We start from the raw sequence: 57,671 nt of genomic DNA on the forward strand, positions 1-57,671 counted from the left end.
ATTGACGGCTCTCATGGTGTGACGGGCGGTGTGTACAAGGCCCGGGAACGTATTCACCGCGGCATGCTGATCCGCGATTACTAGCAATTCCGACTTCATGCAGGCGGGTTGCAGCCTGCAATCTGAACTGGGACAGCTTTTAGGGATTTGCTCCACCTCGCGGTTTTGCTTCCCTCTGTATGACTGCCATTGTAGTACGTGTGTAGCCCAGGTCATAAGGGGCATGATGATTTGACGTCGTCCCCACCTTCCTCCGTTTTGTCAACGGCAGTCCGGCTAGAGTGATCTTGCGTATCAACTAACCGTAAGGGTTGCGCTCGTTGCGGGACTTAACCCAACATCTCACGACACGAGCTGACGACAACCATGCACCACCTGTCTCCGATGTTCCGAAGAAAAGCCCTATCTCTAAGGCGGTCATCGGGATGTCAAGACCTGGTAAGGTTCTTCGCGTTGCTTCGAATTAAACCACATACTCCACTGCTTGTGCGGGCCCCCGTCAATTCCTTTGAGTTTCAACCTTGCGGCCGTACTCCCCAGGTGGGATACTTATTGTGTTAACTGCGGCACGGAAGGGGTCAATACCTCCCACACCTAGTATCCATCGTTTACGGCGTGAACTACCAGGGTATCTAATCCTGTTTGCTCCCCATGCTTTCGCGCCTCAGCGTCAGTTAATGTCCAGCAGGCCGCCTTCGCCACTGGTGTTCCTCCGTATATCTACGCATTTCCCCGCTACACACGGAATTCCGCCTGCCTCTCCATCACTCAAGACCAGCAGTTTTGAAAGCAGTTTATGGGTTAAGCCCATAGATTTCACTTCCAACTTGCCGGCCCGCCTGCGCGCCCTTTACACCCAGTAAATCCGGATAACGCTTGCTCCCTACGTATTACCGCGGCTGCTGGCACGTAGTTAGCCGGAGCTTATTCTTCAGGTACCGTCATTTTTTCGTCCCTGATTAAAGATCTTTACAACCCGAAGGCCTTCTTCAATCACGCGGCGTTGCTGCGTCAGGGTTTCCCCCATTGCGCAATATTCCCCACTGCTGCCTCCCGTAGGAGTCTGGGCCGTGTCTCAGTCCCAATGTGGCCGTTCAACCTCTCAGTCCGGCTACTGATCGTCGCCTTGGTGGGCCGTTACCCCGCCAACCAGCTAATCAGACGCGAGCTCATCTAAAAGCGGATTGCTCCTTTGGCATCAAAAACATGCGAATTTGATGCTTTATGCGGTATTAGCAGCCGTTTCCGACTGTTATCCCCCTCTTAAAGGCAGATTGCTCACGCGTTACTCACCCGTCCGCCACTAAACTAAAGATTCCGCTCCCGAAGGAGTTTCCAAAATAGTTCCGTTCGACTTGCATGTGTTAGGCACGCCGCCAGCGTTCATCCTGAGCCAGGATCAAACTCTCTAAAAATTGTATTTAAAGAACCGAAGTTCTTAAAATCGACTTTAGAGTCTGACGTGTCACTTTGTTTTAACTGGAGTTGTGACTTCCAGCGATTTACCAAGAGTAAAAAACTCTCGAAATTTCAGGTTCGCACTACAACCTTCGTTCTTTTGAACAAAAGTTTAAGCACATCGTTGTTTAATTTACAAGGTGCAATTTTCCTTTGCCTTCAGCGGAAAATCGCACCGCGTGTCAAAAATCTTCGTGATTTTCGACCAAGGTACTCAAATGCGTCAGCATTTGACCACTAAAGGTTTTGGATTCTGTTAAATCGAAGCAGTCTTAACTGCTCATCAACAGCTTATTTAGTATACCTCTCCCAATACACTTTGTCAACACATTTTTTCATTTTTCTCAAAAGTTTTTGCGTATAGCTTGCTCTCCCCTTGTCCATACTGAATCCCGAGGTGAATTTCCATGAAGTATTTCTGCAATCTTACAGCACTGTTGTCCATTGATCAAACGGCTAACAACTGTTTTTACGCACTTTCGCCGGAAATCCGGCAGCGCATTCTTCCGCACAGCGCACAGCTGCACACGCGTGAGGAACTTCTGCTCTGCGCCTTCCGTCTGCTGCTGCCGCAGGTACAGCAATAGTAAAAATCCCGAAGCCTATCGCCTCGGGATTTCTTCTTATTTCGCCGCCAGCAAGCACGCATACCGCAGTTTAAGGCGCATTTTCCAGCTTTTCTTCACATTTCTTCCCCAGAGCCGCTGCACGAACAGATCGAGCGCGCGCTCCTCGAACGGCTCAAGCGCGATGCCGCCGTATATTGTTTTCTCAAGCAGACCGTTCACACGCTCGTACTCTCCGGGCTTAACCGACGGCAGCGTGTCCGCAAGCGCCTTATCGGTCGCTGCAGTCTCCCATCCGAGCGCCGCGTCAATTCCCCAGAGGGAAATCAGCTTGAACATCAGCTTCTGCGACTGCCGCACGCGCTCCTCGATCGACATTCTGCGCCGTCTGCGTTCCGCATGCCACAGCAGAAACGCGCGCGTCAGCTCCATCGCGCACAGCAGCAGCGTGAACAGCACAATAACTATGCCGGCAATACCAAATCCAACCGCAGCCATGTTTTTCACCACAGTCAGCGGCTTGGACTGCTCGGAACCACCGGTGCCGGACTGCTCGACCACCTGATCCGCACCTGACCGATCTTCGTCGATAGCTGCAGTTTTGCGCACCGTATCCGGCAGGCTGACCATCTGCTGCAGCGCAACCGCGTCAAAATAGTAACCCGGCGTCGCATCAACCGGCAGCCAGCCGATACCGTCAAAATAGACCTCAGCCCATGCATGTGCGTCCTGACCGGTCAACGCAGCTGTTCCGTCCGCGCTGCTCTGCGTTTTGGAAATCGGCAGATAGTAGCCTTCCGCGTAACGTGCGGGAATGCCGTGTGCCCGCAGCGCCTGCACGGTCGCCGAGGCATAAAGCACTGCATTGCCCTTCCGCGAGTCTGTCAGAAAATATGCAATCGGGTCCGCATTATCCGGTGCGGCTTCGGCAGTCTCGCTGTAGCGCACCTGCGCTTTCAGCACCTCGCGGATGCGGCTGAGCGCACTGTAAACGCCGTCATTTTCATCATCATAATCCTGCCAGAACAGACGATTCAGCACAGGCAGCAAATCCTCGTCCGTTGCGGTATACGCATCATACACAAAGCTGCGATAGACCGACTCTGCTTCCGCATAGGCTGCCTGCTCCTCGGTCTGCGGGCTGCTGACCCAGCTCTCCGCGACCATGAGCTCCGACGGCCGCGTACCCGAAACCTCGGTCACCGTATAATTGCGGGTACCGAACAGACCGCGCCCCTTGAGCAGCGCGTCCCTGCGTTCGTGCACGTCACCGTCCGTTACCTTTTCCATCGAAGCCGGTGCGTACACCGCGTCGCGCGAAGCGTTCTTCACCGACACCTCGACCGTGTTGGTCTCCGGTGCATCGCCGGTCAGCCGATAGTATGCCGCCGACTGTGTAAACGGGTCAAAGCCCTGTGTCTGCAGCCAGTCCAGCATGCCGATGTTTTCTCCGCCGTAGACGGCATCCGGCAGCGGTTTCCATGTGCCGTTTTCATATTTTCCGCCGGTAAATCCGCGCAGATAGACCGACTTTTCCTGTTCCGTGCGTACATTCAGCATGGTTTCGCTGCTTCCGTGCAGAAGGTTCGCCTGAGAAAGCTCGCCCTGCGGCAGCGTATCCCTGCCGTAGCGCAGATCGTGCACTGTCTGCTTGATATTCTGCCGCAGACGATCGACCGACGGCATTTCCGTGCCGGACAGTCCCACCGCACAGGCACACAGCACTGCCGATATGCCAAGGCACCATGCAACCGCTCTGCGGGTGATCGCGCGGCTGCCGCTCGTCATGTGCAGACCCAGCTGCCCCGCTGTCAGCAGCACAAGCGCCAACGGATAGAATCCCTCGCCGAACAGCGAAAGCAGCAGCCAGAATACGCTGATGAACGCCGCGAGCCAGCTGCTCTGCCGACTGACCGCATACCATGACAGCAGTCCGATGAGCACCGCCGCCAACAGCGCAAACGCCCATGCATCCCGCTCGGAGGCTGTACCGGAAAACAGCGCGAGACCGCCTTCATGCACCGTATTCCACCGGTCGAGCATGGTGTTGAGCCATGCACGGCCGCCTGCAATGTATCCGCGGAAACCGGTCACGATCAGCACGGCCGGAACGGGTGCGAGCATCAGCAGCTGCGCCGCCGGAATGCGTTTCGCCGCAAAATCCGCCGCAGCGCCGCACAGTGCGCTGAGCGCGGCAGCCGCAAACACGGCAGCAAGGGACGGTGCGCGGCCGTTCCACAGCCGCTGCATGGCCAGCAGCGAACCACTCAGCAGCAATGCCGCCAGCAGCGCCATCCATCCGGCGGCCAGATATGGATTTGTCCGTTCGCCGGGTCGATACCGCCGAATCTCAGCCTGCTTCATCGTTTACTCCTATGACTCAGCATACCACGCGGTACACTTCATTGATATCCTGCTCGGCCGGCAGCTCCATGATGCTGCACGAGCCGCTGCCCTCCACACGGGCGGTCTTGATGCCCGAAACCGCACTCAGCACCAGTACACCGACGCGGCTGTCCAGTCCGCTGAGATCCTGCTCATAGCGTCCTGCGGAAAAGATGAGCAGGCGCGTGAAATACCGGTCCAGATGCTCCATGACAAAGTACCGCAGGCCCGAACCGCCGGTCTCCTGCACCGGAAAGCTGAGCCAGCGCGGCAGAAGCTCGTGAAAATCCCGCTCCGTGCATACCTCAAACCGCTCTATGCCTTGTTTCGTCGGTACAACGGTGCAGAACGGCACGCCGCGGCGAATCAGCCGCTCGGCAACGGACGATGCAATGGCGACAGCCGCATTCAGCTCCTGCTGTGCCTCCGGTCCGGCCAGATGGCTGCGGCCGAAATCCGGCAGCAGCGCGATATTGTAATGAGAAGGGGCGCTCGCCTGACGAACGATCAGCTCATCCGTCTTGCCGGACAGCTTCCAGTGAATGGTTCGTATATCATCACCCGGGACATAGTCGCGGATGTCGAACATTTCGCTTGCATCGCTGCCCTTACGGTTCTGCATAACGCCGTCATTGCGCGTTGCGCCGATCGTTGCACTCGACAGCTCGGTTAAAACGCGCACATGATGCGGGTAGACCACCGTGCAGATTTCGGGGAACGGCTTTGCCTTGCTGCTGAACAGCCCAAACATATCCCGCACCTGCACCGAAATGCAGCGGAACGTGACCTTGCCGCACCAGACGAGCGGCACACCGATGGTATACTCCTGCTGATCGTCCGCCAGGTCGAACGCCAGATATTTATGCACGCTCACGCCGAACATATCGTTGCGGGATTCCACCTCGACCAGAATGCTCTGTGCCGCCAGCAGCCGCCGTTTCGGCGCAAACGTGAACGTCATCGGTACGGTTTCGCCTTCCCGCCCGCCAGATTTAACGCGCACAGAGGTGCGCAGCAGCCGCGCATCCCTGCGGGTGAGCAGCGCCATCAGCGCCGCCGATACCACCAGAACGATGAGCGCCGCCAGCAGAAACGGCTTGCTGAACAGGAGCAGCAGCACGAGCAGCGCCGCATACAGCAGCGCGAACGCCAGCCGGTTTTTCCACATAGCGCCTCACTCCTCTGCGTGCGCGGGCTTGATCTTCGCCATGATCTCCTCCAGCACCTGCTTTGCGGCAACGCCCTCCACGCGCGCCTGCGGGCGCAGCGCCAGACGGTGTGCACATACATCAACGAACACGTTCTGCACATCCTCGGGCACAACGTAGTTGCGCTCGCGCAAAATCGCGCCTGCGCGCGCCATCCTGACCAGTGCGGACACGCCGCGCGGAGAGATGCCCAGCTCCACCAGCGGATGGCTGCGGGTCTGCTCGCACAGACGGATGGCGTACGCCAGCACGCCGTCGGTCATGCGCACCGAGGTCAGGTAGTTCTGCACCTCAAGCAGATTCTGCGCGTTAGTCACCGCGCGGATCTCCTCCAGCGGATTGCTGTACCGCTGTGCGTTGATGATCTTCATCTGGTTTTCGAGTGTCGGGTAGCCGATGGACAGGCTGACCATGAAACGGTCGATCTGGCTCTGCGGCAGCGGCTGCGTACCGGCAGAACCCAGCGGGTTCTGGGTCGCAATGCAGATAAACGGCGCGGGCAGCGCGTGCGTTTCGCCGTCCACCGTGATGGTGTGCTCCTCCATGACCTCAAGCAGCGCAGACTGCGTTTTCGGTGAGGTACGGTTGATCTCGTCGGCCAGCAGCAGCTGACAGCTCGCCGCGCCCTCGCGGTACTCGAACCTGCCGGTCTCGCGGCTGTACATCGTAAAGCCGGTGATGTCGGACGGCAGCGTATCCGGCGTAAACTGAACGCGCTTGTTGCTCAGTCCCAGCGCGCGGGAAAACGCCACGGCGAGCGTGGTCTTGCCCACACCGGGACAGTCCTCCAGCAGCACATGACCTCCGGCATAAATGGTCATCAGGATCTTCTCGACAATATCTTTTCTGCCGATGAACGCCTTATTGACCTCGGCAATGATCTGCTTGGATTGTTCAACAATCATTCTGTTTCTCCTTCATCTTCTGTGGAAGTGCTGTCCGACGGTTCGGACGGAATGACGATCTCGTGCTTGCCGTCCGGCATCGGCAGAACCGTCGCATCGTCCGCCGAGGTGTCGGCAGAGCCGGTGTCCTTGCCGGTGCTGTCACCGGCCGGCTCGTTTGCCGCATCGTCGTCGATGGTCGGCGGTTCGCTGGTATTGCCGTTTGAGGTGTCCGTGTCCGTGCCGGGATTCGGCTCCGGGACCGGCGTCAGGTCATCCTTCTCATCCGGATTCCTGTTCTGATCATCCGGCTCAACCATTTCCGGCTCCTGCTTTTTCGGTGCAAGCTCAAAGCTGAGCTTGTCCACTTCCGGATAGTGAGTATCTACAGTGGTGCCCTCTTCAAATTCCGATGTGCCCGGAATCCACTCACGATGCCACAGCATTCTGCGGATACGATTCTCGACCGGCAGCAGGATTTCCTCCATTTTGGCATGGATTTCCTCCTCGGCTGCATTCGGCATGCCTGCAGCGACAGCTTCATACATTTCCGCATAGTTTTCATATCCCGCCATCGGGTAGATCCATTTTTCAATGAAACGGAGATAAGCCTCCTCATCTCCCCAGGCAAGAATGTAGATTTTGATCCTGCTTTCATCAATACCGAAGGAATATCCCTCACCCGGTGTAAAATTCAGCAGCTCCGGCGGATTGCCATCCATGAAGGTCATGGTCAGCGTATCGCTCTCCACTCCTCGGAGCGCATCCTGCTCAATGCCGGCCAGACCGCTTTCCAAGACGAGATATTCCAGGTTTTTGGTATTGGAGAAGGCTCCCTCACCGATATAATCCAAACACCAGCCATCCAGCAGTCCCAGTGTTTCACTATCCAGATCAATCGTGGTCTTGTCGGACGGCGCACCGATCAGCGTAATATAATCTCCCCGTACACGATACGGATAGAACTCCGAGGGTTCCTCTACCTTCGTTTCTGCGTCAAGCATGGTGCGGATATCGTTCTCCACATCCACGAGTTTCTGTTTAACTGCCGCATCGGTTTCTGCATACAGATCCTCCCATGTTCCATTGAACATCAGGTCCATCATGGTGTTGTCCCACAGATTCATGTAGCCGGTCGCATTCGGTGTGTCCATGCTGCCGAGCAGCGAATAGCGCCATTTCTTTACATAAGACGGTGCAATATCGTCTCCGGTCTCCCAGTCGGATCTGATGTGAACCCGCTGCAGCGTATCCTGCCACGTCCATTCATAGTTAAAGGTAAACGCGGAGGATGCACTGAATGTCAAAAGCTGCGGCACATTGCCGAAATCAGCAATCGTGATATCCTCCAGCGCACTGCATGCACTGAACAGACCGGTGTATATGCTGCTGTTATTTTCAAATCCCCGTGTAATGGAAACACCGGTCAGGCTCTTGCAATCCACGAACGAGTTCATATCCAGACGCTGTATATAGCCGTTCAACTCCAGCTTCGTGATATTTGTGCTCTGGAATGCCGCCTCACCGACCTCGCTGACGGCTGTAACGACCTCACCCTCCAGACCGGAATCGGCAAACACATAAGCATCAATATACTGCAGGTCCGGCAGTTTATCCCAGTTGATGGTAAACGAGCCCTCGGCGCCGTAAAACGCCTTATCGAACAGCTCTATCGTCCCCCCCGGCAAGGCAAGCTCCCCTTCGGTGTGCCTGCCGGCACGCAGACCGAGCCAGTCCTTGCCATCGCTCGCGCCGTACAGCATTTTCGTGCTGCCGATATCTACAACATCGTAGCGCTGCACACCGGATTCCTCAATGAAATACGTCCAGTCCTCACCGTAGCCGATTCCCCCGGTCGGGGAATACATCACCGTTGCCTGTGCTCCCGTGCTGACCGAATACTCGCCCATATTGATGGACGGCGCGTTGGACGCGATAAAGTTCAGCGAGGTACAGTTATCAAACGCCGCATTGCCGACAGACACCTCTCCGTTCGCATCAACCATGATGCCCTCCAGATCGGAGCAGCCGTAAAACGCCTGTGCACCGATATTTGTCAGCGATTCCGGCAGAAGCGCCCACTGCAGATTCTGACTGCCTGCAAACGCACCGTCCGCCAGTGTGGTCACCCACAGCGTATTGCCGTCCGCATCCTGAATCGTGCCGTCAAACTCGGTCTTAGCCGGGTCACCGGCCATCAGCACAACCTCCGCGCTGCGCTCGTCTGTGTAGTAGGTCTCGCCCCGGCTGTTGGTCTGCAGGACGATTGCGCGGACATCCGTAATGCCTGCCGCGTCAAGCTGCGCCTGCACGTTCTCTGCCTGCGCCTTCCCGCCGCACAGGATGGTATCCACATTGCTGCTTTGGAAACTGTCCGGGGCGATTGCAATCCCGTCTTCGCCCTCGGGCAGAATGATAGTTTCAACCTTTTCCGCGTCCGCAAATGCGTTCGGACCGATGGCATTGACGCCGCTCGGCAGAGTATAATATCTGGTCTGTGCCCGCACACGGGTGAGCGTTTTGTTCCCCTCGGCGTCCTTCTCCAGATAAGCACCATCGTGTGATTCCCAACTGCCGTCCGAGGATGCAACGTTCACACGCATGCCTTCCAGCGCAGTTTCGTTACTGCGCACGAAAGCATGAAATACGTCCGGCTCCACAATAATAACGCCGCTGTCCATACCGCCAAAGTCGATTTTCGGCAGGTCGCAGGCAGCTTTCGCCTGCAGGACCAGTCTGGTCACCTGTGTTGCGTTCGGCAGCGTCACCTTCTCTACATTTTTCGGAACGGTCAGCTCGGTCATGTCATACGGAATGCCGAGGTATGCACTGCCGTCCGCATTGGTAAGAATACCGTCCGCGGTTGCGGCATACGCTGTGCTGCCCGCATCCACAATATAGCCCTTCTTGACCTTGATGCCCTTTACGGCTGTCTGTGTGCCTTCCGTCTGTTCGCTGTAGCTTTTCGTGTTGACATACCGCACCGTATCCGGAATTTTGATGTAATCAACCTCATGCAGGGTGTTTTCCGTGCCCATATCCACCGCCTGCACATACTTCGGTACCTCGAGCACACTGCCGGGATCGCCCTCATAGCCGGTAAGTGTCTGCATGTAGATGAATTTCTGGGTGATTGAAAACTGCGGTGCGCTGACCGGCAGATCCGATTCGGTCTCGTCCCAAGAATCCGCTGTAGGACCGTCTGCGGCATCGTCCTGCGAACGGGTTACCGCGCCGGTATCCATGTCATACCAACGGATTTTGACCTGCACTATATAATTATCCTCCAACGGGACCATATCCACAGGCTCGATAACACGACGGCCCGCCGCCGGATGATACATCCACGGAATCAGCTTGCCGTCCTCCAGCCAGCCGGGGAACAACGCGGACAGACGTTCCTCTCCCAGCAGATCTCTCTGATAGCTGTACAGGTCGATTACCTTGCTCTCATCATCCGGATCAAAGCTGGTATCCTTATATGGATTGAGCAGGATATCACTGCTGAACTGACCGTTTTTATCGCTTTCCGTCAGCCTGCGGTTGAGGATGAAGATACGGTTTCGCTCCAGCGTATAGGTAACATCCGAGTAGTCCTTCCACGCACTTTCTGCACTGAAGCGGTAAGACGCACTGATTTTGATCTCGGTCGCATCGCTCGGAATCTCATCCAGAGTCTTATCATATTCTCCGGTTGCCTCATTAAAGAAGCTGAAGAAGGTATCGCCGATCCAGATACCGTTGATACGGACGAACACGCCGAAATGCAAATCGCTGTTGTCTGCACCCTTCAGGTTGCTCCAGTAGTAAATGTTGCCGTTGTGGTCATTTACATAGGTTTCCAATGCATTGTAGATCTTGCGGGCAGTGATGTTTTTCTGACCGGCGTACAGCGCAGACGGGTCTGCCTCTCCCGAACTATTCTGCGGCTGCCGAATAACAACCTCCTTTACTGTGTTGTCATTCACATTCCCTTCATAATACGGCTTACTGATCGGATCGTGCTCGCCGAAGATGCCTACGCTGGTCTTTCCGGAATCCGGCTCCCGCATGGTATCCGCAATGGAGCCGCCCTGTCCTGATGGCGGGGCAGCCGTGCCGCCGCCATTCGTATTGTCCGAATTGCCGCCGCCCGGCTTGCTCGGCTTATGATTGCCCGGCGCGGACGGCTCTCCCGGGGTATTCGGCGTATCAGGCTTTGCCGGATTTGCCGCGCCGCTATTGCCGCCCGGATTTTCTCCTGTGCCGGCGCCGCCGTTTCCGGGCACAACGGCAGTCGTGCCGCCCGGTCTGCCGCCGATGATGACATCCGCGCTGTCGCGGTCATTCGTCACGTTATATACGATATCGCCGGAGCTGCTCGCCGTCATGCTCGTGTCTGCCGTGCCGCCGGCAACCGAGAGCGGGTCGGAGAAATTCTCCTGCATGCGCTCGCGCTGGAACATGAAATCCGCACTGCTGTCGTTTTGCGGGCCGCTGGTATCGTCCGCGCCGCTGTCCCGCTCCCAAAGCTCGCTGTCGTCCTTTTCTGCCGTGCTGTCGCTGCCCTTTACGTCCTGATCGTCGTCAAAATGCACCTGATTGGCATTGAAGCCGCGCTCCGTGTCCGAGGGGTGAAAATGATTGCCCGAGCGGTACGACGAAACGCCCAGAACCGTGCCCGTTGTCAGCGCTGCGGCGGCTGCCGCACCGAGTACGGTTTTGGTCAGTATTGCCCGCGACAGCAGAATCTTATCCAGCTTTCCCATCAGCTCCTCCTTTCTCTTCTCTGCAGAAATTTGCCGATATTACGCTGCAGTGCCTGAAAATCGACCGGTTTTGCGTAATGATCGTTCATGCCGCTCTCGATAGACAAGCGCTCGTCCTCGACAAACGCATCTGCCGACAGCGCAAAAATCAGGATGCTCTTCGCATCCGGACGCTCCATCGCACGAATGGTGCGGGCCGCCGTGCGGCCGTCCATCACCGGCATCTGCACGTCCATCAGAATAAAATCGTAGTAGTTTTCCGGATGATCTGCGAACATATCCACCGCGATCTGTCCGTTTTCGGCCTTCTCGATCTCGGCGCCCATCTCCTGCAGCACCTCGACCATGATCATTGCATTGATCTCGTTGTCCTCGACAAGCAGGATGCGTCTGCCGCGGAACGCATCCGCGTTCTCCTCCGTGGATGCGCGAGACGGCTCTGCCGCCGGTTCCGCAGGCTTTTCAGCAACCGGCAGATGCAGATACACCGAGAAATCCGAGCCTCTGCCCGGCTGGCTCTCCACCACGATCTCGCCGCCCATCAGCTTGACAAGCTGGTCAGTGATGGCCATGCCGAGACCGGTGCCGCCGTATTTCCGAGAGGTCCCCACGGTCTCCTGCTCGAACGGACGGAAAATACGGCTGATAAACGCCGGCTGCATACCGATGCCGGTATCGTGTACGCGGATCATCATATCTGCCACACCGTTCCGCAGCATCATCTGCCGGAAGGTGACAATAATTTCACCCTCGCTCGTAAATTTGACCGCATTGGACAGAAAATTGATGATAATCTGGCTGATGCGCAGCTCATCGCCAAGGACGTAATCCACGGCCACACCGTCAAAGCTGACCTCGTAGCGGATGCCGCGGCTGTCGAGGTTTTTCGCAAACATATCGTACAGGCGGTCACCCAGCTCCCGCAAGCTGAACACCTTGTTTTCCAGTTCGACCTTGCCCGCCTCTATACGCGACATATCCAGAATGTCGTTGATGAGCGCGAGCATGTGATCGGACAGCTCATCTGCCTTGGTCAGATACTGCATCGCCGGTGCATTCGCCTCGAGGTGGTTCTCCGCGAGCGTCAGCATGCCGATTATGCCGTTCATTGGGGTACGGATCTCGTGTGACATGCGCGACAGGAAGGTCGTCTTGGACCGGCTCTCCTCCTCGATCTTGGCAAGGCGCTCCTCGTACTGTTCCATCCGACCGCACAGCCCGGTCGTGCGGCTGAAGCAGAACAGATCATATCCATCGTCCTCACCGCGGGTCACATTCAGCTGCACCCACTCGCCGTTCTTTGTCCGAAGGACGGTCTCAAACGGCTGCGCTCCGTCCCACGCACGGTATTTCTTCCAGACAGAAACGCCGTTCTGCCCGTCCTCCAGCGCGTCCGCAAGCAGCATAACATCCTGCCGGAGCTGCTCGAACGTCACACCGAGCAGGCTCTGCATATCGCCTGCCGCACAGAGCGGCAACAGGTCGTGCTGACGCATGACAAGGCATACGTCATTACTCTGTCGATCCATGTTGTACAGCAGAATCTCATCTGCCCGCCGAAGTGCGCTCCTTTTTTTATCCGCACACTGCCCGCGGTTCCGCAGCGCCGCACAAAGCAGTGCAACTGCCAGCAGTGCCTCAACGCAGCCGATCACCACCAACGGAAAGTGCTCACCCAATATTTCCAGCCAATCCGTTATATGCATTCCTTCACCTGCCAAATTCCAGTTTTACTCTTTTCTGTATTTCTCATCCAGTTGATACCTGCATATCCATTTATACATAATAGCTCCTATATCTGTCGATTTATAACATTTCCCCCCAATGCAGCCGCTCTCTCCGACAAATTTCTCCCCCAAAAGCACAAAAAAGGATACAGAACAGTACCGTTCTGTATCCTCTTGTATCAATTCGGTTTTAAGCTGAATTACAGCTTTGCCAGCTCGGATGCGATCAGCTTGTTGATGATCTGCGGGTTGCCCTGACCCTTGGAAGCCTTCATGCACTGGCCTACGAGGAAGCCGGTCACATTCTTGCCTGCCTTGAAGTCGGCAACAGCCTTTTCGTTCTTGGCGATAACGTCCTGTACGATGGCGAGGATAGCGCCCTCGTCGGATACCTGCTTGAGGCCCATGCGGTCAACGATGGCCTCAACGGTCTCGTCGGTCTCGAACATGCTCGGCAGAACCTTCTTGCCGGCGTTGCCGGAGATGGTGCCCGCCTCGATTAGCTTGACCAGAGCAACCAGCTTGTCTGCGGTCATCTTGGTCTCGCGGAGGCTTACGCCCTTGTCATTCAGGTACTTGGAGATATCGGACAGGATCCAGTTTGCGGCAGCCTTGGGCTTAACCTGCTTTGCGGCAGCGTCGAGCAGCTCGGCCTTCTCAAAGCTGTCAGACAGCAGACGCGCCTCCATGGCAGTCATGCCGTACTCGTTGAGGTAACGCTCGTAACGGGTGATCGGCAGCTCCGGAACCTCGCTCTCGATCCGGTGCAGCCACTCGTCGGAAATCTCGACGGCGATCAGGTCCGGATCCGGGAAGTAACGGTAGTCCTGTGCGTCTTCCTTGGTACGCATTACCGTGTTCTTCAGCTTAACGTCGTCCCAGCGGCGGGTCTCCTGCTGGATTTCGCCGCCGTTCTCTACAACCTCGATCTGGCGTGCAATCTCGTAATCAATCGCACGAACCGCACCGGAGAAGGTGTTGATGTTCTTCATCTCGACACGGGTGCCCAGCTCGGTGGAGCCTTCCGGACGGATGGAAACGTTTACGTCGCAGCGGATGGAGCCTTCCTCCATCTTGCAGTCGCAGATGTCGAGGTAGGACAGGGTGGTCTTGATCATTTCAAGGAATTCCTTCGCCTCGGCAGAGGAATGCAGGTCGGGACGGGTTACCATCTCGATCAGCGGTACGCCGCAGCGGTTGAAGTCAACGATGGTGCCGTCGATCTCGTCATGCAGCAGCTTGCCCGCATCCTCCTCGAAGTGGATGCGCTCGAGACGGCAGGAGTGCTTCACGCCGTCCACATAGAAGAATACCTCGCCGTTCTCACAGATCGGCACATCAAACTGGGAAATCTGATATGCCTTCGGCAGATCGGGGTAAAAATAGTTCTTACGGTCAGCCTTGCACAGCTGATTGATGGTGCAGCCGGTAGCCTTGCCCATCTTGGCGGCGTAGTGTACAACCTGCTTGTTGAGTACCGGCAGTGCGCCCGGCATACCGGTGCAGACCGGGCAGGTGTGGGTGTTGATCGGTGCGCCGAAGCCAGTGGAGCACGAGCAGTAGATCTTGCTCTTGGTGGACAGCTCCGCATGCACTTCCAGACCGATGACAGCTTCGTATTTCATGTTTGTCTTCCTCCCTTACAGTGCAGCGATGATGTTCTTGAGACCGGACGCCTGCTCAAAGGCCAGACCGGCGTTCAGCAGCGTCTGCTCGCCGAAGCGCGGACCGATGAGCTGCATGCCGACCGGCATGTGGTTCTCATCAAAACCGCACGGCTGAACCAGACCCGGCAGACCGGCAATATTGACGGAAACCGTGCAGATATCGCCTGCGTACATCTCGAGCGGATTGGTGGTCTTGGAGCCGATCTCGTAAGCGGTGGTCGGCGCAACCGGCGTCAGGATGACGTCGCACTTCTCGAATGCGTTTGCAAACTCCTCGCGGATCTTGCGCTGTGCGGCACGAGCCTTCTTGTAGTACGCATCGTAGTAGCCGGAGGACAGAACGTAGGTGCCCAGCATGATGCGGCGCTGTACCTCGGCGCCGAAGCCCTCGGAACGGCTCTTGGTGTACAGCTCGATGATGTCATCGCCTGCATTCGGGGTGCGGTAGCCGTACTTTACGCCGTCGAAACGGGCAAGGTTGGAGGAAGCCTCTGCGGAGGAGAGGATGTAGTAGATCGGCAGTGCATACTCAACGAGCGGCAGAGAGATCTCGAATACCTCCGCGCCGAGTGCCTTGTACGCCTCTGCAGCCGCCATAACGTTCTTGCGAACGGCATCCGAAATGCCCTCGCCGAAATACTCCTTCGGCAGACCGATCTTGAGACCCTTGACGTCAGCGTTCAGGTTGGCGCGCAGCGAACCTTCAAACGGGGTCTTGACAGAAGTGGAATCGTGCAGCGGATCGTGACCGGTAACCGCATCGAGCAGCATGGCTGCGTCCTCGATGGAGCGGCCGAACGGGCCGATCTGGTCGAGAGAAGACGCGAATGCGATCAGACCGTAACGGGAAACCGCACCGTAGGTCGGCTTCATGCCGACAACGCCGCAGAAGGACGCCGGCTGACGGATAGAGCCGCCGGTATCCGAGCCGAGCGCCAGCGGAGCCTCGCCTGCTGCAACAACAGCAGCGGAGCCGCCGGAGGAACCGCCCGGTACGCGGTCGAGACCATGCGGGTTGTGGGTCGGGTGCATAGCGGAATTCTCGCAGGAGGAGCCCATTGCGAACTCGTCCATGTTGGCCTTGCCGGTGATGACCGCATCGGAAGCAATCAGCTTCTCCATAACGGTTGCGTTATACGGCGGCTTGAAGCCCGCCAGCATCTTGGACGCGCAGGTGGTCAGCGTGCCCTTGGTGCAGATGTTGTCCTTAATTGCAATCGGAATACCGGCCAGAGCGGAAAGCGTATCGCCGCTTGCGCGCTTCTTGTCTACAGCCTCAGCCTGCGCGAGCGCTGCTTCCTCGGCTACGGTAACGTAGCCCTGAACCTTATCCTCTACCGCCTTGGTGCGGGCAAAAACGTCCTTTGCCAGCTCTACTGCGGAGATTTCCTTTTTGCCGAGCAGCTCGGACAGCTCGGACGCAGTTTTTTCGTAAAGTGCCATGATTCTGTCCCCTCCTTACTCGACAACACGCGGAACTGCTACGCCGCCGCACTGGAAGTCCGGTGCATTCGGCTCGATCAGCTCATCCGGTGTGAATTCCTGAATCACTTCGTCCTCGTGGAACGCATTCTTGCGCTCGGTGTTGATAACATCGGTGATGTCGCCCAGGTCAAGCTCAGCCAGCTTGTCCACCATTGCGACGATACCCTGCATGTCATCGGCCAGACGGTCGAAAATGCCGCCGGTCGAATCCAGACGTGCCAGGGACGCGATGTGCTCAATTTCTTTTCTGGAAATTGCCATGTCGTTTGCCTCCTAATTATTTATCTTAACTCTATGATACGAATTTTATGATCTATCGTAGGACGGGGTGCCCTACGGCATATCTTATTTAAGCGTTTCCGCTGCCTTCTTCAATCATCGTCTTAAACTCTTCCTCGGTCAGCACCGGAACACCCAACTCCGCTGCCTTCTGCAGCTTGCTGCCGGCGTTTTCGCCTGCGACAACGTAGCTGGTCTTTTTCGAGACCGAACCGGCCGCTTTGCCGCCGAGAGACTCGATCAGATCGTTGATCTCCTTGCGGGTATAGAGCGTCAGGCTGCCGGTTGCCACAATGGTCTTTCCGGCGAGCAGGTCGCTCTTTGCGGTCTTTTCACCGATAAAGTTGACGCCGTGTGCGCGCAGCTTTTCGATGAGTGTATGCGACTGCGGCAGCTCCCGCCAAGCGGCGATGCTCTCCGCGGTGGTCTGGCCGATGTCGCGGATCTCGGTCATTTCCTCTACCGGTGCGGCAAGCAGTGCGTCCAGCGAGCCGAAGTGGTCGCTCAGGATGCGGCCCGCCTTCTGTCCGACATGCCGGATGCCGAACGCGAACAGCAGCCGCGACAGGTCGCGGGTCTTGCTCGCCTCGATCGAACGGACAAGGTTGTTCGCCCAAGTGTCCACCTTTTTGCCGAGCGGCAGCAGCTGCTCGACCGTCAGGTCGTACAGGTCAGCCGCCGACTTGACCAGTCCGGCGTCGATCAGCTTCTGCAGGTTGCCCTCGCCGCAGCCGTCAATGTCCATCGCGTCACGCGACGCAAAGTGCATCAGGTTGCGCAGCAGCTGCGCCGGACAGGACGCGCTCGTGCAGCGGATCGCGGCTTCGTCCTCGTCATCGTAGACTGGAGCGCCGCACACCGGACAGACCTTCGGGAACTCGTACGGAACCGAATCCAGCGGGCGCCGGTCCTTTTCCACGCCGATGATCTCTGGGATGATCTCTCCTGCCTTGCGTACAGAAACGATGTCGCCCACGCGGGCATCGAGCTGACGGATAAAATCGCGGTTGTGCAGCGTTGCACGCGAAACCGTTGTACCGGCAAGCCTTACCGGCTCAAGCACGGCATTCGGTGTCAGCACGCCGGTGCGTCCCACCGTGATGACGATATCCTTGAGCAGGGTCTGCTTGACCTCGGGCGGGTACTTGTACGCCGCCGCCCACCGAGGAAATTTCGCGGTCGAGCCGAGCGTTTCGCGCTGCGCGAAGGAATTGACCTTGACAACAGCACCGTCAATGTCGAAATCCAGTTCACCGCGGGTCTCGCCCATGTTCTCGATTTCGCGCCGCACGTCCCGCGGGTCGGTGTAGACCGGATAGCGCGGGCTTGTCGGGAAACCGAGGCTCTTGAGGTAATCGAGCGCCTGCACATGGCTTTCCATCGGCAGCTCGTCGCTGTTCTGGATGTTGAAGCAGAAGATGGACAGCTTTCTTTCCCGCGTAATTTTGCTGTCCTTCTGCCGCAGAGAACCCGCCGCCGCGTTGCGCGGATTGGCAAGCAGCGGCTTTTCATGCAGCTCCAGTTCGGCGTTGAGCGCATCGAACACGGACTTTTTCATGTAGACCTCACCGCGCACAATGAGATGCGGCGGTGCGTTCTCCAGCTTTTTCGGGATGTCCTTGATGGTTTTGAGGTTCTTGGTTACGTCCTCGCCCACCTGACCGTCACCGCGTGTCGCACCGCGGACGAACACGCCGTCCACATATTCGAGCGCGACCGAAAGGCCGTCGATCTTGTACTCGACAACGTACTCCGCCTGTCCGACGGCATTCTCCACACGGGAATAGAACTCGCCGAGTTCGTCAAACGAGAAAACATCCTGCAGGCTTTCGAGTGGGTAGGCGTGCGTCACCTTGGCAAAGCGGCTGCTCGCCGTACCGCCGACCCGCTGGGTCGGAGAGTTCGCGTCCGCCATCTCCGGATGCTCGGCCTCGAGCGTGCGAAGCTGACGCTGCAGCATATCGTACTCATAGTCGGTGATCTCGGGCGCGTCCTCGTTATAGTATTTTTCGTTGTGATACCGCAGCTGCTCCCGCAGAGCGGTAATCTGCTCACGCACGTCCATAATAAAACTCCTTTGGTGTGAGCAAATACTCACACAGATTAAGTATACCAAATGACGAGCAGTTTTTGAAGTATTATTTTCCGATTTCGTGAGAAATATCCGAATTTTCCTCGTAATCGCGGATTTCGCCGAGCAGATCAGAGCCGGAGCCGCCGATATAGGTGTACCGTTCGGGCACCGTGCCGACGATAACCGTGTCCGTGACCGGGTATGTCGAGACGATTTCCCGGTCTTCCCCGCCAAACGGCGCGAGAATGCGGAAGCCGGCGTGTACCTCAATGAGAATCCGGTGGCGCGTCTGGTTGATGCCCGCCGAGGTAAACGCGCTGACGAACCGCGCCTCCATCTGAGCAAGTCCCGCAAGACCGACCTTCACCCTCGGACCCATTCCGGTAAACAAATTGGGCGCGAATACCGTGCCGAGCGGCACCTCGGTCTGCGTTTCCTCCAGATAATCCAGCCGTTCAAACAGACCGTTGACGATACGCGCCTTCACCTTTCCGACTGCGATAATATCCGTACGCAAGGCCGTGATGCGGTTGTCGCTGTCGCGCTCAAGCACCACAAGGTCGGCAAATTCGTCCGGATGGGAGAAAACCTCGTCCTCCATCAGCGTGTTGATCTCCTTGATGGCGCTGTCCTCGCAGACGTTGACGGCATACTCCATGAAAATGCGCTGAAAGCGTATGGTCAGCAGACCAAGACCAACCGCTACTATCAGTATCAGCATGACAAGTGCCAGTCTCCTGCCATTTTTTCGTCTGCGCCGCATAATACCACCCCATTCAGCGTATGCGGCATACGTTTGCATAATCACCTTGTCGCACCCTACGGTGAAGCGTTACAATATATTTCTCTATTAAAAAACTGTCCTAAACCGTCCTAAACTGTTTTACTATTATTATCTGCCAATATATATTCCCCTTTTAACAGATTAGGACACATTAGGACGGTTATTTTACATAACCGCTTAACCGTCACGTTAATTACTAACTACTAATTACCAATTTGCAATCACCAATTAACAAAAAAGAAGCACCCGATAAATCAGGTGCTTCTTTACGCTTAACAGCTAAATGAGGAATTAGTCCTCGTAATCCTCGCCGTCCTCGAGCAGAGCACGGATGGACAGAGATACCTTCTTCTTCTCGTCGTTGATGTCGATGATCTTAGCCTCGACAACCTGGCCAACCTCCAGCTCGTCCTCCGGCTTTGCGATGCGGTGATCAGCGATCTGAGAAATGTGGATCAGGCCGTCAACGCCCGGTACGATCTCAGCGAATGCGCCGAACGGCATGAACTTGAGGATCTTAACCTCAGCAACAGAGCCGATGTCGTACTTGGACTTGAATACGTTCCACGGATTGTCCTCCTCGCGCTTGTAGCCGAGGGAGATCTTCTTGTTTTCCTTATCCAGACCGATAACGAATACCTTTACCTTGTCGCCAACAGAAACGACCTCGGACGGGTGCTTGATGCGGCCCCAGGACAGCTCGGAGATGTGAACCATGCCGTCTACGCCGCCGATGTCTACGAATGCGCCGTAGGAAGTCAGGGACTTAACGGTGCCGTCGTACTCGTTGCCGATCTCGATGGTGTTCCAGATCTGCTCAGCAGCAGCCTTGCGAGCCTCCCTCTGGATCTCACGGATAGAACCAACAACGCGCTTGCGCTGACGGTTGATCTCGGTGATATAGAAAGACTGCTTGGTCTTAACCAGCTGGCTCATCGGCTGATCCTTCGGTACGCCGGTCTGGGATGCCGGGATGAATACGCGAACGCCGTGTGCAGTTGCAACAACACCGCCGCGGTTCTCCTCAACGATAACACCCTCAACAACGGTGTGCTCCTCGTAAGCCTTCTCAACGGTCTCCCAGCCCTTCAGCTGATCAACGCGCTTCTTGGACAGAGTGATGGTGCCCTCGCCGTCGTTTACGCGAACAACAACAGCCTCGATCTCGTCACCAACGTGGATGTTGGCAGCTACGTCATAGTTCGGGTCGTCAGACAGCTCACCCAGCGGGATATACGCAGTGTGCTTAACGCCCAGATCTACCTGTACGTCGTTATTGGAAATACCTACAACGGTGCCGGTTACCTTTTCTCCATTATTTAAAGTCTTGAAGGACTCCTCCAGCATTGCTGCAAAGTCCTCACCAGTTTCAATCTTGGTTTCTTCGCTCATCATGTTACTGACCTCCTTAATTATCCATGCCGGTGTGGATGCTCCCGCCGTGATCCCGATGTGCTGGTGCTGCCCGAGCTCCTGCGTAGTAAGCTCTGCCGCGTCTTCGATGTAGCGCACATCCGAGCACAGCGACCGACTGATCTCATACAGCCGTTTGGTGTTGGAGCTTTTCTTATCTCCGATCACGATCATTTGATCCGATACACCGGCAAGCAGACGAGCCTCCGACTGGCGCTCATCCGTCGCTTTACATATTGTATCAAAAATTTTGAGGTTTGTACACCTTTTTTTTATAAGTCCTACGGAAATATTCCAAATTGACCGGTTGACGGTGGTCTGTGCGACCAGAGAAATGGGTTTATCTTCCATTTCAGGCCGTTCCGAGAAGGCTCTCGCCTGTTCCTCACCCTCAAGCACGATCGACTCGCCACACCAGCCCTGAATGCCCACAACCTCCGGATGTCCGGCGCTGCCGAGAATGACAATCAGCCGTCCGTCCGCGCTCTCTTTGTCCACTATTTTGTGTATTTTCCGCACAAAAGGGCAGGTTGCATCAAAGATTTCGCACTTTTTTGCTTGAAGCAGCGTGTAAACATTCCGCGGTACACCGTGCGCCCGAATGAGCACGCCGGCACCGTCCGGAATGTCCTCCAGCGCATGCGCGGTGTGCACACCGAGCTTCTCCAGCCGCTCAATTTCGTGCATGTTGTGAATGATTTCACCATAGGCATAAATTTTTCCGTTTTTTTTCGCCTGCTGCTCGGCGAGGTCCACGGCACGGCGCACGCCGAAGCAGAATCCGGCGGTTTTAGCTACCGTTACGCTCATACCTGCTCCTTCAGCGCGTAGATGCGGCGCAGGATATCATCCGCGATCAGGCCGTAGTCCTTCTGCTTCGGATCCGTCGTGAACGGCTTGCCGATCACGACTGTGGCTCTGCAGCGGAAACGCTTGCCCTCGGTGATATACATCGGCAGGATCGGTGCCCGGGTCTTGACTGCCAACATAGCCGCGCCCTTTTTGGTCTCGCCTTCGGCAGCATGGCGTGTGCCCTGCGGGAAAATGATCAGCTTCTGACCGGCACGGACACAGCCGAGTGCGGTCTTGATGGCAGTGATATCCGCGCCCTCACGGTCGATCGGAAAAGCGCCGAGCGCCGCGATCAGCCACGCGAATATCTTCTTCCGGAACAGCTCCTTTTTCGCCATTAGGCGCAGCGGCGTCTTGCCGCCGAGTGCGACCGCCGCAAACGGCGGGTCGGACAGCTGCACATGGTTCGGACAGACAACGCAGCCGCCCTCCGGGATGTTTTCGCGTCCGATCACGCGGTAGCCAAAGAAAATATGGAACGCCAGCGCTACAAGCGGCACAACCAGAGCCTGGAACCAGCGGTGGTACTTGAATTTCATGCCTTTTCCTCCGTTTTTTCACGAATAATACGCAGAACGGCCGCTATGCTCTCCTCGAGCGTCAGGCTGCTCGTATCCAGCAGAACCGCATCGTCCGCCTGTTTGAGCGGCGCAACGGCTCTCGTCATGTCCTGCCTGTCGCGCTCGTTAATATCGTGCAGGATGCCGTCCATCGTCACCTGCTGACCCTTCTCAATCAGTTCCTTATAGCGGCGCTCTGCACGGGACTGTGCCGAGGCGGTCAGAAAAATCTTGACCGGCGCATCCGGCAGGATAACCGTGCCGATATCGCGGCCGTCCATCAGGATGCTGCTGTTTTTCGCCATGCTGCGCTGGGTTTCCAGCAGAAACCGGCGTACTTCCGGCACCGCGGATACCTTGGACGCGTAGTACGAAATCTCCGGTGTACGGATGGCTTCGGAGACATCCTCGCCGTTCAGGAGAACGTGCTGTGCGCCGTCCTGATAGGTCAGCTGAATGGCAATCTCCGGCAGGGTTGCGATAATGCCTGCCGTATCCTCTCCGGCAATGCCCCTGCGGCACACCGCCAGACCGATGGAACGGTACATCGCACCCGTATCCACATATACATAGCCGAGTTTTGCCGCGGCAGCGCGTGCCACGGTGGATTTTCCGGCCCCGGACGGGCCGTCAATGGCAACCGAAATGTACTTCATCATGATTCCTCCTCCGCAGCCGACAGACCCGCCAGACGGCCCGTGGACCACGCAATCTGCAGGTTGAAGCCGCCCGTGTAGGCGTCCACATCAAGCACCTCACCTGCGAAATACAGGTGCGGCAGCTTTTTGGACTCCATGGTTTTCGGGCTGACCTCGCGGACGGACACGCCGCCCGTAGTGATAATCGCCTCGGCGATCGGACGCTTGCCGGAAATCTCGACCGGGAACGCCTTGAGTACGCGCAGCAGCGCCGCTCTCTGTGCCTTGGTGATGGAATTGACCTTCTCGCGCGGGTCGATGCCGCTCTTTTCAATCACCACCGGAATCAGCTTCTTCGGCAGCAGCTCACCGAGCGCGTTGATGAAATCGCTGTTCTTGTGCTTGTCAAAGTCCGAGAGCAGACGCTTGTCGAGCGTCTTTTCGTCCAGCGCAGGCTTGAGATCAATCTCCACACGGTACTTTTTGCTGCCGAAATGGCGCATATGCGCACTCGCGGACAGCACCAGCGGACCGGACAGACCGAAGTGCGTGAACAGCATTTCACCGAAGTCCGAGTAGAGCTTCTTCTCGTTTTCATACACGGTCAGCTGCACGTTGCGCAGGCTGAGACCCATTAGCTTTTGACAGGTGTCACCGTCCTCGACCAGCGGCACGAGCGACGGATTTGCGGGCACAACCGTGTGTCCCGCCTGCCTGGCGAAGCGATAGCCGTCACCGGTCGAGCCGGTCTGCGGATAGGACGCGCCGCCGGTCGCCACGATAACGCGCTCCGCCCTGTACGTCTTGTGACCGGCGCGAACGCCTGTGAGCACACCGTCCTCGATGAGCAGCTCGTCTGCGGTCGTATGTACGATGGTCACACCCGCCTTTTTCACCCATAGGAACAGCGCGTCGATGATGTCGGCTGCCTTGTCCGACTGCGGGAACACGCGGTTGCCGCGCTCAGTCTTGAGGGCAACGCCATGGTTCTCGAAAAAGTCCATCACGTCCGCCGGACCGAATCCGCCGAGCGCGGAATACAGAAAGCGCGGATTGACCGGCACGTTGCGCAGAACCTCCTGCACATCGCAGTTATTGCACACGTTGCAGCGGCCCTTGCCCGTGATAAACAGTTTGCGGCCAACTTTTTCGTTGGTTTCCAGCAGCGTCACCTGCGCGCCCTGCTCCGCGGCAGTGCCTGCCGCCATCAGACCGGCTGCGCCGCCGCCGATTACGATAATGTTCAATTTATATCGTCCTCCGGTTTTTCATATACGTCGTATTCTTCCCAGATGCGCTCCAGCTTATTGAAGGTCTGCTCAATCTCATCGCGGCGGCTCATGCCGACAGCCACGATCAGTGCGTTGATGACCGACAAGGGCGCCACGAGCGAATCAACAAAGCTCGCCATATCGCTGCGTGCGAGCAGCACATGATCAGCTACACGCGCCAGCGGAGACAGCTGCGAATCGGTCAGTGCGATAACGCGGGCACCGCGGTCGCGCGCGTACTTCATAGCACTCAGCGTGCGCTTGGAGTAGCGCGGGAAGCTGATGCCGAACAGCACATCACCCGGTCCGACACGGAGCACCTGCTCGAAAATCTCGCTGACGCTGTTCGTATGTACAAGCGTCACATTTTCAAACAAAAGGTTGAAGTAAAAGCCTAAAAAGCTGGCTAAAGCGCTTGAGGAGCGCACACCGAGGATGTAGATTCGCTTAGCGCCCATGAGCGCGTCCACCGCGCCCTGAAAGGCGTCGCGGTCGATCTCGTCGAGCGTTACGCGGATCATATCCGTGTCCGCATGCAGCACGGTCTGCAGCACATCGCGGCCGCCCATGCGGTCGCCCGCGACCTCCATGCGCTGCACCGAAGTCAGCTTGTTGCGGATCATCTCCTGCAGAGCGCGCTGCAGGTGCGGATAGCCGTCATAGCCAAGCTCGGTCGCAAAGCGCACGACCGTGCTTTCACTCACGCCGACAGTCACACCCAGACGGCTCGCGGTCATGAACGCGGCCTTGTCGTAGTGCTCTAAGATAAAACGCGCGATCTGCTTCTGACCCTTGGAAAAGCCGGGCAGCTCGCTTTGAATTTTTGTGATCAGGTCATTCATTATACTCTCTCCTGCATTGCATTCTCTGCATACATTCCTGCATTTGCACGATACTATTGTAAGTGAACCTGCAAAAAAATGCAAGAGCATATGGGTGCAAATTGCAAAAAGACAGGGATTCCCTTAAAAAATCAGAGGTTCTCCTGCACGTCGGCAGCGATGTCCTGCAAATAGCCGATCTCCTCGTCGGTCAGCTCGCGCCATGCACCGCTCTTGAGGTGCGGGTCGAGCGGCATCGTGCCCATTGCCACGCGCTTGAGGCGGCGGACCTCCAGACCGCACTTCTCGCACATTTTGCGAATCTGGCGGTTGCGGCCCTCGTGGATGGTCAGGCGCAGCTTGGCGCTGATTTCGTCACGGTCAATGGTAACAACCGTTGCCGGACGGATGCTGTAGCCGTCAATCTCCATCGGCTCTGCGAGCTTCGGGATGTTTTCCAGATTGCCGCGTACGCGCACCTCGTAATGCTTCTCTACCTCGTGGCGCGGATGGGTCAGCGCGTTGAGCAGATCGCCGTCGTTGGTCAGCAGCAGCAGACCCTCAGAGTTGTAGTCCAGACGGCCGACCGGCACGACACGCGCACCGCAGCCGCGTACCAGATCGGCAACCGTCTTGCGGCCGTGCTCGTCCTTCATCGTCGTGACGTAACCGCGCGGCTTGTACAGCATTAAGTACACCTTTTCCTCGGCACCGCCGATGGGCTTGCCGTCCACGAAAATTTTGTCACGGCGCGGATCGGCCTTGTCGCCGACCGAAGCCTTTTTGCCGTTTACCGTTACGCGGCCGTCGTCGATCCAACGCTCCGCCTCACGGCGGGAGCACAGGCCTGCCTGAGCCAGTAATTTCTGCAGTCTTTCTTCCATTTATGTTACCTCTTTCGTTTTGTTCTATTGTTTTAATGGAAAATGAATGTGTCGCCTTACAGGCGGAATTTAATTACGCCGCGCTGCGGCGATTCCGACGCGGCGCGGATGAAACTCGCGCAAGGATAGCGTCATTCTCCATTCTCCATTTTCAATTCTCAATTTCTAAACCGTTCCATAATGCGTTCAACGAAGGATTTTTCTTCCGCCGGAAGCAGCGATTCCCCGCCGTAAACCAGTGTATCCCGAGCCAGCACGCAATCCCCGAGCCGATATTCGACCGAACCTGCCTGTGCCGTCTTCACGACCGGTGCATAGCAGATTTTTTCGCCGTAGCGCACGCGCTGCAGTTTCTCCTTTTCACCCGGCAGCAGATATGCCGTCACAGTATTCTTCGCTGCGAGCGGCACGGACGCGGTATCGCCGCCGAACACGCGCACGTTTGCGATCGTGTCTCCTGCCTTATGCAGCGTGACCTCGCTGTACTGCGCAAAACCGGCGTCGAGCATCTCCATGTGGTCGTTCCAGTCGTTCGGGTCATTGAGCGTCACCGCGATGATGGTGCGCCCGCTGCGCTCAGCTGCCGAGACCAGACACCGCCCTGCCGCCCGCGTAAAGCCGGTTTTCACGCCGATCGCGCCATCATACATGCTCAGCAGACGGTTGTGATTGCTCAGCGCGTGCCCGCTGACCGTGCAGCTTTTTGTCGAGACGATCTGCCGGAACACCGGGTCCTTGAGCGCCGCCGCGGTGATTTTCGCCAGCTCATGCGCGGTGGTGTAGTGCGTGTCGGACGGCAGGCCGTTCGGATTGTCGAAATGCGTGTCCGTCAGACCGAGTTCCGCCGCTTTGGCGTTCATTTTGCCCACAAAGGCGGTCATGCCGCCGCACTCTCCCGCGATGGCGACCGCCGCATCGTTGCCGGACGCGAGCATGAGCCCGTACAGCGTATCCCGCAGCGAGAGTGTCTCACCCGCTTTCAGGTACATGGATGAGCCTTCCACGGCGGCATACTCCGGCTTTACGGTATACACGCGGTCAAGGTCACCCTCGCTGAGCGCGACGAGTGCGGTCATGATCTTGGTGGTGGACGCCATCGGCAGGCGGCTGTCCGCGTTCTGCTCGAACAGCGTTTCGCCCGTGTCCGCATCGATCACGACCGCCCCCTGTGCGCTCACCGCGCCTGCCCTCGGCAGAACGAGCAAAAGCGCAAGCACGCAAAACAGCTTTTTCACATTGCACCACTCCCCGCATAACAAAACCTACTCAGCATTCACGCGAGTAGGTTTTGCGGGAAAACGCGGTTTTATTCGTCGCCGGACAGGGTTTCCGCCACTTCAGCTGCGTCCTCGGTCTTGCCCTTGAAGCCGCTGACGAAATTGGACACCTTGTTGATCGCACCCGGGATCATCTCGACCAGACGGTCCACCGTGTCGGACGCCTGTGCGTTGATGCCGAGGATGTTGGCGCTGCCGTCCCTGCCGATGACAAGGAAGCACACCGGCGAAACCGTCACACCGGCGCCGCTGCCGCCGCCGAACGCAAGCGGAGACCCGCTTGCCGCGTGCTTGGACGCGAACTCGCTGCCGCCTGCGCCGAAGCCGAACGACACCTTGGAGACCGGGATAACGGTCGTGCCGTCCGCCGCTACGATCGGGTTGCCGATAATGGTATTAACATCCACCATTTCCTTGATTTTGGACATGGTTTCGGTCATCAAATCGCTGATAGGATGATGTTCACTCATAATTTTCGCCTTCCTTTATACGTTTTAACTGATCATTTGAAATATTTCTTGTACAGCTGATACATTGGCTTGCCATGCCGCAGCAGCACTCTGATGAGCGATATCGGCCGTATCGAGCAGTTTACGGTAAATGCCCACTCGGTATGGTCAGCATTGAAGTCCGCGTCCGCGCTGACATGGTAATCCTGCATATCGAAAGTATTCTCCAGGAACGGAACAATGATTCCGCAGAGCGCCGCAGTCTGCCCGAGCAGAATGCCGGTCTGCGCCGCATCGTCCGTGCCGATAACTACGCGCGCCCGCAGTCTGCTGATGCGCAGGCGGTCGGTCAGGTCGCTGAGGAAATCGCGCACCGTGCCTGCGATCTCACCGACATCCAGTCCGTCCTTCGGCAGCGAAAGACCGAGCTTTCCGCTCGTTTTCTTTTCGTTTTCCTCGGTTTTCTTCTTCTCAGCTTTCGTTTCCTCTTTTTTCTTTTTCAGGTGGCGCGGTCTCGGGTACAGCGGAATGCGAACCGGCCCATACCGTGCCTCCACGCTCACCTCGCCGGTCACGCCGACGGCTTCAATGCCTGCCCGAATGTTCAGCAGCACCAGCACAATCACCAGTGCCAGCAGTACAATTCCAAGCAGAATGCCTAAAATCCAGAGTAAAACCGTTCCCATAGGCGGTCACTCCGTTTCCGGCGGCACAGGCTCGCCGTTCAAGAAGCGCAGCTGCTCGCCAGGCGGCGTCTCGTGCAGCGTGCCGTCCATGTTCAGCTCCATCTGCTCGTTTTCTTCAAGCGCGGGCAGCGCCGGAAGGTCCTCGATGCTTGCCAGTGAAAAGCTGCGCAGAAACTGGTCGGTCGTGCGGAACAGCATGGGCTTTCCGGGCACGTCCAGCCGTCCGGCCTCCTCGATGAGTCCCTTTTCCGCCAGACTGCTCACCGTGTTCGATGAATCGACACCTCTCAGCTGGTCGATGAACGCGCGCGTTACCGGCTGGCGGTATGCGATGATGGTCAGCACCTCAAGCGCCGCAGGCGACAGCGCAGGCGGTCTGCGCGATTCGGTCACGCGGCGCACATACGGCCCGTACATCGGCCGGGACGCCAGCTGCAGCTTGTCCTCGATACGCAGCAGCATGATGCCGCGGTTCTCGAAGTCGTAGCGGTTCTCAAGTGCAGCCGCCGCGTCCAGCAGCTCCGCCGGTGCGGCCTCAAGCGCCGCGGACAGCCGTTCAAGGGTAACCGCATCGCCTGCCGCGAACAGCACGGCCTCCAGTCCGGCCTCGAGCGCCGTCATGCTGCCGTTATTTTGTGTTGTCATTTGTCAGCATCAGCTCCATCTCCTCGCCGTCCCCTTCCAAACGGATTCGGCGGGTCTTGGATAATTCCAGCACAGCCAGAAAGGTAGCCACAATCTCCGAGCGGTTTCCCGCATCGTCGAACAGACGCATAAACGGCACGCGCATCCGGTACAGAAAGCGCTTGAGGATTGCGGTGACGCGTCCCTCTACCGGTGCAGGCTCCCGCCCGACAATGCCCTGAAACGAGGTCACCGGCGGCGGCAGACGGCGCTTGGTGCGGCGCAGCATTTTGTTTGCCGCGCGGATGAGATCGTTTACCGTGTGGTGATACTCCACCGGCGCATCATCCTGCCGTTCGGGCGGTTTGACGTAGATATCACGGCCGGTTTCGTTCCTTTCCGCAAAAAACGCAGTCGCGCTCTTGAGTCTCTGGTACTCGAGCAGCATTTCGACCAGACCCGCTCTCGGGTCCTCCTCGGCCTCGTCCTCCTCGTGCTTCGGCAGCAGCATCCTGGACTTGATGTACACCAGCTGCGCCGCCATTGCGATAAAGTCACCGGCAACGTCCAGATCCATGTGCTCGGCCTCGTGCAGAACCGCCATGTACTGCTCAAGGATTTCCGCGATGGGGATATCGTAAATGCTCACCTTGTTTTTGGAAATCAGGTGCAGTAGCAGGTCGAGCGGCCCGTCAAAGTTGTCTAAATGAAAATCCATAGCTTACAGAAACAGGCTGACGAAGTTTACCGCCAGCATGAGAACGCCGTTGCCGACCCAATCCATAATACCGTCCAGCCAGCCGAACCAGAGCGCCACGATAAACACAAAGAAGATGATATTCTGGTACTTCTGCAGCTTGAGTGACCACGAAAACGGCATAAATGCGTCAACGACGCGCGAGCCGTCCAGCGGGTGCACCGGAACAAGGTTGAACACACCCAGACCGACCGACATGCTCGCAACGATGAGCAGAAACTGCGACAGCGACCACAGGAACGTATTCGTCATGTTCATGCGCACCACAAAATACAGGCAGTACGCGATAAAGGCGGTGATAAAGTTGGATACCGGACCGGCAAGCGCAGTCAGCGCCATGCCCCAGCGTCTGTTCCTGAAATTGGCGATATTGACCGGCACCGGACGCGCCCAGCCGAAGCCGAACAGCAGCAGGCACAGGAAACCGATCGGGTCGATATGCGCCATCGGCGACAGCGTTACGCGGCCGGAATCACGCGCGGTACGGTCACCGAGCAGATAGGCAGCACCGCCGTGCGCGGTCTCGTGGATGGACAGGCACAGCACGATCGCGGGCAGCGAAAGCGCCAGTGTGATAAATGCGGAGCGGATATCGCCGCTCATCAAAGCTCTCCAAAGCAAGCTGTTTCCTCCATTATTGCAGTGATTCTGATTCTATATTACCCTATAATGGATTATTATAACACGGATAGCGGTTGTTGTCACCCGAATATTTGTTCTGTACAACATTCGGCAGGATTTTGTCGTTTAATCGCAGGGCGGGGCGCTCCGGAGTGCCCTGCCCTGCAGGATAACTTACCGAATGGATAATATCTTTGCTGCATAATTCTCCACTCAGTAAGTTTTAGCAGCACATTAACGGATTATCTGCTATAATTAACTTGTACATTTATGCACTTGGAGGCTTCGACATGAAACGGCAGGACGGTAAACCGCGTTTATTCTCGTTTACACTGCGGGATTTCCTTATTTTCGCGGCGATATTTATCTGTGCACTGGTGCTTTGCACCTTGCTGCGCCGCTCGGACATCAGCGACGGCTTCGCCTCTCCGGTATTTGTTCTCGCGGTGCTGCTCATCTCGCGCTTCACAAACGGATATCTGTTCGGCACGCTTGCCGCATTCCTGAGCGTTATCGGCATCAACTACATCTTCACCTTCCCCTACTGGGAATTTAACTTCACGATGACCGGCTATCCGCTGACGTTTTTCGTCATGCTGTGCGTATCGCTCATCACCTGCACGATGACCACCAAGATCAAGCAGCAGGAGCAGTTTCGCATGGAGAGCGAGCGCGAGAAAATGCGTGCCAACCTGCTCCGCTCGGTCTCGCACGACATCCGTACGCCGCTGACCTCCATCATTGGTTCAACCTCGGCCATTCTGGAAACGCCCGACCTGTCTCTCGAACAGCAGCATCAGCTGCTCGAGGATGTGCGCGATGACGCGCAGTGGCTGGTCCGCGTGGTGGAAAACCTGCTGTCCATCACCCGCATGGGCGAGGACACCCGGATCACCAAGCAGCCTGAGGCCGCCGAAGAGGTGCTCGGCGAGGTCGCCCGCAAATTCCGCAAGCACTATCCCGGCGTCAAGATATCGGTGGCTGTGCCGGATGAGCTGCTCATCGTGCCGATGGATGCGATCCTCATTGAGCAGGTCATGACCAATCTGCTTGAAAACGCCGTTCGACACGGCAAAAACACCACTCATATTGCGCTCTCTGTGCACCAGGATGGCGAAAACGCCGTCTTTGCCGTGCAGGACAACGGCGGCGGCATCCCGCCCAAGCTGCTGCCCGTGCTGTTCAGCGGAACGCTGCGCCACAGCGACACGCCCACCGGAGACGGCAAGCGCAATATGGGGCTGGGACTTTCTGTATGCAACGCCATTGTCCGCGCACACGGCGGCACGATGCACGCACAAAATAAGGACGGCGGTGCGGAATTTATCTTCTGCCTGCCGATGATAGAAAAGGAGCCGGAACTGCAATGAACATTCGAGAAAAAATACTCATCGTGGAGGACGAAAAGAGCATTGCGCACTTTATCTCCACTATTTTGAACTCCAACGACTACGAAACGCTGCTGGCCCGCTCGGGCAGCGAGGCGAAGACCATGATCTCCTCGCACTGTCCGGATCTGGTCATCCTCGATCTCGGTCTGCCGGATATGGACGGCATTGACGTCCTGCGCGAGCTGCGCTCGTGGTCGAGCCTGCCGGTGGTGGTAGTTTCCGCCCGCTCGCATGAGCACGATAAGGTGCAGGCGCTCGATCTCGGCGCGGACGACTACCTGACCAAGCCGTTCGGCACCGCCGAGCTGCTCGCGCGCGTGCGCACCGCCATCCGCCACACGAGAACCACCTCCGCGAACAGCGAAATCGCCCGCGAGGGCACCTACACGGTCGGTGAAATGACCATCGACTATAACAAGCATCAGGTGCTCGTCCGCGGCGAGAATGTCCACCTCACGCTCAGCGAGTTCCGTATCGTTGCGCTGCTCGGCAAGTTTGCCGGCAAGGTGCTTACCTACGATTACATCATCAAGGAGCTGTGGGGACCGCGAGCCGGCGGTGACAACCAGATCCTGCGCGTCAATATGGCCAATATCCGCCGCAAGATCGAGAAAAATCCTGCCGAACCGGAGTACCTGTTTACCGAGGTCGGCGTGGGATATCGTATGGCAGAGAATTCCGAACAATAACGCGATATGCCGTATATAACGACATGCAGATGATTTACAACGGCGGGATGAGGTCATCCCGCCCTACAATTTAATTTATTTTATACCAACAAAAAAACCCGAGTCAAACGATTCGGGTTTTTTCATATAGTTTAGGTAAACTCCGTCGGCGAATAGCTGCCGTCCGCGATCTGCTGCGCGACTTCATCCGTCAGACCGTTGTAGACAACGCCCGGCTCCAGCGTGATGCCGTGAATTGCGGCAAGCTGAGAAACCGTTACAAATGCGTAGGTCTTATCCGTGCGGCTCTGCAGCTCGTCGATCGCTGCCAGCGCACCCCGAACCGAAGTCTCATACAGGTCGTGCATCAGGACAACATCGCCGTCCTGCGCCTGCTCCACGATGACCTTCTTCACATGATCGGCATCGCGGTACTTCCAGTCCTCGGTGTCCACGCTCCAGTTGATGATCGGGTAGTTCAGCTCAGCAGCTACCGCCTTGACATCCGAGTTGACGCCGCCGCCTACCGGACGCAGCACCTGCGGTGCCTGCCCCGCAATATCCTTGATCGCATTGGTCGCATCGTCAATCTGGCTGCGGATGTCATCCGTGCCGAGGCCGGTCAGGTGGCACATCGGATGATTCATGGTGTGGTTGCCCAGCTCATGGCCTTCGTTTACCATGCGCGGCAGCACATCCGATACCTCGGAGACACGCTCGCCGACCATCAAAAACGTAGCGACTGCGCCGCGCTGCTTGAGGCCGTCCAGCAGATAGTTGGTCAGGCCGTTCGGATAGCCATCCTTTTTGCCGGTCGGGCCGTCGTCAAACGTCAGCGCGATATAGACATCGGCCTCCGGTATATCGCCGTCCACGGCATCGCCCAGCTTATCCTTCATGTTCTTGAGGTATGCCTTCTGGCTGTCAAAGCCGTCAAGCGTTACGCCGGTGAACGAGAATACGCCGTCACCGAGATCGGTATACGTTTTGCCAAGGATCGCCGCAAGCACCTGCGGAGAAACGTAAAAGCGGTTCTTATCCTGATCCGTGTAGGTGGAGAAGCCATTGCCGGAGGCGCGCTTGCCGTCCACCTTGGTCTTGCCGTCGTCCGCATCCACGGTCGCGGTGGATTCGCCGCAGGTGACATTCCATGCCCCCTTGCCGTCGTCCTCGGCCTTGCCGCCGAGCGCGGTCATCGCAGCCTTGAGCGGGATATACGCCGTGCCGTCCTGATCGAGCACACCTGCACCCAGCTTTTTGCCTTCTTCCACCATGTGCTTGGTGCTGCCTTCATAGAGCAGCTGATCCGAGCCGGTTCGCATAACGATGCTGCCGCTCATCACCTGTCCCTCGGCCGGGCCGAGCACCTTGAGCGCATCATCCGTAATTTCACCGATCTTCTTATCGGTCAGCGCCTTTTTCGCCTGACTAATGATGATCAGATCGCCGTTTTCGGCGGCAACCTCGCCGGTCTGCCACGAAAGTGCCTGACAGATATCCTTGACCGGCGCATAAACCACGCCGTTCTTCTCCACCGGTGCGGAGGCAAAGGTCTCGGTCGCGTCACCGACGTGCAGGTTTGTATCACTGAGCTTAATTGTCAGCACGGTCTTTTTGAGCGTGATCGTGCCGGATTTGGCATTCTCGTCCCAGTTCAGCTCCAATCCAAGGTTATCGCACAGCGAGCTGATGGACGCCATGCCGTTGCCCTGACTGTCACGGTAGGGCGCAGCGTCAACCTGTATCGTCTTGCCGTTCTTATATGCATTCGTGTTTCCCACCTGATACACCAGCACGTTGTTGCTGCTGACCACGTTTCCGACAATCGAGCGGACCGCCCGCACACCGAAGAAAATGACCGCAATGATCAGAATGATCAGGGCAAACAGCACACCGTAGTGACTGTTGCGCCGTCTGCGTCTGCGCCCTCTTCTATGCGGGCTGCGCGGCGCCTGCCGCGCCGATTCATATGCCATTTTTGTCATCCTTCCTATCCTTTTTATAATATATGCTGCTAAGATATAAGTATACCACCTTTCGACACAAAGCGAGGTTACAGTTCTGTTACTTTTTACAGCTTCCGTCCGCGCTTTTTTGTCCTTTTCTGACGGCAGACTTACGGCAACACCGCACAATTAAAGCAGCAGTTCCTTGCGCGAGTTCCGTCCGCGCTGCCGCGGCGCTTTGCCTTACAAATCCTCGCCTGCACTCCAGTTGACAAGATGAGGCGACTTTTTCGGCTGCACAGATGCCGGGTCGGGCACCTTTACACCGAAGAAATCATACCACTGACCGCACTGCTCGCACTGCCAAGCCGTTGCTTCGGTTTCGTCCATGATGAAAATCTCGTTTCCGCATTCACAATTCAGAATTGTCATTATACTTCCTGCTTTCCTGCTGTTATATTTCTGCTATCAGTATAGCACAAGCCGCGCATAAAGTCGAATGCCAGCGCAAAGAAAAAGGGAGTGTTTCCACTCCCTTGAGGCTGTCGAAAAACTATCGTTTTTCGAGCAGCCTCTCGCTCGAAACCACGCTTTCGAGCGAATACTGAAGAAAAACCGCGCCCTGACGGGCACATTTTTTCTTCCCTTGTATAAATTCCGAGATACACAAGGTGAATTGCCGCATAGCGGCAAGAGAGGGTGGTCTGGACCATGCTCCCGGAATTTATGAATTTGCTTTGCAAATTCTATTTTATGCGTGCTGCCGCACGAAGCACAAGAGCCGAAATGCTGCTTTTTGACAGACTGAAGGGAGTGTTTCCACTCCCTTTCTGTGCGGTTACGGCAGCCTGAGCAGTCCCGCCTCGCGCAGACTGTTGAGCAGCTCGTTGAACCGTGCAACGATGTCGTCCGCACCGGTTGCGTCTGCTACCGATGCCGCCGGTTCCGGACTTGCACCGGCAGGGCCGGTCGGGCCGGTTGGGCCAACTGCGCCTGCTTCTCCGGCCGGGCCTGTCGGGCCGGTCGGGCCGACTGCGCCCGCTTCACCCGCGGGGCCGGTCGGGCCGGTCGGGCCAACTGCGCCTGCTTCACCTGCAGGGCCAGTCGGGCCGGTAGCGCCGACTGCGCCTGCTTCACCTGCAGGTCCGGTCGGGCCGGTTGGGCCAACTGCGCCTGCTTCACCTGCGGGGCCGGTCGGGCCGGTTGGGCCGACTGCGCCTGCTTCACCTGCGGGGCCGGTCGGGCCGGTTGGGCCAACTGCGCCTGCTTCACCTGCGGGGCCGGTCGGGCCGGTGGCGCCAACTGCGCCCGCTTCACCTGCGGGGCCTGTCGGGCCGGTCGGGCCAACTGCGCCTGCTTCTCCCGCGGGGCCTGTCGGGCCGGTTGGGCCGGTTGGGCCGACTGCGCCTGCTTCACCTGCGGGGCCGGTCGGGCCGGTTGGGCCAACTGCGCCTGCTTCACCTGTGGGGCCGGTCGGGCCGGTGGCGCCAACTGCACCCGCTTCACCTGCGGGGCCTGTCGGGCCGGTCGGGCCAACTGCGCCTGCTTCTCCCGCGGGGCCTGTCGGGCCGGTTGGGCCGGTTGGGCCGACTGCGCCTGCTTCACCTGCGGGGCCGGTCGGGCCGGTTGGGCCAACTGCGCCTGCTTCACCTGTGGGGCCGGTCGGGCCGGTGGCGCCAACTGCACCCGCTTCACCTGCGGGGCCTGTCGGGCCGGTCGGGCCAACTGCGCCTGCTTCTCCCGCGGGGCCTGTCGGGCCGGTTGGGCCGGTTGGGCCGACTGCGCCTGCTTCACCTGCGGGGCCGGTCGGGCCGGTTGGGCCAACTGCGCCTGCTTCACCTGTGGGGCCGGTCGGGCCGGTAGCGCCAACTGCGCCTGCTTCTCCCGCGGGGCCTGTCGGGCCGGTGGCACCGGTCGGACCGGTCGGTCCCGGGAAGCCCGGCGGTCCCGGAGGACCCGGAATGCCTCTCGGCCCCATTGGCCCCATCGGTCCCCTTTCTCCTCGCGGTCCGCACGGACCCGGAGGTCCGGGAGGTCCGGGAGGTCCGGGAGGTCCCATCGCGTCCGGTCGGCCGTTGCCCATCACCGCATCGCACACGCGCTCCTGCCAGCGTTCGCTCGGGCGTTCCCAGTTGCCGCAGCAGTCCTGTCGATCGTTCATGTCGTTCTTCCCTTCCTTCCGATTTGCCGGAAAACTCCGGCAGTTCAGTCTATGCCGAAGGCGGCTTTGCGGTGAGACCCTGCGCGGCAAAATACCGCCGGTTGTACGCCACCGCCGCCGACTGCGGACGCACAAGTGCTGCCCTTTCGTTCCAGGCACAGGCTTGCTTTGGGTCTCCCAATTTGTCCCAGCAGACGCACAGGCCGAGTGCCGGCGCATAAGCACAGGCGTTCACATCAACAAAGCCGTGCGGCGCTGTGCTTGCGGCTCGAATGGCGGTTTCGTACCAGAACACCGCCTGTCTTGCGCGGTTATCCGCGTATTCGAGGGCTGCAAGCGCACAGCACACGGCACTGCGCGGCACCTCCAGTGCAAACGAGCGGGTCAGTGCCCGCTTTGCCTGCTCGCGCTCACCGAGGGCGGTCAGCGCCTGCGACAGGCCAAGGCACGCATCTATTTTGTTCTCCGTCCAGCCGTCTGGCATCGCAAGAAAGGCTTCAAACGCTTCGACCGCCTGTACGTACCGTTTATGCGCCAGCAGCTCGCGCGCGTAATAATAGCTGCCGCGTGCATCCAGCTTTTCCCCCTTGGCGAGCAGATTTTCGTAGATTTTCAGGTTGCGGTCGGAGTACGCGCACGGCGGCTTGCGGTGTGTCACCGCCGCGTCTCCGTACCGGATGTTCCCGCGCGGCACAATGCACTCGTGCACCGCACCCTGCCATCGAAAATGCGCAGACGTTTTCAGCAGCCGCTCACGGTAACAGAAAAACGTCGGTCTGCCCTGCTCATCAAAGCCGGTGTGGTACGGCAGCATGACGACATCGGCCGTGCCGTCCAGCTCCGCTTTGAGCGCAAGCAATTTCTGACGGTCGGACGACAGAAGCACATCATCTGCATCCAGCCACAGCGTATAGTCCATGCGCGCCTGCGCAAACGAAAAATTGCGTGCAGCGGAGAAATCATCGCACCACGGAAACGCCTGCACAGTGCCATATTTTCGGGCAATTTCCCGCGTTTTGTCGGTCGATCCGGTGTCCGTGATGCAAATTTCATCCGCAATGCCGCGCACGCTGTCCAGACACCGCGCGAGCACCTTCTCCTCATTGCGTACGATCATGCAAAGGCTGACGGTCGCCATGGCATCCCCTCCCATCCAGTCTATGCAAGGCGAATGAAGGTTGCCAATCTGCACGGATTTTGGTACAATGAGAAGAGTAAATCACGGAAACGGAGAGATTTTTCGATGGAGACCGAAGTAAAGCTGACCAAACTTGCAGGCTGCGCCGGCTGCGGCGCAAAAGTCGGTGCCGGAACGCTCGTACACCTGCTTGAAGGCTTTCGCACGCATACCGACCCGCGTTTGATCGTCGGCTATGACAAGAGCGATGACGCAAGCGTGTATGTGCTTGACGAGAACACCGCGCTCGTGCAGACGACCGACTTCTTCCCGCCCATCGTGGACGATCCGTTCCTGTACGGACAAATCGCTGCTGCCAACGCGCTCAGCGACGTGTACGCCATGGGCGGTGAGCCCAAGCTCGCGCTCAACATCATGTGTCTGGCGCAGAGCATGGACGATCATACGGTGCAGGAAATTCTGCGCGGCGGCTACGACAAGGCCTACGAGGCCGGCGCGATCATCACGGGCGGCCACACCATTCAGGGTGCCGAGCCGATTTACGGACTGGCGGTTTCGGGCTTCGTGCATCCGAAAAAGGTGCTCACCAACAGCGGTGCAAAGCCGGGTGATGTGCTGATTCTGACCAAGCCGCTCGGCGTTGGCGTGCTGACCACGGCAGCAAAAGCGGATCTGGTTGAAAAGTCCGTGCTTGACCGCATCTACCGCCAGATGGCTGCGCTCAATAAGGCCGCGCGCGATGTTATGGTGAAATATCCGGTGCACAGCTGCACGGATGTCACCGGTTTTTCGCTGCTCGGCCACAGCTTTGAGATGGCACAGGGCAGCGGCGTTTCCGTGCACCTTCGCGCAGACGACGTACCCTATCATGCAGAAGCGTACCCGCTGGCAGAGATGGGACTGATTCCGGCAGGCGCGTACCGCAACCGGCAGTATGCGGAAGCCGGCGTATGTATCAAGGGTAAGGTTTCGCGCACCCTGCAGGATTTGTTTTACGACCCGCAGACCAGCGGCGGTCTGCTGTTTGCCCTGCCGGAGCAGGACGCGCAAGGCTGTCTGGATGAACTGCAGCAGAGCGTGCCGGAGGCGAAAATCGTCGGGTATGTTACCGAGAAACAGGAGTTTTCGATCTATTTGGAGTAAATTGAAAACTGGGGATGGAGAATTGAGAATGGAAAATCAACGCGGTGGTTGACCGTTTTCTTTTGAAATAGAACCCAATCAAAAACACCCCGAACCACAGGTTCGGGGTCAGTCTGTCGAAAAAGTCGTATAGTCAGCAGTTTTCAGTATTTCGCGCGGCAGCGCGCATAAAATAGCATTTGCTCTGCAAATGCTCAAAAAGGGGGAGCATGTATCACCATTTTTGAACTTCTGGAGGGAGAAAGTTTCTGTATAGGAACTTTCGGACGACTTTGGAACGGCCCACGGTCCGTTCCTGCTTGTCGGCGAAACTGTAGTTTCGCGACAGCCTCACCCCGAACCACAGGTTCGGGGTGTTTTCTATTCGGAGCAGAAACTGAAATCTGACATTCCATCCTCCATTTTTAATTCTCCATTATTCTTTCCCGCCCTGCAGGATATAAATTCCATGCTCAACGGGTTCGAGCACGGCCTGCAGGTTTTCGCACGCACCCTTGGGACTGCCCGGCAGATTGATGATCAGGCTCGTGCCGCGAATGCCCGCTGCCGCGCGCGACAGACACGCCTTCGGCGTAATCTGCATGGACGCTGCCCGCATGGCCTCCGGGATACCCGGCGCGAGCTTTTCGCAGACCTTGATGGTCGCCTCCGGCGTTACATCGCGCGGTGCAAAGCCGGTGCCGCCGGTGGTGACGATGAGTGCGAGCTTCTCCTCGTCGGCGGCACGGATGAGCGCGGACTCGATACGCGGCTGCTCGTCCGGCAGCACCTCGACCGCACCGACCGCGTAGCCTGCCCGCTCGAGCAGATTCTTGACGGCAGGGCCGCTCAAATCCTCCCGCTCACCGCAGAACGACCGGTCGCTGACCGTGATGACCTTAGCTGTCAGCATATCATACACCTCCGAAGCCGCAGTGCGGGTAAGTGCAGACCTCACAGCCCAGGCACAGACCGCCTTCTCCAAGCGTAACAAAATCGCGCCTGGTCAGCCGCACGCCCGCCGCGATGCGCGGCAGCACCAGATCAAAAATGGTGGCCTTGGCGTACATGACGCATCCGGGCAGACCCATCACCGGACGGCCGTCCGCGTAATAGCCCAACAGGAACATGGCGCCCGGGAGCACCGGCGCGCCGTAGGTGACGATATCCGCGCCGCTCTGTTTGATCGCACCCGGCGTGGAATCGTCCGGGTCAACACTCATGCCGCCGGTGCACAGAATCATATCGACCGGCTTGTTTTTCATCTGCTCGATGGCCGCCGCAACGTTCTCTATGCCGTCCTCGACCAGAACGTGCTCGGTCATTCTGATGCCGAGTGCAGCCAGCTTTCGTTCTACAACCGGCGTGAAGCTGTCCGGAATACGGCCCTTTGCGACCTCGCTGCCGGTAGTGACAACGGCTGCTGTTTTCAGCGTAAACGGGCGGACTTCCAGAATCGGCGTGCCGCCCGCCGCCTGCTCAGCCTGCCGCAGCTTCTTCTCCTCGATCACGAGCGGAATCACGCGCGTGCCGCACAGCTTATCACCCGGATGGACGATGCCGTTGCCGCGTCTGGTGGCGATCATGATTTCGTCAATACTGTTCACCGCATTCAGTCGTTCGGTATCGACCAGAAAAACGCCGTCAATGTCCGAAGAAATCTCGATTTTTCCCTCTTTTGTCTCGCTTTTGCGCATATCGGCGTTCTGACAGAGCGCACACAGCCGCTCTGCCGCGTCATTCTCGTGCAGAAAACCCGGCTGCAGCTCCCATACGTAAAGCTGCTCCTTACCCATCGAAAGCAGCACCGGAATGTCCTCCGCGGTGACGATGTGGCCCTTGCGGAAGCGCGGCCCCTTGCTCACGCCCGGGATGATCTGCGTCATGTCGTGGCACAGAACATGACCGACCGCGTCCTCGGTTTTGATACATTTCATGGCTTTTCCTCCTCGATCTCGTCACCGGCGGTGATCGTGCCGCCCGTCAGCACAATGGCAAAGATACCGTCGGTCGGCATGACGCATTTGCCCGTCAGACGGCGGATTTCACAGTCATTATGGCATTCCTTGCCGATTTGCGTCACTTGCAGACGCGTTTTTCCTACGCGGAGCACCGTACCGACCGGTAAATGCTTGAGGTCAATCCCTTCGGTGAGGATGTTCTCTGCAAAGTCGCCCGCATGGAGCGTCAGGCCGGTTCGGCGCATTTCGTCCACGCTCTCCTGCGCCAAAAGGCTGATCTGGCGGTGCCAGTTGCCCGCGTGCGCGTCACCGATGATGCCGTGGTTTTCTTTCACTGTGATACGCTCCACCGGGTGCTTTTTTGTTCCTTTATGTTCACTAATACAAACTGCTGTTACTTTTGCCATGCTACTCTTTCTTCTTCCAATTCGTTAGTATACGGCGGGATGAGGTCATCCCGCCCTACAAATACCATAGTGTTATATCGTGCTATAATGAAAAAATAAATGCACTAAATGCAGCCTTATCGGCTCATTTTCCATTCTCAATTTTCCATTATTTATCCCCCGATTTGGCTCATGCCTCTCCGGCTTTCACTCGGCTGCCCGGATTGCATATGGTGGCTGACCGGTTTCCCGAACATACCCTCGCGCAGTGCGCGTTCAAGGTTTTCGCCGTGCAGACCGCGCAGCGGAATCTCCTGCGCCGAGTGCAGGCACGGTTTCAGCCTGCCGTCTGCGGTAACGCGGATGCGGTCGCAGTCGGCGCAGAAACGGTGGCTCATCGGGCGGATCAGACCGATTTTCCCCTTCCAGCCGGGCATTCGGTACAATTCCGCAACGCCTTCATTCGGCAGACGCTGCAGCTCCGGCATGGCGTGCAGCACCGCGTCCGCAGAGAGAAACCGCTCACGCGGCCAGTCCGCGCACTCACCGATCGGCATGAGTTCAATAAAGCGCACCTCATATTTTCCGTCCTGCGCCAGCTGCGCCAGTGTCGGAATCTCATCCTCGTTTACGCCGCCGAGCAGCACGGCATTCAGCTTTGTGCCGCGGAATCCGGCGTGCCGCGCCGCGTCCAGACCGGCCAGCGTATCCGCGAGCGAGCCGCCGCGTGTCAGCGACGCGAATTTATCCTTATTTAAGGTATCCAGACTGATATTCAGCCGGTCAACCCCCGCTTGTTTCAGCTCTGCGGCGTACTGCGGCAGGAGTGCGCCGTTGGTCGTCATGGCAAGCTCCCGCACACCATTGATGGCACGCAGACTGCGGCACAAGTCCACAATGCCGCGCCGCACGAGCGGCTCTCCGCCGGTCAGCCGCACCTTGCTGACACCGAGCGAAACTGCCGTCCGCACGATCTCGGTCAGCTCCTCGAACGACAGCATTTCGCTGTGCTCCCGCTTGCACACGCCTTCGGCGGGCATACAGTACCGGCACCGGAAATTGCACCGGTCGGTCACCGACAGCCGCAGATAGCGAATATTTCTTCCTTGATTATCCAGCATTTTGCTCACTCCGTCAGCGGCATGACGTCCTCTGGGCGGACGTACAGCGTCAGCTTTTCCGTGCCGGAAAGCGTCTCCCAGACCGCCTTATCCAGCTCCCACCGCAGCCTGCCTGCGCCTGTCGTCTGCAGCATGACCACGGTCGAAAACGGGTTCTCGACCACACGCTCCACCGTACACGGAATGGCGTTCTCCGCGCCATCTGTAGTGAAGTAATGCGCCCGAATCCCGACATAAGCGGTATCCTTCGGCACATGCAGTGCGGTTTTGAGCGTTACGTTCCAGTCCTTGCAAAACAGGGTTCCATCCTGTTTTACCTCGGCGGCAGAGACATTCTTGCAGCCGGAGATCAGCGCAGCCCCCATGGTTGCCGGTGCGCGGAACAGGTTCTTGACCGTCTCCTTCGGGTCGGATTTTCCCTTATTCAGCACGCACACCGTATCGCACAGGCGGTAGACCTCATCGCGGTTGTGCGTGACGAACAGCGTGCCGCACGAAAGATTTTTCAGGATGTCCGAAAGCTCCAGTTCCACCTGCCATTTCAGGTACGCATCGAGCGCGGAAAACGGCTCATCGAGCAGCACAAGCTCGGGCTGCCCGACCAGAATGCGCGCCAGCGCGCACCGCTGCTGCTGTCCGCCGGAAAGCTGACTCGGGCGGTTGTTCTCCAGTCCCTCCAGGCGGAACGCGTGCAGGACCTCCCGCACCGCCTGTTCGCGCTCGTTTTTCGGACGGGCGTGCGCGCCTGCGCGGATGTTCTGCTCGACCGTCATGTGCGGAAACAGCGCGTACTGCTGAAACAGGCAGCCGACTTTTCGCTTCTGCGGCGGCAGGTCGATTTTCTTTTCGCTGTCGAACAGCACGCGCCCGTTCAGCTCGATATGGCCCTTATCCGGCCTCACGATGCCTGCGATGCACCCCAGCGTCATGCTCTTGCCGCAGCCGGAGGCACCGAGCAGCGCCATCACTTCCCGCTCAGCGGTGAAATGCACGTTCAGGTGAAAATCTCCGAGCGTTTTCTCGATATCCACGATCAGTGCCATGCCTTACGCACTCCTCTCTCCCGCTTTTCGAGCAGATTGACCGCCAGCAGCACCACCGCCGAGATGGCAAGGTTGACCACGACCCACTTGAACGCCAGCGCGTCATCATTCGTGCGCCACAGCTGATAGACCGTCGTCGAAATGGTCGCTGTACGTCCGGGCGTGTAGCCCGCCACCATGGATGTTGCGCCGTACTCACCGAGCGCACGCGCGAACGCGAGCACCGTTCCCGCAAGGATACCCTGCCTGCAGCAGGGCATGCGCACCCGCCAGAAAATCCAGGTGTTCGAGCGGCCGAGCGTGCGGCCTGCGTCGGCAAGCGTTTCGTCAAAGCTCTCGAACGCACCGCGCGCCGTGCGATACATGAGCGGGAAAATGACAACGGCGGTTGCGAAAATCGCCGACCACCAGACCATGGTCAGCTTGAGATTAAAATGCGTGAGCGCCCATGCGCCGACGGCTCTTTTCGGTCCGAGAACGCGCAGCAGCAGATAGCCGACCACCGTAGGCGGCAGCACGAGCGGCAGCGTGAACAGCACATCCAGCACACCTTTGAGCACGCGCGGCAGACGCGCAACATAATAGGCCGCCGCAATCCCCGCGAAGAAGATGATCACTGTGGAAATGAGCGCGATACGCAGCGAGTTATATAATGGATACCAGTCCATAATCGTCTCCTTTTGCAAATAAAGGCGAGAGATTGCTCCCTCGCCTTTCTATTGTATCAGATTATGCCAACGTGGTAAAGCCTACGCTCTCGAATACCTTGCCTGCTTCATCGGTGGTCAGATAGTCAAGGAACGCCTTCGCCTTGTCTGCGTGCGTGCTGTTCTTGAGCACGGCTGCCGGATAGACAACCTGACCGCACATATCAGCTGTTGCCTCGTCAACCGTGTCGAGACCTGCCGAGAATGCGTCGGTTGCATAGATAATGCCGCAGTCCACCGCGCCTTCGCTTACCTGCGTGGTAACTTCCTTTACGTTGGAGCCGTAGGTCAGCACGCCTGCATCCGCCAGCGCCTTCTCGTCCAGCTTGTAGAAGCTGAAAATCTTCTGGGTGTACTGACCGACCGGTACGTCGCTGTTGCCGATGGCAAGCAGCACGTCACCGCTCTTCAGCTTTTCCGCAAGATCGTCAAAGCTCTTGATGCCCTTCGGGTTGCCTTCCGGCACAGCCAGTGTTACCTTGTTCTCGAGCAGGTCGATGCGGGTGCCGCTCTGCAGCTCATCCAGACCGTCCGGGTTCTTGTCGGTGTCACCCTTGAGAGAGCCGTCGAGTGCGTTCATCTGCTTGGGCGCTGCGGAGATGAATACGTCGCAGTCCGCGCCCTCCTTGATCTGGGTGAGCAGGTCGCCGGAGGAGGCAAAGTTGAACGTCAGGGTGACGTTCGGGTCAACGCTCTTGTAGTCCTCTGCGATCCAGTTCAGGGTCTCGGTCATGGAGGCCGCCGCAAAGACGGTCAGCTCTGCGGAATCTGCAGAACCCGTGTCCACAGCTGCGCTGTCGCTGCTCTGGGATGCACCGCAGCCTGCCAGCATTGCCAATGACAGAGCCGCTGCTGCAAATCTTGCAAAACAGTTCCTTTTCATTGGGTTTTCTCCTCTATTTTATGATTTCTTAATGCAAGACGTTGGAAAAGTGAAGCAATGCTTCCAGTACACCGCCGCCGACCGCAAGCGCCTTATCGGATGCGGTATCGCAGTTTTCACGCTTGCCGCGCGGATCAACGTCACCGGATTTCATACCCTCATGTACGGGTACGCCAGCCTGCAGCAGACCGCGCAGACAGCCGGCGATGGTGGTTTTCATGGGTTTTCCCGCAACGTACGCGATGGTGTCTCCCGTCTCGACCAGATCGCCGATCTCACGGCACGGCTCGAACAAGCCGTCTGCCGGGGCACGCAGAACGCGCTCTGCCGCGTGGCCGCCGATCACACCGGGAACGCCCGTATTCGGCAGCGGCGAACCTGTATACAGCACCCGTCCGAGTGTATGCCCGCGCATGGTCTCAACCGCCGCGTGACAGTCCACGCCGGCCGTAAAGCCCGGACCGACCGCAATGACGATCGGCGCATCCGTGATGTGCGTACCGAGGTTTTTCTTCGCCAGAATCGCGTCCACCAGAGCATCAGGGTGCAGTTCCTGCACACAGCTTGCCGCCGGATCGGCCAGCACAGCAATGATGCCCTGTTCGGTCAGTGCTGCCGCCTCGGCTGCGGTATCGGCTCGGCGTGCATGCACGCCCTCAACGACTGTTTCGCCCAATCGAATCGCTTCCGAAAAGCATACTGTACGGCGGATCGACGTTGGCTGCGGCAGATCTGTCAGCACCAGACGAATGCCCGCACGGTACAGCCGCAAGGCAATCCCCGTGGCAATGTCTCCCGCACCGCGTATCACGACTAACATGGCGTTTTCCTCCGTTTATCTTCGTTGTATTTTACAAACTATAACGATTGCTACCGATGATTATAGCGTATCGGTCGAGTGAAGTCAATATTTTTTCTGTGTGGCAGACATGATATAATACTATTATAAAAGCATGGTTGCAGGGCGGGGTGACCTCCCCCCGCCGCATATAACAACATGCAGATAATTTACAACGGCGGGATGAGGTCATCCCGTCCTACGGTAAACATGGTTGTATTAGGTGGATTTATGAAAACATGTGAACAATTACACATTATAAAAGGCATAACCGCCGTGATCGGCAGCGGCGGAAAAACAACTTTACTGCGTATACTGGCCGAAGAATTATCCGGAACGGTGATTTTGACGACTTCCACACACATTTTGCCGTTTGCGGGCATTCCTCTGTTGGTGACGGATGACATTGAACAGGTCCGCCGCGCACTTGCGCTTCACCGCGTAATCTGCATGGGCACGCCTGCCGCTGAGGGCAAGCTGACCGCGCCGGCACTTCCCTTTTCCGTGCTCGCGGACGCCGCTGACTATGTGATTGTGGAGGCCGACGGCTCCAAGCGGCTGCCGCTCAAGGCACACGCCTCGCATGAGCCGGTCATACCTGAGAATACACGCAAAACCGTGTGCGTCGTGGGCGCATCCGGGTTTGGAAAGCCGGTCGAACAGACCGTACACCGACCGGAACTGTTCTGTGCGCGCACCGGTGCACACATGAGCGGTATTGTCACGCCGGAGCTGGCCGCGCAAGGCATTATTGCAGAACACTTAGCGGATATCGTTGTGCTCAATCAGGCGGAGACTGTATCCCCAGAAATAGCGAAAAGATTCACAGAAGCACTGAAATCTAGCGGATTTACGGTTGTTTGCACAACATTAAATCACACTTTAGAGTAAATCACCGTATTCATTTTCCATTAAAAAGAACCGCACAATGTGCGGTTCTTTCTTATTCCATTCCTACAGGTTTGTCGCTGTTAAACTTGGTTTTGATTGCAATATCCGTATAAAGCAGTTCTTTTTCCGGTGTTTTTTTGTTCTGCAGGTAGTCAAACAGCAGGAACGGCGGCCGGTAGCCCTGCTCGAATGCCTTCTGATCGAGCACAAAACTCAAGCTATCTGACTGGAGCAGTTCCATATTCATCGGGTTGAGGTCGAATGCAACGACCTTGACCTTGCCCTTTCGGCCTTCTTCCTCTACAGCTGCGCACGCACCGGTCTGTCCATTGGACGCAACGTAAATACCGGTCAGGTCAGGATTGGCACGCAAGGCGTGCTGCGTAATCTCGTGGGCATAGTCATCTCGGTCGAAACACGGCTGAAATGCTAACAGTTCAATTTCGTTTCCTGTTTCGCCGTTAATGGTATCCATAAATCCGTTTAATCGGTTATTATGTGCGGTATTATTCAAGTGTCCCGCCAGCGGAAGCACCTTGCCGCCCTCGGGCAGCATCAACCGAAGCAAGCCTGCGGCGGTCTGTCCGGCGCGGTAGTTGTCCATACCAATGAACGCAAGACGCCTGCTGCCCGGTGCATCCGAGTTGAGTGTGATGACCGGAATGCCCTGTTCGTACAGTTCATCAATGCACTGGCGAATCTCCGGCGAGTTGTTCGGCGCGATAGCCAGTCCCTGCACGCCTTGTGAAACCAGCTCTTCAATGTGTTCAAGCACCATTTCGGTATCCAGACCGCGGTTTTCGCGCATGATCAGTTCCACGCCCGAGGCGGCAAGCTCCTCTGCGGCGCGCTGCACGCCTGCACGCACGATCTGCATCGTCGGCGTCTCGGTGGACTGCAGAATCGCACCCAGCTTGAACTCCCGGCGGGATTTGACCAGTGCCTGTCCGATCAGATTCGGTTTATACCCTAATTCTGCTGCAATTTTGTGAATCTTAGCCGCTACTTCGGGGTTTACGCGCCCTCGATTGTGCAGCGCACGGTCTACCGTACCGCGGGATACGCCTGCCAGCTCCGCGATCTGCTGTGCGGTTACAGCCATGTTTTTTCCTCCTTATTCTGTGATAGAAAGCACCGTAGCTTTCATTGTGCGGTGTTGCCTCACCACATTCTTTTTTCTTTATTTACAGTATAGCACACTGCACGCATCTTGCAACTATTTTTTGCGTGTATCCCCGCTTAAATTTACACGTTTCCGTTTTTGTACGGCTTATTTACAAACAAATCGTCTATTTTTCGTGCAGTTTTACCAATATAGTGCACGCCTTTGCACGCATGCTCACGAAAATAAATGTCCTTTCGCACAAAAAACCATCCGTGTTTTTGTTGCGTTCACCGAATCATTCAGAATATCATTCTTAAGACTTGAAACGCGCAGGATATCGTGCTAACCTATAGACAACGAAATAAATCCCCTGAAAACGCAGTGAACATCACCCATGATTCAAGTGCATTTTCGACGGGGAATTATTTTTCAAAAAGTGCGTTCACGAGAACGCCACAGACTATATCTTACTTATAGGGGGTAACACAATGTCATTCTTCTCCTCACTCGCCTGGACAGGCATCTCCTTCCTGCTGTTCACGGTGCTTGTTGCGGTCATTTCCGCTTGGAAAACCCGCGATGAGCAGCTCGACACAGCTGAGGGCTACTTCCTCGCCGGTCGCGGATTGCCCGGTGTGGTAATCGCCGGTTCTCTGCTGCTGACCAACCTCTCCGCCGAGCAGCTCGTCGGTCTGAACGGTCAAAGCTGGAAAACCAATATGGGCCCGATCGCATGGGAGGTCGGCTCGATGTTTACGCTGCTGGTTCTGGCGTATTACTTCCTGCCGAAGTACCTGAAAATGGGCGCCATGACCATCCCGTCCCTGATGGAGGAGCGCTACGGCAAGGGCACCAAGACGATGTTCTCGCTGGTAATCGTTGTTATGTACTCCATCCTCAACCTGCCGGTCATCCTGTACTCCGGTGCAGTCGTTTTCGAGCAGATCTTCGACATCTCCGGCATCCTCGGCACCAGCAAGTTCATGGCTGTTGCCATCCTGTGCCTCATCATCGGCATCATCGGCGGCTGCTACGCCATCTTCGGCGGCCTGAAGGCAGTTGCGGTTTCTGATACCATCAACGGCATCGGCCTTATCATCGGCGGTCTGATGATCCCGTTCCTCGGCTTCGCGGCCCTGTCCGCTGCAACCGGCGGTCATGGCATCATGGACGGCATCAAGTACATGGTAGAGGCTGATCCGGCCAAAATGAACGCCATCAACGCATGGAATGCACCGGAACCGGAAGTTCCGTGGCCGCTGATCATCACCGGTATGTTCTTCAACAACCTGTACTGGTGGTGCACCAACCAGTCCTTCGTACAGCGTTCCCTCGCAGCAAAGAGCCTGAAGGAAGGCCAGAAGGGCGCTATCTTCTGCGGCTTCCTTAAGTGCCTCGGCCCTCTGTACCTCGTAATCCCGGGCGTCATCGCATTCTACCTGCCGTCCATTCAGGACAAGCTGGCTGCTGCCGGTTCCTCCGCTATCGACTTTGCTTACCCGGCTCTGATCGCTGAGATCGTACCGAAGCCGGTAATGGGCTTCTTCGCCGCTGTCATGTTCGGCGCGATCCTGTCCTCCTTTAACTCGGTACTGAACTCCGCATCCACCATGTTCACCTTGGACCTGTACCGTTCGTCCATCAACCCAAAAGCTTCCGACACCAAGTGTGTTAAGGTCGGCAAGATCTACGGCACCATCGCAGGCTGCATCGCAATTGTTATCTCTCCGTTCGTTATGTACGCCGGCGGCATCACCACCTTCCTGAACTCCATGAGTCAGTTCGTATCCCTGCCGGTGCTGTGCACCATCCTCGGCATCTTCATGTTCAAGCGCATCCCGAAGTACATGCCGAAGGTAATCACCGTGTTCCATGTTGTATGCTACGGTGCGTTCCTGCTCATCAAGCCGTGCTATCCCGGCTCTTCCAACCCGATCCACTATCTGTACGCAATGGCTGTTCTGTTCCCGATCGAGCTGCTCATCATGTGGTATCTGAACAAGTATCATCCGGCTGAGGAGTACGAGATCCACGACGTAGGCGCAGTAGACCTGACCCCGTGGAAGTACCGCCATATTGTATCCATCATCGGCCTGCTTCTGGCACTCGGCATTTACATCCTGTTCTCTCCCCTCGGCATCGCAGCCTGATTTTAAGACAACACACACCTTTTCTTTCCCTTTCGCACCGTTTTCGGTGCAGATCCCTCGCTGTCCGGCGGCGATTGTCCCTCGCTGCCGGGCGGCAAAAAATTTTTTCAAATTTTTCGAAATTACCTCTTGCGTTCTCGTGAACGCAGATGTATAATCAACCTGACCTCAAAAATGAGGAATGCACACACCGAGTACCGACTGATGCGTGCATCAGTAAACACGAAAGTAAACGCAGAACAATCTGCGCTGACCTCTCTCACAAACCACCTTTTCACCCATTTTACACAACATTTTAGGAGGAATTTATCATGGAAAATCTGAACATTGCACTGATCGGCTGCGGCATGATCGGCCGTGAACACATCGAGCGTATCCAGAACCGCATCCGCAATGCACGCATCGTTGCTGTATGCGACGTATTTGAAGAAGGCGCAAAGAAGGGCGCTGAGATCGCCGGCGCCGGCACCAAGGTTTACACCGATTTCAACGAAGCAATCAACGATCCGGACGTAAACGCTGTTGTAGTTACCACCCCGGGTCAGTTCCACAAGGGTCCGGTTCTGGCAGCTATCAAGGCCGGCAAGCCGGTATTCTCCGAGAAGCCGCTGGCTAACACCGCTGCTGACGGCAAGGAGATCGTGGAGGCCGAGATGGCCGGCGGCAAGCACCTCGTACAGGTTGGCTTCATGCGCCGTTACGACCGCGGCTACCGTCAGGTCAAGGAGCTGATCGACTCCGGCAAGTTCGGTGCCCCGATGGTAATCAAGTGTACCCACCGTGCAGACGGCGTTGCCGATGACTACACCACCGCAATGGCTGTTACCGATACCGCAATCCACGAGATCGACGTTCTGCCGTGGCTGGTAAACGACGAGTGGGACGAGGTTCAGTGCATCATGCCGAAGACCAACAGCAAGGTTAAGAACGCGCTGAAGGACCCGCAGATCATGATTATGAAGACCAAGGGCGGCATCATCAACATGCTCGAGGTAAACGTAAACTGCGGCTTCGGCTACGACATCAACTGCGAGGTTGTATGTGAGAACGGCGTTGTAAACCTGCCGTGCCCGTCCTTCCCGACCGTTCGCTACGCTAACGAGGTTTCCACCAAGATCGAGGACAACTGGATCCTGCGCTTCATCGATTCTTACGATGTAGAGATTCAGGACTGGGTTGACCACGCACTCAAGGGTGAGACCGGCGGCTCCTCTGCTTGGGATGGCTACGTTGCTTCCATCACCGCTGACGCTCTGGTTAAGTCCCAGACCTCCGGTGTGCCGGAGAAGGTTGTTACCGGCGGCACCCCGAACTTCTACAAGAAGTAATCCACTCACATTTTCTATTCATTGCTACTCGCTCGCAAGGGTGGCAGAGCTTCCTGCTTTACTGCCCTTGCATATCACCTTAACCACTATACCGCGTTTTACAACGCGAAACTGATACGTTAAAAGGAGTTACTGCTATGAAAATCGGTTTTAACGAAGGCTGCAACCGTTTCTGCGAAAACCACTCCGTACTTGAAGACCTCGACCTGTGCGAGAAGTACGGCTTTGACTACATCGACATCCAGTCCGAGTGCCTCGACCGCGAGATCGCTGCCGGCAAGTACACCATCGATGATCTCGGCGCATGGTTCGCTGACCCGAAGCATCACCTGAAGATGCTGTCCTACAACGCTCTGATCTTCTTCAACATGAAGCAGACACAGGAGGAAAAGGACGCCGTTATGGCAAAGCTCGACCAGATCATCGCAGACTGCAACAAGCTGGGCTGCAAGATGATCGTTGTCGTACCGTCCATGGATCTGACCGTTCCGGCTACCGTTGACGAGATCAAGGCTGATGCTGTTGCAGTCCTCAAGGAGATGGTAAAGAAGGTTGAGCCGCACGGCATCAAGCTGTCCATCGAGTTCTGCGGCGCACCGACCATGTCCATCAACCGCTTCGAGTACGCTTACGACATCGTTACCGAGGTAGATCATCCGCTCGTCGGCATCACCCTCGACCAGTACCACTTCCATGCAATGGCTTCCGAGTGGGCTGCTCTTGAGAAGGCTGACGGCAAGAAGATTTTCGTATGGCACCTGAACGGCATGGAGAATATGCCGTGCGGCGCTGCTTACAACAACGACGAGAAGCGTCTGTGGCCGGGCGAGCCGGGCGACTGCCTCGACCACAAGCGTTACGCAGATACCCTCAAGAAGATCGGCTTTGAAGGCGACGTTTGCACCATGGAGGTGTTCCGTCCGGACTACTACAAGCTGTCCAGCGAGGAGAACATCAAGAAGGCCGCCGAGGTTACCAAGGCACATGTTGCGAAGTACTGGGCTGACTGATTTCACAGAGTGAAGATTTAAGGCAACACCGCACAATTAAAGCGGCGATGCTTTGCGGAAATTTTGTGTCCTGACTTTGTTGCAGTTTCACGGTAATACATCAAGTATTACCGCAAAACTGCGCCTCGTCAGTACGCAAAATTTACTCGCAAATCACTCTTGTTCAATTATGCGGTATTGCCTTAAGAGTGGAGAGTGAAGAGCTTTCCACTCTTTTTCTGTATACCCGCAAAAGAGAAAGAGTGGAGAAAATCTCCACTCTTAAATCTTTTATAAGGCGCTGCTGACTACCGCCGCGACCTCTGTCTCACTGATTCCCTGCTCCGTGTTGCCATCAACCTGAGCAAAAACAAGCTGAATGCGGCGTGGTTCAAGCACACGAACGCACTCGAGGAAAGCTATCCGTGCGATGAGTTAGACAGTAACCTCGCCTTTGTGTGGGATGCTGTGCGTGCTCTGCCGCCCAAGTACCGCGAACCGATTCATCCGTTCTACCATGAAGGGTATTCTGCCGCGGAAATCGCACGCATTCTCGGACAGAAAGAGAGCACCGTGCGTTCCCTGCTGCACCGCGGACGCAGTATGCTCAAAGAGACACTGAAGGAGGCGTATGATTTCGATGAATAAGTACAACCGTTTGATGGAGCACGTCAATCTGTCTTCTGACCTCGAGCAGCGCCTGCATGATGCGCTGGATAAACCGCCGGTGCGCAAACCGTCCGCCTGGAGAAGATACGGCGCAGCTGCCGCTTGTCTGGTACTGATTATCGGCGGCACAGCTGTTATGCAGATAAACCGCATGTCTGCTAATCCGGATGGTGAGGGAAAGGAACCGCCTGTCACCGCCACTGCGCCGCAGGATTACGACACGACAGACGCGCTTGCCGCTGCGCTCTCCTTCCCGCTTGCGCTGCCGCAGAGCTTGCCTGACGGTTATGCGTTCGATTCGGCATCCGATCAGTTCGGCATGGCCGTGGTGGTCTATGCGGATACGCAGGGTCATACGCTCAAGTACTGCATGGGGCAGGGCGAGGACGCGCTCGAAGGTATGAACCATGCCGTTTCCGGCGAGAAACTCGAAGGTACGGACGCACTGCTCTATGCCGAGACAGGTTATACCTCGGCCGAGTGGAAGGATAGCCAGTATAGCTACTGCTTTATTGCGGATGAAACTTTCGATACCGCAGTTTGGCAGGCTCTGGTAAACAGCATAAAATAATCTGCTAATTTATTGAGCTGTACCGCAGGGATGGGTTTCATCCTCACAATAATTTCTATTTACTAATTCCTAATTCCTCATTTTTCTGCTATACTATATAGTTAGGAACAAGAAGAAGGAAGGATACCATGACACTCTACATCAATGCCTGTCCGCGGGCAGAGTCGCGGACGGCACGGCTGGCGCGCGCCTATCTCGCACGCATAAGCGACGTCACTGAGCTGAACATATACGATCAGCCGCTTGTCCCGCTCGACCATGAACGGCTTGCTCACCGCGAATCGCTCATTGCCGGCGGCAAATGGCACGACCCGATGTTCGATTATGCCCACCAGTTTGCTGATGCCGACGATATCATCATTGCCGCTCCCTATTGGGACCTGGGCTTTCCGGCACAGCTGAAAACCTATATCGAGAACATTTATGTCACCGGCATTGTCAGCGCCTACAACGACCACGGGCAGCCGTGCGGTCTGTGCCGCGCCCGCAGTCTGACCTACATCACCACCGCAGGCGGCGCGTACGACCCGCGGTTCAGCTTCGATTATCTGACCGCTATGGCCAAAGAATACTTCGGTATCCGCGAGACCCGCCTTATCTATGCGGAGCGTCTCGACATCTGCGGCAACGACCCCGAGGCTATTCTGCAATCCGCAATCGACCAAATTGAAAGGAGCGCTGACCGATGACCGGAACCTGTGACGACTGCGCCTACAACGTCTACGATGATGAAATGGATGAATATGTATGCGAAGCCTATCTGGATGAGGACGAATTTTACCGCCTGATGCAGACCGGCAAAAGCTGTCCGTACTACCGCTCCGGCGATGATTATGAACTGGTACGTCACCAGAATTAAGGAGGAACCCTGACGATGACCGAACTTGAAAAAGCCGCTTCCGGCCTGCTGTACGATGCCAACAGCGACCCCGCACTGCTCGAAGCGCGTGCACAGACCAGCGATCTGTGCATGGATTACAACGCACTCCGTTCCTCCCAGAAGGAGGAGAAAAACGCCCTTCTGCATACCATTTTAGGTGCCTGTGCGCCCGATATCGTCATTGAGCCGCCGTTTTTTGTCGATTACGGCAGCCATACGCGTGTCGGCCGTGCATTTTATGCAAACCATAACCTTGTGATTCTGGACGCAGCGCCGGTCACCATCGGCGACCATGTGTTCATCGGCCCGAACTGCTGTATCTCGACCGCAGGCCATCCGTTCGATGTTGCACAGCGCAACGCCGGGCTGGAATATGCCAAGCCGGTCACCATCGGCAATAACGTCTGGATTGGCATGGGCGTGCAGATTTGTCCGGGCGTCACCATCGGCGATAACGCTGTCATCGGTGCAGGCAGCGTTGTGACGGAGGATGTACCGGCAGGTATGCTTGCCATCGGCGTGCCGTGCAAGGCCGTGAAGCAGGTAGCGAATAAACCGCAGAGACGCATTCTCTGATGAATCAGTAATTGGGAATTTTATCTCCCATAGGGCAGACCACCGGTCTGCCCTTTTATTTTACCTCTGCAGAACGTGAAAAAGGGAGGCCACTGGCCTCCCCTGCGAAACATAAAACCGTATCGTCGATTACTAACTGCTAATTTATTGAACCGCTTCGACAGTCTCCGAACCGCCCTCTTTATAGGTATAAACGGTAAACCCGTCATACGTCCAGATGCCGTCCTCGCCTTCGCCCATGCAGCTCGGCGAATAGCTCTTGGATGTCGGTGCGCCGAGTGCGCTCTCGAGTGCGGATGCGGACGAGCCGACGTACCCGCTCGCCTGAGAGGCAGTCGGCTTCGCCGGTTCTGCGGGTTTGGTCTCAGCCGGAGCGCTTGCCGCAGGCTTGCTCTGTGCCGGCTTGCTTGCCGGAGCAGATGCCGCCGGTTTGCTCGTCGAGGCAGACGGCTTGCTCGTGCCCGCCGGGGCAGACGGCTTTGCGGTCGTGGTGTTCGTGCTGCTCGTCACCGGCTTGGTTTCGTTGGTTTTATCCTCGGTTTTGCTGTCGGTCGAGGTCTTATCGTCAGTCTTAGTCTCGGTCTTTGCGTCCTCGGTCTTGGTCTCGTCGGATTTCTCCTCGGTCTTCGCTTCGTCCTTCTTATCCTCCGTTTTGCCGGTCTGGACGGTCTGGCTCTCGTCCTTGGTATCGTCCTGTGCGGTGTTGCCGCCGCACGCAGCAAGACCAAAGCAGAGCGTTAGTGCCAGCAGCATGGCTGTCAGCTTTTTCATAGAATTTCCTCCATATTGTTTATTTCACTTGCAGCTACTGATTAGACGGATTACGGTTCGGTTTTGTTCCCCAAATCCGGTGAATATTTTAGTATATTCGGCAGATTTCGCTCAACGATCTCGATGATGACCGTATCGCCCTCCTGCACCTGCTCCAGCGGATACGGCATCTGCCGGGTGATGATCGCCTCACGGAAATCCTCCGCGAGAAACGGATGCAGCGCATTGCCGAACGAATCGCGGCACAGCAGCAGCCGACCGTTCGGCGCATTCTCCTGTGTGGTCTGCATGAGGATATCCTCGTCCGAGCGCGGCGGGTTCACATACGAAAACGAGGTATGATACACCTGCGTTTCCTCCTTTTGCGTGCCTTTCGGGTACAGCATTTGGTAAAGATCGCCGCTGTGGCTCCGCTCGGTCGTATATTCCTCATCCGTAAATTCCGTATGCGGCAGACCGAGCGTGCTCATCAGATAATCGTGTGCGAGCGCGGCACCCCGGTTCGTCCAGTGCGAGTCGGTCTTGTAATACAGCACGTTTGCGTGTGCGCGGAACACGGAGAACAGGTCGGCATAGTTCACGCCCTCCTGCTCGAGATACGGCAGCACGCGTTCGTAGTTGCCGTCCGCGTCCTCGGTCAGGTAGCGCGCAGGCATGTGCTCCGGGTAAAGCGAGCTTTTATTCGGCGCAATCGTGAACAGAAAGCGCGCGCCGCGGCTTTCGCAGTAGTCCTGCATGGATTTTACCGTCTGCGCCAGCTGCTGCGCCTCACTCTCGGTCAGCGTTGCGTGATTCTGATAATCATCGAGCGTTTTCGCGTAGTACAGCCAGCCGTCCGTACCATAAATGACATCCTCAGCAGGCGAGGTGCACAGCAGCCTGGTCTGCAGGGCGGCGTTCGCGGTGACAAGCTCCTGCCGGAAGCCGAAATGGTCAGCAACATAATCAGTCAGGTCACCGAGAAACTCTGCGTTCCAGCCGGTCTGCGCGTTCCACAGGCTCGGCTTGGGCGTGAGATGCTCATTGCCTGCCGCCTGCTGCTCGGGCAGCACGAGCATACCCGCCGCCGGGATCAGGCACAGCGACAAAAACGCCGCTGTAAACCATTTATATTTCATATTTCACCTCAAAATCGGAAGTAAATGAACGGATTAAACGAGCCTGCCGCAAGGTACATCATGCACAGCAGCAGCAAACCCAGAGAGCCGATGAACGTCACGTTCTCGCGTTTCGGCGTATGCTCACGGGCCACAGGCGTGCACAGGAGCAGCGCAAGACACAGCGTCAGTGCAAACGCAGGTGTAAATTTTGCCCAGACAGCCGCCGTGCCCAGCCAGTGCAGACCAATGCCGGAGAACATCGCGGCATACATGGCGCCGGCCTGCGCCAACGTGTCCGCACGAAACAGCGTAAAGCCGAGCACGACCACGAGCAGCGTGTACAGCTGTCCGATTCGTTTTCCCTTGAGCTTGTCTACCGGAATCGCACCGCAGTCCTCAAGCACGGAAAACAAGCCGTGCCACAGTCCCCAGAGGACGAACGTCCAGCTTGCGCCGTGCCACAGTCCGGTTGCGAAAAATACGAGAAAACGGTTGAGCCACGTCCGCGCATTCCCCTTTCGGTTGCCGCCGAGAGGAATATACAGATAGTCGCGGAACCAGCCGGACAACGAAATGTGCCAGCGGCGCCAGAACTCCTTGATGGTGGTCGCGATGTAAGGATAATTGAAGTTTTCGCGGAAATGGAAGCCAAACATGCGTCCGAGACCGATGGCCATATCGCTGTAGCCGGAAAAATCGAAGTAGATCTGCAGCGTGTAGCAAATGGCGCCCGTCCATCCTGCCAGCATGCCGATCTCTCCGGCAGGCAGCGCGAACACAGTGTCCGCCATCTGACCGAGCGCGTTCGACAGCAGCAGCTTTTTGCTCAGACCGCAGATAAACCGGCGGATGCCAAGCGCGGTCTCCTGCGGAGTGGTGCGGCGGCTGTCGATTTCCTGCTCGATATCGTGGTATTTGACGATCGGCCCGGCGATCAGCTGCGGGAAAAACGCGATGTACAGCAGCACCTTCTTGAACGAGTGAGAGACCGTTTGTGGCTCACGGTACACGTCGATGACGTAGGAAAGTCCCTGAAAGGTGAAGAACGAGATGCCGATGGGCAGCGCAATGCCGGTCAGCGGCAGACTCAGCCCGCACAGTGCGTTCAGTGTGCGGATAGCAAAATCCGCGTACTTGAACACGGCGAGCAGCCCTATT

The 57,671-nt window shown here is 57.1% G+C and carries 51 protein-coding genes and 1 rRNA gene (1 of these 52 running past the window's edge); 13 read left to right on the forward strand and 39 right to left on the reverse strand.

Features of this window, described 5'->3' with window-relative positions; all coding sequences use genetic code 11:
* Positions 1-1,415, reverse strand: a 16S ribosomal RNA gene (locus PG722_RS11280); the annotation flags it as partial.
* A 480-nt stretch (positions 1,416-1,895) separates the two neighbouring features.
* On the opposite strand from PG722_RS11280, the gene PG722_RS11285 reads away from it, so the two are divergent.
* Complete coding sequence (locus PG722_RS11285; protein WP_201309131.1) at positions 1,896-2,045, forward strand: hypothetical protein; 150 nt, start codon at positions 1,896-1,898, stop codon at positions 2,043-2,045.
* A gap of 36 nt (positions 2,046-2,081) precedes the next feature.
* On the opposite strand, the gene PG722_RS11290 is transcribed toward PG722_RS11285, so the two are convergent.
* The 22 genes from PG722_RS11290 to PG722_RS11395 form a co-directional block, all read right to left on the reverse strand.
* Positions 2,082-4,388: a transglutaminase-like domain-containing protein gene (locus PG722_RS11290; RefSeq protein WP_270580593.1), complete on the reverse strand. Its 2,307-nt coding sequence runs from the start codon at positions 4,386-4,388 to the stop codon at positions 2,082-2,084.
* Positions 4,389-4,404: 16 nt separating this feature from the next.
* Positions 4,405-5,577, reverse strand: a complete 1,173-nt coding sequence (locus PG722_RS11295) for a DUF58 domain-containing protein (protein ID WP_270580594.1) — start codon at positions 5,575-5,577, stop codon at positions 4,405-4,407.
* Between the two features lie 6 nt (positions 5,578-5,583).
* Positions 5,584-6,522 (reverse strand): AAA family ATPase, encoded by a 939-nt coding sequence (locus PG722_RS11300; protein ID WP_270580595.1) that lies wholly within the window; start codon positions 6,520-6,522, stop codon positions 5,584-5,586.
* Positions 6,519-11,249, reverse strand: a complete 4,731-nt coding sequence (locus PG722_RS11305) for a leucine-rich repeat protein (protein ID WP_270580596.1) — start codon at positions 11,247-11,249, stop codon at positions 6,519-6,521. The genes PG722_RS11300 and PG722_RS11305 overlap by 4 nt, the downstream gene beginning before the upstream one ends.
* Positions 11,249-12,955 (reverse strand): ATP-binding protein, encoded by a 1,707-nt coding sequence (locus PG722_RS11310; RefSeq protein ID WP_270580597.1) that lies wholly within the window; start codon positions 12,953-12,955, stop codon positions 11,249-11,251. The genes PG722_RS11305 and PG722_RS11310 overlap by 1 nt, the downstream gene beginning before the upstream one ends.
* A 221-nt stretch (positions 12,956-13,176) precedes the next feature.
* Positions 13,177-14,601 carry an Asp-tRNA(Asn)/Glu-tRNA(Gln) amidotransferase subunit GatB gene (gene gatB / locus PG722_RS11315; RefSeq protein WP_118361736.1) on the reverse strand — a complete coding sequence of 475 codons (1,425 nt, stop codon included), beginning with the start codon at positions 14,599-14,601 and terminating at the stop codon, positions 13,177-13,179.
* A gap of 15 nt (positions 14,602-14,616) precedes the next feature.
* On the reverse strand, positions 14,617-16,086 hold the full coding sequence (gene gatA, locus PG722_RS11320) for an Asp-tRNA(Asn)/Glu-tRNA(Gln) amidotransferase subunit GatA (RefSeq protein WP_270580598.1): 1,470 nt from the start codon (positions 16,084-16,086) through the stop codon (positions 14,617-14,619).
* 15 nt (positions 16,087-16,101) lie between these two features.
* Positions 16,102-16,389, reverse strand: a complete 288-nt coding sequence (gene gatC, locus PG722_RS11325; protein ID WP_110436649.1) for an Asp-tRNA(Asn)/Glu-tRNA(Gln) amidotransferase subunit GatC — start codon at positions 16,387-16,389, stop codon at positions 16,102-16,104.
* Between the two features lie 88 nt (positions 16,390-16,477).
* Positions 16,478-18,472 (reverse strand): NAD-dependent DNA ligase LigA, encoded by a 1,995-nt coding sequence (gene ligA, locus PG722_RS11330; RefSeq protein WP_270580599.1) that lies wholly within the window; start codon positions 18,470-18,472, stop codon positions 16,478-16,480.
* Positions 18,473-18,545: 73 nt separating this feature from the next.
* On the reverse strand, positions 18,546-19,202 hold the full coding sequence (gene yunB / locus PG722_RS11335) for a sporulation protein YunB (RefSeq protein WP_270580600.1): 657 nt from the start codon (positions 19,200-19,202) through the stop codon (positions 18,546-18,548).
* 354 nt (positions 19,203-19,556) lie between these two features.
* On the reverse strand, positions 19,557-21,488 hold the full coding sequence (locus PG722_RS11340) for a bifunctional 4-hydroxy-3-methylbut-2-enyl diphosphate reductase/30S ribosomal protein S1 (RefSeq protein ID WP_270580601.1): 1,932 nt from the start codon (positions 21,486-21,488) through the stop codon (positions 19,557-19,559).
* Positions 21,485-22,069: a lysophospholipid acyltransferase family protein gene (locus PG722_RS11345; protein WP_270418001.1), complete on the reverse strand. Its 585-nt coding sequence runs from the start codon at positions 22,067-22,069 to the stop codon at positions 21,485-21,487. Before PG722_RS11345 ends, PG722_RS11340 begins: the two co-directional genes overlap by 4 nt.
* Positions 22,066-22,749, reverse strand: a complete 684-nt coding sequence (cmk, locus tag PG722_RS11350) for a (d)CMP kinase (protein ID WP_243105778.1) — start codon at positions 22,747-22,749, stop codon at positions 22,066-22,068. Before cmk ends, PG722_RS11345 begins: the two co-directional genes overlap by 4 nt.
* Positions 22,746-23,975, reverse strand: a complete 1,230-nt coding sequence (locus tag PG722_RS11355) for an NAD(P)/FAD-dependent oxidoreductase (RefSeq protein WP_270580602.1) — start codon at positions 23,973-23,975, stop codon at positions 22,746-22,748. Before PG722_RS11355 ends, cmk begins: the two co-directional genes overlap by 4 nt.
* Positions 23,972-24,841 carry a MurR/RpiR family transcriptional regulator gene (locus PG722_RS11360; RefSeq protein WP_110436642.1) on the reverse strand — a complete coding sequence of 290 codons (870 nt, stop codon included), beginning with the start codon at positions 24,839-24,841 and terminating at the stop codon, positions 23,972-23,974. The genes PG722_RS11355 and PG722_RS11360 overlap by 4 nt, the downstream gene beginning before the upstream one ends.
* A 131-nt stretch (positions 24,842-24,972) precedes the next feature.
* Entirely contained in the window at positions 24,973-25,704 is a 732-nt protein-coding gene (locus PG722_RS11365; RefSeq protein ID WP_119214806.1) for a pseudouridine synthase, read from the reverse strand.
* 158 nt (positions 25,705-25,862) lie between these two features.
* Positions 25,863-26,939, reverse strand: coding sequence for a D-alanyl-D-alanine carboxypeptidase family protein (locus PG722_RS11370; RefSeq protein ID WP_270580603.1), 1,077 nt, complete (start codon positions 26,937-26,939; stop codon positions 25,863-25,865).
* 71 nt (positions 26,940-27,010) lie between these two features.
* Positions 27,011-27,451, reverse strand: coding sequence for a GerW family sporulation protein (ytfJ, locus tag PG722_RS11375; protein ID WP_118761931.1), 441 nt, complete (start codon positions 27,449-27,451; stop codon positions 27,011-27,013).
* A gap of 32 nt (positions 27,452-27,483) precedes the next feature.
* A complete protein-coding gene (locus PG722_RS11380) occupies positions 27,484-28,116 on the reverse strand; it encodes a DUF2953 domain-containing protein (protein WP_270580604.1) in 633 nt (210 codons plus the stop codon).
* 6 nt (positions 28,117-28,122) lie between these two features.
* Positions 28,123-28,761: an SMC-Scp complex subunit ScpB gene (scpB, locus tag PG722_RS11385; protein ID WP_243022957.1), complete on the reverse strand. Its 639-nt coding sequence runs from the start codon at positions 28,759-28,761 to the stop codon at positions 28,123-28,125.
* Entirely contained in the window at positions 28,745-29,458 is a 714-nt protein-coding gene (locus PG722_RS11390) for a segregation and condensation protein A (RefSeq protein WP_270580605.1), read from the reverse strand. Before PG722_RS11390 ends, scpB begins: the two co-directional genes overlap by 17 nt.
* 3 nt (positions 29,459-29,461) lie before the next feature.
* Complete coding sequence (locus PG722_RS11395) at positions 29,462-30,118, reverse strand: site-2 protease family protein (protein WP_147331152.1); 657 nt, start codon at positions 30,116-30,118, stop codon at positions 29,462-29,464.
* 290 nt (positions 30,119-30,408) lie between these two features.
* Between PG722_RS11395 and PG722_RS11400 the strand changes: the two genes are divergently transcribed.
* Both PG722_RS11400 and PG722_RS11405 read left to right on the forward strand, forming a co-directional pair.
* Positions 30,409-31,488, forward strand: a complete 1,080-nt coding sequence (locus tag PG722_RS11400; protein ID WP_270580606.1) for a sensor histidine kinase — start codon at positions 30,409-30,411, stop codon at positions 31,486-31,488.
* Positions 31,485-32,198: a response regulator gene (locus tag PG722_RS11405; protein ID WP_117492305.1), complete on the forward strand. Its 714-nt coding sequence runs from the start codon at positions 31,485-31,487 to the stop codon at positions 32,196-32,198. The genes PG722_RS11400 and PG722_RS11405 overlap by 4 nt, the downstream gene beginning before the upstream one ends.
* Before the next feature lie 131 nt (positions 32,199-32,329).
* Here PG722_RS11405 and PG722_RS11410 read toward each other — a convergent pair whose 3' ends face one another.
* From PG722_RS11410 to PG722_RS11425, 4 genes are all read right to left on the reverse strand, one after another.
* Entirely contained in the window at positions 32,330-34,153 is a 1,824-nt protein-coding gene (locus PG722_RS11410) for a polysaccharide deacetylase family protein (RefSeq protein ID WP_270580607.1), read from the reverse strand.
* Positions 34,154-34,366: 213 nt separating this feature from the next.
* Complete coding sequence (locus PG722_RS11415) at positions 34,367-34,555, reverse strand: hypothetical protein (protein WP_110436632.1); 189 nt, start codon at positions 34,553-34,555, stop codon at positions 34,367-34,369.
* A gap of 406 nt (positions 34,556-34,961) precedes the next feature.
* Positions 34,962-36,284, reverse strand: coding sequence for a hypothetical protein (locus PG722_RS11420; protein ID WP_270580608.1), 1,323 nt, complete (start codon positions 36,282-36,284; stop codon positions 34,962-34,964).
* Positions 36,285-36,333: 49 nt separating this feature from the next.
* Positions 36,334-37,422, reverse strand: a complete 1,089-nt coding sequence (locus PG722_RS11425) for a tetratricopeptide repeat-containing glycosyltransferase family 2 protein (protein WP_118564641.1) — start codon at positions 37,420-37,422, stop codon at positions 36,334-36,336.
* A 105-nt stretch (positions 37,423-37,527) separates the two neighbouring features.
* On the opposite strand from PG722_RS11425, the gene selD reads away from it, so the two are divergent.
* A complete protein-coding gene (selD, locus tag PG722_RS11430) occupies positions 37,528-38,565 on the forward strand; it encodes a selenide, water dikinase SelD (protein ID WP_270580609.1) in 1,038 nt (345 codons plus the stop codon).
* Positions 38,566-38,980: 415 nt separating this feature from the next.
* Here the strand turns inward: selD and PG722_RS11435 are convergent, their stop codons facing one another.
* From PG722_RS11435 to yqeB, 8 genes are all read right to left on the reverse strand, one after another.
* Positions 38,981-39,457, reverse strand: coding sequence for a MogA/MoaB family molybdenum cofactor biosynthesis protein (locus PG722_RS11435; protein ID WP_188886797.1), 477 nt, complete (start codon positions 39,455-39,457; stop codon positions 38,981-38,983).
* A gap of 1 nt (position 39,458) precedes the next feature.
* Entirely contained in the window at positions 39,459-40,481 is a 1,023-nt protein-coding gene (locus PG722_RS11440) for a molybdopterin-binding protein (protein WP_270580611.1), read from the reverse strand.
* A complete protein-coding gene (locus PG722_RS11445; protein ID WP_270580612.1) occupies positions 40,478-40,912 on the reverse strand; it encodes an MOSC domain-containing protein in 435 nt (144 codons plus the stop codon). Before PG722_RS11445 ends, PG722_RS11440 begins: the two co-directional genes overlap by 4 nt.
* A 152-nt stretch (positions 40,913-41,064) precedes the next feature.
* Positions 41,065-42,012 carry a GTP 3',8-cyclase MoaA gene (gene moaA / locus PG722_RS11450; protein ID WP_270580613.1) on the reverse strand — a complete coding sequence of 316 codons (948 nt, stop codon included), beginning with the start codon at positions 42,010-42,012 and terminating at the stop codon, positions 41,065-41,067.
* A gap of 5 nt (positions 42,013-42,017) precedes the next feature.
* The gene (locus PG722_RS11455; protein ID WP_270580614.1) at positions 42,018-43,055 is read right to left on the reverse strand and encodes a sulfate/molybdate ABC transporter ATP-binding protein; all 1,038 of its coding nucleotides are present in this window, start codon (positions 43,053-43,055) and stop codon (positions 42,018-42,020) included.
* Positions 43,046-43,723 (reverse strand): molybdate ABC transporter permease subunit, encoded by a 678-nt coding sequence (modB, locus tag PG722_RS11460; protein WP_117752212.1) that lies wholly within the window; start codon positions 43,721-43,723, stop codon positions 43,046-43,048. The genes PG722_RS11455 and modB overlap by 10 nt, the downstream gene beginning before the upstream one ends.
* A gap of 61 nt (positions 43,724-43,784) precedes the next feature.
* Positions 43,785-44,645 (reverse strand): molybdate ABC transporter substrate-binding protein, encoded by an 861-nt coding sequence (gene modA, locus PG722_RS11465; protein ID WP_270580615.1) that lies wholly within the window; start codon positions 44,643-44,645, stop codon positions 43,785-43,787.
* A 28-nt stretch (positions 44,646-44,673) separates the two neighbouring features.
* Positions 44,674-45,465 (reverse strand): selenium-dependent molybdenum cofactor biosynthesis protein YqeB, encoded by a 792-nt coding sequence (yqeB, locus tag PG722_RS11470; protein WP_270580616.1) that lies wholly within the window; start codon positions 45,463-45,465, stop codon positions 44,674-44,676.
* Between the two features lie 249 nt (positions 45,466-45,714).
* On the opposite strand from yqeB, the gene yqeC reads away from it, so the two are divergent.
* Complete coding sequence (yqeC, locus tag PG722_RS11475; protein ID WP_270580617.1) at positions 45,715-46,374, forward strand: selenium cofactor biosynthesis protein YqeC; 660 nt, start codon at positions 45,715-45,717, stop codon at positions 46,372-46,374.
* Positions 46,375-46,426: 52 nt separating this feature from the next.
* On the opposite strand, the gene PG722_RS11480 is transcribed toward yqeC, so the two are convergent.
* Complete coding sequence (locus PG722_RS11480) at positions 46,427-47,476, reverse strand: LacI family DNA-binding transcriptional regulator (protein ID WP_118361888.1); 1,050 nt, start codon at positions 47,474-47,476, stop codon at positions 46,427-46,429.
* Positions 47,477-47,967: 491 nt separating this feature from the next.
* Here PG722_RS11480 and PG722_RS11485 point away from each other — a divergent pair, with 491 nt between their 5' ends.
* From PG722_RS11485 to PG722_RS11520, 8 genes are all read left to right on the forward strand, one after another.
* Complete coding sequence (locus PG722_RS11485) at positions 47,968-49,629, forward strand: solute:sodium symporter family transporter (protein ID WP_270580618.1); 1,662 nt, start codon at positions 47,968-47,970, stop codon at positions 49,627-49,629.
* A 311-nt stretch (positions 49,630-49,940) separates the two neighbouring features.
* On the forward strand, positions 49,941-50,957 hold the full coding sequence (locus PG722_RS11490) for a Gfo/Idh/MocA family protein (RefSeq protein ID WP_270580619.1): 1,017 nt from the start codon (positions 49,941-49,943) through the stop codon (positions 50,955-50,957).
* A 137-nt stretch (positions 50,958-51,094) separates the two neighbouring features.
* A complete protein-coding gene (locus tag PG722_RS11495; RefSeq protein WP_270580620.1) occupies positions 51,095-51,967 on the forward strand; it encodes a sugar phosphate isomerase/epimerase family protein in 873 nt (290 codons plus the stop codon).
* Between the two features lie 435 nt (positions 51,968-52,402).
* Complete coding sequence (locus PG722_RS11500; RefSeq protein ID WP_158578385.1) at positions 52,403-52,594, forward strand: RNA polymerase sigma factor; 192 nt, start codon at positions 52,403-52,405, stop codon at positions 52,592-52,594.
* On the forward strand, positions 52,587-53,186 hold the full coding sequence (locus PG722_RS11505) for a hypothetical protein (protein WP_270580621.1): 600 nt from the start codon (positions 52,587-52,589) through the stop codon (positions 53,184-53,186). Before PG722_RS11500 ends, PG722_RS11505 begins: the two co-directional genes overlap by 8 nt.
* Before the next feature lie 128 nt (positions 53,187-53,314).
* Positions 53,315-53,875: an NAD(P)H-dependent oxidoreductase gene (locus tag PG722_RS11510; RefSeq protein ID WP_270580622.1), complete on the forward strand. Its 561-nt coding sequence runs from the start codon at positions 53,315-53,317 to the stop codon at positions 53,873-53,875.
* The gene (locus PG722_RS11515) at positions 53,872-54,045 is read left to right on the forward strand and encodes a DUF6472 family protein (protein ID WP_165815537.1); all 174 of its coding nucleotides are present in this window, start codon (positions 53,872-53,874) and stop codon (positions 54,043-54,045) included. Before PG722_RS11510 ends, PG722_RS11515 begins: the two co-directional genes overlap by 4 nt.
* Positions 54,046-54,060: 15 nt before the next feature.
* A complete protein-coding gene (locus PG722_RS11520; protein ID WP_119190242.1) occupies positions 54,061-54,642 on the forward strand; it encodes a sugar O-acetyltransferase in 582 nt (193 codons plus the stop codon).
* A gap of 144 nt (positions 54,643-54,786) precedes the next feature.
* Here the strand turns inward: PG722_RS11520 and PG722_RS11525 are convergent, their stop codons facing one another.
* The 3 genes in view from PG722_RS11525 to PG722_RS11535 are tightly spaced (at most 50 nt apart) and all read right to left on the reverse strand, a layout consistent with a single transcriptional unit that may run on beyond the window.
* On the reverse strand, positions 54,787-55,413 hold the full coding sequence (locus PG722_RS11525; RefSeq protein ID WP_270580623.1) for a hypothetical protein: 627 nt from the start codon (positions 55,411-55,413) through the stop codon (positions 54,787-54,789).
* Positions 55,414-55,463: 50 nt separating this feature from the next.
* Positions 55,464-56,531, reverse strand: a complete 1,068-nt coding sequence (locus PG722_RS11530) for an alginate O-acetyltransferase AlgX-related protein (protein WP_270580624.1) — start codon at positions 56,529-56,531, stop codon at positions 55,464-55,466.
* A gap of 8 nt (positions 56,532-56,539) precedes the next feature.
* A protein-coding gene (locus PG722_RS11535) for an MBOAT family O-acyltransferase (protein WP_270580625.1) crosses the window boundary here: on the reverse strand, positions 56,540-57,671 show its 3' portion. 245 nt of this gene lie beyond the right edge of the window; the window shows 1,132 of its 1,377 coding nt (coding positions 246-1,377); the start codon falls outside the window, past its right edge; its stop codon occupies positions 56,540-56,542.

Origin of the sequence: Butyricicoccus sp. OF27-2pH9A, from assembly GCF_027693185.1 — a bacterium.
GTDB classification, from domain to species: Bacteria; Bacillota; Clostridia; order Oscillospirales; family Butyricicoccaceae; genus Agathobaculum; species Agathobaculum butyriciproducens.

Excerpts from the sequence above, each read along its gene's own strand:
- PG722_RS11425 (WP_118564641.1), bottom strand. The coding sequence starts at position 37,422 with ATGGCGACCGTCAGCCTTTGCATGATCGTACGCAATGAGGAGAAGGTG.
- PG722_RS11520 (WP_119190242.1), top strand. The coding sequence starts at position 54,061 with ATGACCGAACTTGAAAAAGCCGCTTCCGGCCTGCTGTACGATGCCAAC.
- PG722_RS11340 (WP_270580601.1), bottom strand. The coding sequence starts at position 21,488 with ATGAGCGTAACGGTAGCTAAAACCGCCGGATTCTGCTTCGGCGTGCGC.
- PG722_RS11380 (WP_270580604.1), bottom strand. The coding sequence starts at position 28,116 with ATGGGAACGGTTTTACTCTGGATTTTAGGCATTCTGCTTGGAATTGTA.
- ligA (WP_270580599.1), bottom strand. The coding sequence starts at position 18,472 with ATGGACGTGCGTGAGCAGATTACCGCTCTGCGGGAGCAGCTGCGGTAT.
- PG722_RS11510 (WP_270580622.1), top strand. The coding sequence starts at position 53,315 with ATGACACTCTACATCAATGCCTGTCCGCGGGCAGAGTCGCGGACGGCA.
- PG722_RS11360 (WP_110436642.1), bottom strand. The coding sequence starts at position 24,841 with ATGAATGACCTGATCACAAAAATTCAAAGCGAGCTGCCCGGCTTTTCC.
- selD (WP_270580609.1), top strand. The coding sequence starts at position 37,528 with ATGGAGACCGAAGTAAAGCTGACCAAACTTGCAGGCTGCGCCGGCTGC.
- modB (WP_117752212.1), bottom strand. The coding sequence starts at position 43,723 with ATGGACTGGTATCCATTATATAACTCGCTGCGTATCGCGCTCATTTCC.
- PG722_RS11405 (WP_117492305.1), top strand. The coding sequence starts at position 31,485 with ATGAACATTCGAGAAAAAATACTCATCGTGGAGGACGAAAAGAGCATT.
- PG722_RS11365 (WP_119214806.1), bottom strand. The coding sequence starts at position 25,704 with ATGGAAGAAAGACTGCAGAAATTACTGGCTCAGGCAGGCCTGTGCTCC.
- PG722_RS11515 (WP_165815537.1), top strand. The coding sequence starts at position 53,872 with ATGACCGGAACCTGTGACGACTGCGCCTACAACGTCTACGATGATGAA.
- PG722_RS11415 (WP_110436632.1), bottom strand. The coding sequence starts at position 34,555 with ATGACAATTCTGAATTGTGAATGCGGAAACGAGATTTTCATCATGGAC.
- PG722_RS11295 (WP_270580594.1), bottom strand. The coding sequence starts at position 5,577 with ATGTGGAAAAACCGGCTGGCGTTCGCGCTGCTGTATGCGGCGCTGCTC.
- PG722_RS11420 (WP_270580608.1), bottom strand. The coding sequence starts at position 36,284 with ATGAACGATCGACAGGACTGCTGCGGCAACTGGGAACGCCCGAGCGAA.
- PG722_RS11490 (WP_270580619.1), top strand. The coding sequence starts at position 49,941 with ATGGAAAATCTGAACATTGCACTGATCGGCTGCGGCATGATCGGCCGT.
- PG722_RS11485 (WP_270580618.1), top strand. The coding sequence starts at position 47,968 with ATGTCATTCTTCTCCTCACTCGCCTGGACAGGCATCTCCTTCCTGCTG.
- PG722_RS11530 (WP_270580624.1), bottom strand. The coding sequence starts at position 56,531 with ATGAAATATAAATGGTTTACAGCGGCGTTTTTGTCGCTGTGCCTGATC.
- ytfJ (WP_118761931.1), bottom strand. The coding sequence starts at position 27,451 with ATGAGTGAACATCATCCTATCAGCGATTTGATGACCGAAACCATGTCC.
- PG722_RS11440 (WP_270580611.1), bottom strand. The coding sequence starts at position 40,481 with ATGAAATGTATCAAAACCGAGGACGCGGTCGGTCATGTTCTGTGCCAC.
- PG722_RS11525 (WP_270580623.1), bottom strand. The coding sequence starts at position 55,413 with ATGAAAAAGCTGACAGCCATGCTGCTGGCACTAACGCTCTGCTTTGGT.
- yqeC (WP_270580617.1), top strand. The coding sequence starts at position 45,715 with ATGAAAACATGTGAACAATTACACATTATAAAAGGCATAACCGCCGTG.
- PG722_RS11400 (WP_270580606.1), top strand. The coding sequence starts at position 30,409 with ATGAAACGGCAGGACGGTAAACCGCGTTTATTCTCGTTTACACTGCGG.
- PG722_RS11410 (WP_270580607.1), bottom strand. The coding sequence starts at position 34,153 with ATGGCATATGAATCGGCGCGGCAGGCGCCGCGCAGCCCGCATAGAAGA.
- PG722_RS11445 (WP_270580612.1), bottom strand. The coding sequence starts at position 40,912 with ATGGCAAAAGTAACAGCAGTTTGTATTAGTGAACATAAAGGAACAAAA.
- PG722_RS11310 (WP_270580597.1), bottom strand. The coding sequence starts at position 12,955 with ATGCATATAACGGATTGGCTGGAAATATTGGGTGAGCACTTTCCGTTG.
- cmk (WP_243105778.1), bottom strand. The coding sequence starts at position 22,749 with ATGATGAAGTACATTTCGGTTGCCATTGACGGCCCGTCCGGGGCCGGA.
- PG722_RS11455 (WP_270580614.1), bottom strand. The coding sequence starts at position 43,055 with ATGGCACTGATCGTGGATATCGAGAAAACGCTCGGAGATTTTCACCTG.
- gatA (WP_270580598.1), bottom strand. The coding sequence starts at position 16,086 with ATGGCACTTTACGAAAAAACTGCGTCCGAGCTGTCCGAGCTGCTCGGC.
- scpB (WP_243022957.1), bottom strand. The coding sequence starts at position 28,761 with ATGACAACACAAAATAACGGCAGCATGACGGCGCTCGAGGCCGGACTG.
- modA (WP_270580615.1), bottom strand. The coding sequence starts at position 44,645 with ATGAAAAGGAACTGTTTTGCAAGATTTGCAGCAGCGGCTCTGTCATTG.
- PG722_RS11390 (WP_270580605.1), bottom strand. The coding sequence starts at position 29,458 with ATGGATTTTCATTTAGACAACTTTGACGGGCCGCTCGACCTGCTACTG.
- PG722_RS11505 (WP_270580621.1), top strand. The coding sequence starts at position 52,587 with ATGAATAAGTACAACCGTTTGATGGAGCACGTCAATCTGTCTTCTGAC.
- PG722_RS11495 (WP_270580620.1), top strand. The coding sequence starts at position 51,095 with ATGAAAATCGGTTTTAACGAAGGCTGCAACCGTTTCTGCGAAAACCAC.
- PG722_RS11480 (WP_118361888.1), bottom strand. The coding sequence starts at position 47,476 with ATGGCTGTAACCGCACAGCAGATCGCGGAGCTGGCAGGCGTATCCCGC.
- yqeB (WP_270580616.1), bottom strand. The coding sequence starts at position 45,465 with ATGTTAGTCGTGATACGCGGTGCGGGAGACATTGCCACGGGGATTGCC.
- PG722_RS11300 (WP_270580595.1), bottom strand. The coding sequence starts at position 6,522 with ATGATTGTTGAACAATCCAAGCAGATCATTGCCGAGGTCAATAAGGCG.
- gatC (WP_110436649.1), bottom strand. The coding sequence starts at position 16,389 with ATGGCAATTTCCAGAAAAGAAATTGAGCACATCGCGTCCCTGGCACGT.
- PG722_RS11435 (WP_188886797.1), bottom strand. The coding sequence starts at position 39,457 with ATGCTGACAGCTAAGGTCATCACGGTCAGCGACCGGTCGTTCTGCGGT.
- moaA (WP_270580613.1), bottom strand. The coding sequence starts at position 42,012 with ATGCTGGATAATCAAGGAAGAAATATTCGCTATCTGCGGCTGTCGGTG.
- gatB (WP_118361736.1), bottom strand. The coding sequence starts at position 14,601 with ATGAAATACGAAGCTGTCATCGGTCTGGAAGTGCATGCGGAGCTGTCC.
- PG722_RS11305 (WP_270580596.1), bottom strand. The coding sequence starts at position 11,249 with ATGGGAAAGCTGGATAAGATTCTGCTGTCGCGGGCAATACTGACCAAA.
- PG722_RS11290 (WP_270580593.1), bottom strand. The coding sequence starts at position 4,388 with ATGAAGCAGGCTGAGATTCGGCGGTATCGACCCGGCGAACGGACAAAT.
- yunB (WP_270580600.1), bottom strand. The coding sequence starts at position 19,202 with ATGCTGATACTGATAGTAGCGGTTGGTCTTGGTCTGCTGACCATACGC.
- PG722_RS11345 (WP_270418001.1), bottom strand. The coding sequence starts at position 22,069 with ATGAAATTCAAGTACCACCGCTGGTTCCAGGCTCTGGTTGTGCCGCTT.